This window comes from Streptomyces sp. NPDC046465 (genome assembly GCF_040646035.1).
Taxonomy (GTDB): Bacteria; Actinomycetota; Actinomycetes; order Streptomycetales; family Streptomycetaceae; genus Streptomyces.
Genome location: NZ_JBEYZK010000007.1, coordinates 223536 through 276816, shown reverse-complemented (window position 1 = coordinate 276816; position 53281 = coordinate 223536). Strand labels below are relative to the sequence as shown.

The following is a 53281-nucleotide window of genomic DNA, read 5'->3' as shown; positions in this document are numbered from 1 at the left end:
ATCTCCAGAAGCGTCACATCACCAGAAACGTCACATCTCCAGAAGCACCGTGAACGGGCCGTCGTTCGTCAGGCCGACCCGCATCTGCGCCCCGAAGCGGCCCGTCGCCACCGTCGCGCCCAGGGCGCGGAGCTGTGAGACGACCTCGTCGACCAGGGGTTCGGCCACAGCACCGGGGGCCGCCGCGTTCCACGTGGGGCGGCGGCCCTTACGGGCGTCTCCGTAGAGCGTGAACTGGCTGATGACCAGGAGCGGGGCGTCGATGTCGCTGCACGACCTCTCCTCGGCCAGCATCCGCAACGACCAGAGCTTGCGGGCCAGTTGGGCCGCCTTCTCCTTGGTGTCGTCGTGCGTGACGCCCACCAGGACGCACAGCCCCTCACCGCTGATCTCGCCGACCGTCTCGCCCTCGACGACCACGCTCGCGCCGTCCACCCTCTGCACCACTGCTCGCATACGGCCATCATGCCGTGCCGCGCGGGGCGTACGGGGCGCTCGGGACGGGGATCCGATCCCCCCATCCGGGGCCGATTCCGGGCACTCGCTCCCATAGCGGCCACTTGGGGTGGCACCATGCTCACACGCGGTGCACCCGCGTCGGCCGGTCGAGGGGACGGGTAGAGCCACATGAGCACACCAAGTACGGGGCAGTCGCCGGGCCGCGTCTCCCTGCGGCGTACGCAGGTGCCGCGGCCACCCGCGCAGCGCACGGGCGGGGCCCGGCTGCTGCCCGAGGTGCCCGAGCACGACCTGCCCGCGCTTCGCCTGCCGGCCCTCCGTGAACTGCGCAGGTCGGCGCAGCAGGACGAGGCGGACCTCAGCTATCTGCGGCGGCTCCTTCAGGGCCGCATCGACATCCTGCGGGCCGAGCTCGCGCACCGCCCGGCGGGGACGGGGACGGGGGTGGGCACGGTCGTGAGTCGGCTCCCGGAGATCCTCACGGACGCCCCGGCCCGCCACCGCTCATCGGCCCGGCACGTCACGCTCGGCACGCCGCTCGGCGAGGAGTACCGCCTGCTCGCCACGGAGATGCTCGCCGAGGTCGAGCTCTCCGACCTGGCGGCACGCACGGACGACGAGCTGCACGCGGCGATGGGCCGCCTCGTCCGCCACGAACAGCAGGTGTCGCGCAGGCGGCAACTGCTGCAGCGGACGGCGGACGACTGCAGCGCGGAGATCGCACGGCGGTACCGGGTCGGCGAGGCACAGGTGGACGACTTGCTGGCGTGAGCGGGACGCCAGCGGCGTGCGGGGCCTGCGGGGCCTGCGGGGCGAAATACCGGTGCGGCGCGGGCGGCGCGCTGCCTAGCGTGGGCGCATGAGCGATGTCGACGTAAGAGCGGTCTCCGACGCCGAGTTGCCCGGCTGGCTGCGGGCGCTGAACGCCGGGTTCCTGAAGCCCTTCGCCACCCTGTCGGAAGAGACCGTCGCCCATCTGCGGTCCCGCACCGCCCCGTCCCGCACTCTGGGGGCCTACGACGGCGACCGCTGCGTGGGCACCTACCGCTCCTTCCGGCAAGAGGTCACCGCGGTGGGCGGCGCCCCCGTGGTGGCCAACGCGGTCTCGGGGGTGACCGTGGCGCCCACCCACCGCCGCCGGGGCATCCTCAGCCGGATGATGGACCGGGACCTCGCCGGTGCGAAGGAGCGCGGCGACGTGCTCGCCACCCTCAACGCCGCCGAGTACCCGATCTACGGCCGGTTCGGCTTCGGCCCCGCGACCTGGGCCACCGAGTGGACGATCGACGTGCCGCGCGCCGGTCTCGACCCGCGCTGGTCGGCTCCCGAGGAGTCCGGCGCCCGTATCGACCTCGTCGACGGCGACGACGTGCGCAAGCACGGGCCGGAGTTGTACGAGCGGTTCCGGGCCGCCCGGCACGGCGCGATCGACCGCGCCGAGGAGTGGTGGCTGCGCAACACCGGACTGCAGGCCACCCGCGAACACCCGTGGGAGGAGCCGTTCTACGCCCTCTACCGCGCACCCTCGGGCCGCGTCGACGGTCTCGTCGCGTACCGGGCGACGAGCGGGGCGATGGGGGAGTCCCGGCTGCCGGGGAACAAGGTGACGGTGCTCGGGACGACCGCCGTCACCCCCGCCGCTGAGCGCGCCCTGTGGCACTTCCTGTGCGCGATCGACCAGGTCACCGAGGTCGAGACCGGCTGGCTGGCCCCCGACGATCTGCTTCCGCAGCTCCTGCCCGACCCTCGGGCAGCCAGGGTGACCCGGCACGCGGACTGGCTCTGGGTGCGGATCCTGGACGTCGTGCGGGCCCTTGAGTCGCGTACGTACGACGGGGTGGGGGCCCTCGTCGTGGAGGTCGTCGACGGGGCCGGGCTCTCCGGCGGGCGCTTCGCGCTGGAGGCGGCGCCGGGCGCGGCGGCAGTCTGCGCACCGACCACGATGGCACCGGAACTGACCATGGGCATAGCGGAGTTGAGCCAGCTCTGGCTCGGGGACGCGTCCGTCGCGCGGCTTGTGGCGCTGGGGCAGGTGGTGGAGGAGCGGGCGGGTGCCGCCGCGGTGGCCGACGGCCTCTTCCGTACGTCCCGGCGCCCGTGGTGCCCGGACATGTTCTGACGCGGAGCCGACAGCGGGGCGAGCCCCGGCTCCCCCGTAGCCGGGAGCCGGGGCTCTGTTCTGCTACGACTGGCCGGACTCCCGGCTCCCCTCCGGATGGGAGCCCGGCCAGCCGGACCCGTGGGTCCTGCCCCGTTCAGCCCGACTGGGCGAGGAGCAGGACGAGGAGGCCCGCGCCCAAGCCGCTGAGCTTGACGTTCTGGGCCTTGATGCCGATGGTCAGCAGGACGAAGGCGATGATGCCGAGCGGGCCGTACTTCCACTGGACGAGCTGCTCGAATCCGATGGCGAGGGCGGCGACGACGATGGCGATGAGCGGCATGACGTTCCCTCCTTCGGGATCGGGGCGGCGGACCCCGTTCAGTCGATGACCAACTGGCTGCCACCGTGCGGTGCTTCGGGGTGACGGCCGACGGCTGGTGGCCAACCCCGGGAGGGTCTGACCATGTCGCCGAAGTTGGCTACCAACTTCAACTGACTTATCTCCGCTAGGAGACGACTCATAACCACCTTTCCTGCAACTCCCCTAAGATGGCGCGAAGTTGTACTGTTTGGTTGTGAGCACCGAACACGCCGCCGTCAACGGGCGGAAGCGGACGCAGCGGTCCCACCGCGAGGTGGCGGACGCGCTGCGCGACCGGATCAGGTCCGGGTCGCTCCGGCCGGGGCAGCGCATGCCCACGCAGGCCGAGCTGGCCGATGAGTTCGGTGTGGAGCGCGGGGCGGTGCGCGAGGCGCTGCGCATCCTGCAGGGCGAGCATTTGCTGTCCAATGTGTCCAAGGGCAGCCCCGCCACGGTCGCGGACGCCGCGGAGCGCGGCCCCGTCCACCCCGGCGAGGTGCGCCCGCAGCCGACCATGGTCGGTCTCGCCCCACGCATCGCGGCCGCCTTCGAGACCCCGCACGTAGAGATAGACGCGCTGTGCCTGACGTCCATCTCCCTCACCATGGCCATCGGTGAACCGCTGCGGCAGATCCACGCCGGACAGCGGAAACCGGCCAAGGTCGACGTCCGCGTGCTGCTGCCGAGCCGCGACATCGACCTCGCCTTCCCGGCGCCGGTCGACAGCGGGGAGGACGGGTCGAGCCAGGTCCACCGGCGCTGGCTGGACCAGCGCAACGCACAGGGGCAGGTGTTGCGCCACAACCTGCTCGCGCTGCGGACCTCGCACGGCATCGACGTATCGGTGCAGTTCCGCGCGCTGCCGTTCACCCCGCCGGTGAAGCTGTACCTGATCAACAACACCGAGGCGCTCTTCGCCTACTACACGCTCACCAAGCGCGACGAGGAGATCGGCAAGGAATCCCTGGAGATGTACGACGCACAGGGCACGCAGTCGATGCTCTTCCCGTTCAAGGAGGGTGACGGGCTGCGGGACACGACCTTCGTGGAGCAGTCCCACTTGTGGTTCAACGCACTCTGGAACACGATCAGCCAGGACCTTCACCTGGCGGCGGGCTGAGACGCTCCGCCGCCGGGCCGGTCAGCCGGCCGGTCCCGTCACCATCAGGGCGAGGACGACGGCGCCGATGGAGCTGCAGGTGGGGTTCTTCGCCTTGACTCCCACGGTCAGCAGGAGGAGGCCCACGATGCCCATCGGGCCGTACTTCCACTGCACGACTTGCTCAAGGGTGACGGCGACCACGGCTGCGAGGAGGGCTATGGCGGGCATGGTGGTTCCTCCTTCTGCCATCTTGAGTAGGTTGGCAACCAACTCTGCTGTGGTTGTCCCCACTTGGCTGGAGTAGATAAACAACTTTCCAGCAACTGCCGGAAGCTGGCGGTCAGTTGTATCGTCCGATGGTGACTCAGGAGAACGTGGCAGTGAACGGCAGCAGGAAACTCTCACCCCAGGACATCGCCGACACCCTCCGCGACCGCATCAGGGCGGGCCGGCTCAGGGCGGGGGAGCGCCTGCCGACCCAGGCCGAACTGGCCGAGGAGTTCGGCGTCGAACGCGGAACGGTGCGGCAGGCGATGAAGCTGCTCCAGAGCGAAGGCCTCCTGTCCAACGTCAGCAAGGGAAGCCCGCCACGGGTCGCCGAGGCGGGCCTCCCGACCGCCGCGAGCGAGGGCCCGCAGCCGTCGATGGTCGCGCTCGCGCCCCGCCTCGCCGAGGCGTTCGCGCAGCCGCACGTGACGATCGACGTGGTCTCCTACACCGCGGAGACGTTGATGATCGCGCTCGGGGAACCGGTGCGGCTGATCCATGAGGGCCGGATCAGGCCGGAGTCGATCAGGGTACGGATCCTGCTGCCGAGCAGCGACATCAAGCTGGCGTTCCCGGTGCCGAGGCAGGACGACGGCGACGAATCGACCAGGGAGCGGCTCCACCAGCGGTGGCACACCCAGCGCAACGCCCAGGGCCAGGTGCTCCGCCACAACCTCCGGGCCCTGCGCTCCTCCCACGGCATCGACGTGGAGGTGACGTTCCGCGCGCTGCCGTTCACCACGCCGGTCAAGCTGTATCTGCTGAACGGCACCGAGACGCTCCTCGCCTACTACACGCTGACGGCGAACTCCGTGGAGATGGGGGAGAACGGCAGCAACCCCGAGGTCATGGACATCTGGGACGCCGGGGGCATCAAGGCACCGCTCTTCTCCTTCGAGAAGGGCGGGAGCGGAACCGCCGCACGCGACTCCATGTTCGTGGACGAGTCGCAGAACTGGTTCGACGCGCTCTGGGCAACCATCACGACTGACCTGACACTCTCTTAGATGACCCCTGACTCGACGCAATCCGACACAACGAGCGTTCAGCGAGCGCCGGATGAGATCGACTACGTGCGCGAAACGATCAAGCGGGCACGCTTCGTGCTCTTCGACTTCGACGGCCCCATCTGCAGGCTCTTCGCGGGACTCTCGGCCGCACAGATCGCGGACGAGCAGATCCGCTGGCTCGCGTCCCGGGGCCTGCACGGACTGCTGACGAAGGACGTGCGCGACGAGACGGACCCGTTCGCCGTGCTGCGCGCCGTCGAGCACCGACGCCCCAACAGTGACCTGGTCGCGGAGCTGGAGGAACGGCTCACGCAGCACGAGCTGAGCGCGGTGCCGAGCGCCTGGCCCACGGAGTACGCCGACGTGGTCATCCGCACCTGGACGGCGGTCGGCGCCAGACTCGCCATCACCACGAACAACTCCGCCAGAACCGTGGACCGCTACCTGGAATCACGCCGCCTGACGGGCTGCTTCGCGCCGCACGTCTACGGACGCACCCACGACCTCCACCTGCTGAAACCCCACCCGAGCGTGCTGCTCAGGGCGCTGACGGCGATGGGCGCGGACCCGTCCGAAACGGTCATGGTCGGCGACGCGCCCTCCGACTACCTCGCGGCACGGGCGGCGGGCGTGGCGTTCCTCGGGTTCGCGCGCAACGAGCGCAAGGCGGGGCTGTTGCGGGAGGTGGGGGCGCCGGACGAGTGCCTCGTGGCGTCGTGGGATTCGGTACTGGGGTTCCTGAGAGATAACGGGACACCCGTCCGAGCGTGACATCCATGTCGATGGGTGGCTTCTGGTGAGGACGGCCATCCGGGGCCAGTACCCTCTCGCCTCATGTCGTCACCTCTGCGGCGCCGAGCCCGTGCGGCGTTGGTCCGTCGGCTGGGGGCTTCCCTGCGAAGCAACCCCGGCGGCCACTTCATCACCGGCCACCACAACCGCAACCACATCGTGCCGATCAACTGGCCACTGGCCCTGCTCCTGGGCCGACCGCCCTTCGGCGCCCACGCCAAGTTCCGCACCCCGCTGCCCGCCCCGGAGGTCTGCCCGAGGGCCTGGCCCAGAGAGGCCGATGTCCTGGAGGTCGTCGCCCGTCACCTGCCCGAAGTCCCGCGCTGGCTCGCGGACTTCGGGTCGACGTCGATGCACGAGTACAGGTCGGGGGAGTGCCTCGCCGACCTGGCCCCGTACGGGCACCCGGTGCGGCACGAACTCATGGTGGAGCTCGCCGAGTTCTTCTCCCGCCTCGCGTCCGTGCCGGTGTCCGAGCTGCCGCCCGTGGCCGCCGACGGACCTGCGGCCGGTGACAGCACGGCCTTCCTCCACTGGCGCGCCGACTGGACCGAGCGGCGGGTCCGGCGCGCCAACGAGAACCGCTTCGGCGGGCTCTTCGACGCCTTCGGCATACCGCGGGACGCCCTGGAGGAGTTCAAGCGGCGGCACACCGGCCTGACGGCACGCCCGTTCTGCCTGCTGCACACCGACGTGCACCGGGCCAACATGGTCGTCGACGGCTCACGCATCACCGTCATCGACTGGGAGCTGGCCCTGTACGGCGACCCGGTGCACGACCTCGCCACCCACCTCGTACGCATGGAGTACGACGAGGAGGAGCGGGAGCGGATGGTGAAGCTGTGGTCGGAGGCGATGAACGGTGCGGGCCTCGGCGGCATGACGGCGGGCCTCGACGACGACCTGCCCGTCCACCTGGCCTTCGAGTACGCGCAGTCGGTCTACCCCGACCTCATGCGGGCGGCGCTCACCCTGCCCGCGACACCCGGGGGCGTCGACTTCGCGGCCGCGGCGTGGCGGATGTGCCGGTCCGTGCGGCGGGCCGCGGAGCCGCTGGGTCTGCGGTCGGTGCCGGACGAGGAAGAGGCGACGGAGGCCCTGATCCGCTGGCACGGGTCAGCGGGCCGGGCCGCCCGGTGAGGGTGGTGGCCGCCAGACGGGGTCGGGGATCACGGGCGCCGCGGGCTTGACCTCGTCCAGGACGTCCCAGAGGTTCTGGAACCAGGCCATGTGGTAATTGGCCAGCTGGCGCGTCGACTTGGTGCGCGAGCGCACGTCCCAGCCCACGAACCGGGCGTCACCGTGCTTGATGCCGAAGCCTTCCGCGTCGAGGATCTCGTGGGTTCTGCCGCCCCGCACGAACGAGCCCTTCCTGATCCCGTACGTCCCGTAGATGGCCCGCTCCTCGTTGAGGATGTACAGCTTGGACTGAGGGCCGTGCGGTGACTCGCGTACCTCGCACTCGATGGCGATACGGGGGTGACGGCGCCGTATCTCGTCCAGGAGCGCGCGCAGGCCGTCCCAGTACTTGAGGGTGAAGTCCTCGCGCATGCGCTCGCGGTTCACGGGTGAGTCGTCGAAGGTGCGTTTCCCGTCGGCCGTCGCCGGGGCCAGGGCGCCGGGCAGGTTCATCGGCGAGTTGAGGTGGACGACGATGATGTGCAGCGTGATCCGCTTCGGCCGCAGGGAGCCGTCGGCGACCTCGATGAGGCGGTCCCGGACGACGTCGTGCAGCGTCTGCATCGTGAAGCCGGAGAAATAGACCCGCACGTGCCTGGCGTCGAAGGCCTCCTTGGCGGGCTCGCTGAGGTCGCTCAGGGTGCCGAACACGTCGACGCCGGAGACCTCCCGGTCCGAGGAGTCGCCGATCGCGTCGAAGAGGATGAGGGCGACGACCGCGGCGAACGAGCCGCCCAGGAACTCCCGGTCCCGCAACGCGTCCCCCACAGGGCCGATGATTTCCGCGGCGACGCCGACGACGGCGATGGCGGCCAGGAGTCCCTTGATGAGTCCGGACTTCATGTCCGCGAGGCGATTCTTCAGTTCTTCCAGCGCCGACCGTCCGTGGCCTCTCCCCGCGCGGCGTGTGGGCAACCCCTGCCTCCCCCGAGTCCTGTGGTTTCTCCGGATGATGACGCCCCATCATTGCCGCGCCAACTCCGGTGCACCAGGGCTCAGTTACGACACAGGAGTCCGTCCGCGGCGCGCCTCAGGGGCGCCAGGGACGCGCCCGCCCACACGGCTCCCTCCCGCCACATCTGTGCTGCTTCGGCGGCGCTGCGCGCGTACCCGAGGAAGGGCATGCCGACGGCGTCCGCCGCGGCCAGGTCGGTGAGCTGGTCGCCGATCAGGAGGCACTCCCGAGGGGCGGCGCCGAGGTGGTCGAGGGCGCGGAGCACACAGTGGGGGTCGGGCTTCAGGTGGCGCAGTTCGAGAGGGTCGCGGCCGAAGACGCGCTCGAAGCGGGTGTCCAGGTGCTGGCGTTCGAGGTGGGCGCGGACCGGGCCCTCGGCGTTGTTGCTGACGACCACGAGCCGTTTCCCGAGCCGCCGCAGCGTGGTCAGGAGGCTCTCGATGTGCTCGTCGAGGGGCGCGTCGGCGACGGCACGGTACTCGTGGTCCGTCACGACGGCCTCGGCGAGTTCGAGCGTCTTCTGGTCCTCGTGGCCCGGCGTCCCGTCGCGGAACACGTCGCTCCTGAGGAGTTGCAGGATGCGGTGCGGGTCGTGGGTGTCCAGCACGGTGGCGGGCAGCGGCACGCCGCGTTCCCGTAGCAGGATCTTGATCTCGTCGGCGATCGGCTCCGTGGGATAGCCGTCGAAGAAGCGGGTGACCGGCCCGTCGAAGTCGAAGAGGATCGCGCGGGCGTCCGCGAGGGGACCGGCCGGGGCGTCCGGGCCGGGGGAGCGGGAGCTGCCAGCGGGCCTCCGGGAAGTCATCTCAGCAAGTGTGGACCACGGTCCGCCGTTCGGCCACTTCCCGAAGTCAGCGCCGTACGGGGGGTCTTCTCGTACTGGAGAGCGCGGGTTCGCCCCTGGGGGTGTCATTGGGCGGCACTCGAGCGACCGAGGGCGTGGGGCTCAAGTGCGCCCAAGTATCCTGCTCCACTCCTGACTCCTGACGCTGACTCCTGCTTCTCCTTCTCCGGCTTCTCCTTACTCATCCTCCTTACTCATCCTCCTGACTCATCGGATCAGTCCCAGGCTGAAAGACGGACCATGACATCCGAACCGACTTCCTTGGCCCGGGAGCGCGCCGCTCTGGTGAGTGGCGGCGAGCAAGCCCTCGTCGGCCCCCTCAAGGGGTACCACCACGAGACGTACGTCTTCCCGCTGCCTGCGGCGGACCCGACGGCCCCGGTCCTGTCCCGCTGGAAGTGCCGGGAGCCCCGCAGGAACCTGCTCTGGTTCGACCGGCGCTGCTTCGCGTCCGAGGAGGAACTGGTGCGTGCCCTGGCCGGGTACGTCACGCGGATCCCGGAGGTCATCGACGTCGGCGAGATCGGCCTGCAGAAGTTCATCGAAGGCCGCACGCTCGGCTCGCGCCACAAGGTCGGCGACGTCGTACCGGAACCGCTGATCGCGCAGATCGTCGAGCTGTTCGAGGAGCTGGCCGCGGTCGACCCCGAGAAGCTCTCCGTGGAACGCAGCTGCGTGCGGGAGGACCGTCCGGCGGACCGCGACACCAGAGGCTTCCTGGAGCGGCTGATCTGCTTCACCGAAGAGCAGGTCCACCGGCGGAACGAGGGGCGGTTCGGCGAGCTCTTCCGGGCGCTCGGGATCGACGAGGACTGCTTGGGCCGACTGAGGAGAAACGTCTCGGACATGACGCCGAGACCATTCGGTCTCCTGCACGGTGATCTGCACCGGGAGAACTTCATCGTCGACCCCGAAGGCCGTCTCTGGACGATCGACTGGGAGCTGGCGATGGTGGGGGACCCGCTGTACGACCTGGCGACCCACCTGTATTTGATGCGGTACCGCCCCGAACAGGAGCGGGACATGGCGCGGCGCTGGTGCGAGGCCGTGGAACAGGTCAGGCCGGGCAGCTCCGACGGATGGGAGGACGACCTCCCCGTCATCCTCGACTACAAGCGGGCGCAGTCGGTCTTCACGGACGTCATCCGCGCCGCCCTCACCCTCGACACGCGCCCGGGCCTCTCCTGGTGGCCCCTGATCCACGCGGGCCGCAAGGTCCACGGCGTCCTCACCCGCGCCCGTACCGCCCTGGACCTGCGCGACGTACCGAGTCAGTGGCAGGTCATGGAGGCGCTGCGGGGGTGGGCCCGCCGGGACGCGGAAGGGGGCACGGGCGCGAACTAACGGGCCCGCTTCGCGAACAGCACTCCCGAGAGCGCCGTCGACACCGCGAGGATCCCCGCGCACCACGCCAATGCCACCCACGGCGTGTTCCCCACCGGCTGGTTCAGGAGGAGGCCGCGCAGGGATTCGATCACGGGGGTCACCGGCTGGTGGTCGGCGAAGGCGTGGAGCCAGGACGGCATCGTGTCGGTGGGGACGAAGGCGCTGCTGGGGTAGGGCAGGAAGCTCACGAAGAAGGTGAAGCCGCCCGCCGCCTCGGGTGACGTGGTCAGGAGGCCCGCCGTCGCGGAGAGCCAGGACAGGGCGAGGACGAAGGCGAGGAGTACGGCGAGGGCGGCGAGCCAGCCCGCCGGGGTGGCCGTCGGGCGGAAGCCGATCGCGAGGGCGAGGCCCAGGACGAGTGCGGTGGCGACGAGGTTGCGGGCCGTGGAGGCGAGGACGTGGCCTGTCAGGATCGGGGTGCCGCCGATGTCCAGGGAGCGGAAACGGTCGATGATGCCGCCCTTGAGGTCCTCGGTGACAGCGATGGCCGTGTTCGAGGAGCCGAATCCGGCGCACAGCAGGAGGACGCCCGGGACCACGTAAGTGACGTACTCCGTACCGGTGTTGATCGCGCCGCCGAAGAAGTACACGAAGATCAGCAGCATCATCACCGGCAGCGCGAGCGCCGTGATCAGCGCGTCGGTGTTGCGGCGGCTCAGGCGCAGGCAGCGGCCCGCCATGGTCAGGGCGCGCGAGAGGGGGAAGGGCTGCGAGAGCTGCTGCGGCAGGGGCGGTGGCAGGGGCTGCGGCAGGGCGTGCGGTGCGGCGGTGTCAGGCATGGGCGCGGTCCTTGGGCGGCGAGGGAGGCGTCGGGCGCGTCAGGGTCAGGAACACGTCGTCGAGCGTCGTCGTGCGGAGGGCGAACGTCGCGATGTCCGTGCGGTGCGGGTCGAGTTCGTCGAGGAGTTCCCGTACGTGCGGGGCCGTGCCGTCCGTCGGGATGCCGAGGGTGAGGGAGTCGGGGGAGTGGTGGACCGCCCGGCCCGTCAGGCGGAGGTAGGCGTCCCGGGTGGTGAGCGTGAGGTCGAGGCGGTGGCCCGCCACGCGCGACTTGAGCTCGGCGGCCGTGCCCTCGGCAGCCACCCGACCCGTGTGCAACACCGCGATGTGGTCGGCCAGTTGGTCGGCTTCCTCCAGGTACTGGGTGGTGAGGAACACCGTCGTCCCGCGGCCCGTGAGGTCGCGCACCGCCTCCCACATCCGGCGCCTGCCGCGCGGGTCCAGGCCCGTCGTCGGCTCGTCCAGGAAGATCACCTCGGGGTCGCCGACGAGCCCCGCCGCCAGGTCGACGCGGCGGCGCATGCCTCCCGAGTACGTGGCGACAAGGCGGTCCGCGGCGTCGCCGAGGCCGAAGGCGGCGAGGAGTTCGGTGGCCCGTGCGCGGGCGGCGGGCCGGGACAGGCCCGCGAGGCGCGCCATCATGCGGAGGTTCTCCGCGCCGGTCTGCTTCTCGTCGACCGCCGCGAACTGGCCGGTGAGGCTGAGCGCGCGTCTCGCCTCGCGGCGCTGCGTGCGGATGTCGTGGCCCGCGATCCGTGCGGTGCCCGCGTCGGGCTCGGTGAGCGTCGCCAGGATGCGGACGGTGGTGGTCTTCCCGGCGCCGTTCGCGCCGAGCAGGGCGAAGACGCTGCCACGCGGGACGTTCAGGTCGATGCCGCGCAGGACGTGCACGGCGGGGGAGGCGGCGGTCGGGGAGCCGTACGACTTGGTGAGGGCGGTCGCCTCGATGGCTGGAGGGCCGGTGGGCGGGGTGATGGACGGCGTCACGGGCGGGGGCGCGGGCGGAGGTGCGGGCGGAGGTGCGGACGGGGGCATGGGCATGGCGTGGCTCCTTGGTCTGGCCTGGGGCGTGCGTGCCGGCTGCGCACAGTTCTGCCTGGCTGCTCACAGTTCTGCGTATGCCCTACGCATTACTGCGTAAGGGTTACGCAGAACTACCATGTACGTCAAGCGCGTGAGCGGCCCGGGTGCGTGGCGCGGGTGACGGCACGGGCGAGGAAGGTGGCTGCGCATGGCGGCGGACGACGGCGGGGGCACGGGGCTGCCCGCCAGCCTGGAAGCGGCCTGGGGGTTGCGTGAGCGGCCCTCGAAGGGCCCGAAACGCGGGCTCAGCGTGGACCGCATCGTCGCCACGGGCATCGCCGTCGCGGACAGCGAGGGCATCGGGGCGGTCTCCATGGGGCGCGTCGCCAAGGAGCTCGGCGTCTCGACGATGTCCCTCTACCGGTACGTCTCCGCCAAGGACGAGTTGTACGTCCTGATGCAGGACACGGCGACGGGGCCGCCGCCGGTGCGGCCCGCGTCCGCCGTCGGCTGGCGCGCGGGCCTCGCGTGGTGGGCGCGGGAGCAGCGCGCCCTCTTCCGGCGGAACCTGTGGCTGCTGCGCATCCCTGTCAGCTCGCCGCCCGCGACGCCGCACGGGCTCGCGTGGATGGAACGGGGGCTTGAAGTCCTCGACGGCAGCGGGCTCGACGGGGGGCGGCGGATCTCCGTGATGATGCTGGTCGGCGGCTATGTCCGCAACGAGGTCTCCCTCATGTCCGACCTGGACGCCGCGATGCGCGCGGAGGGGCTGACGCCGGACGAGGTCATGCGGCGGTACGCGCGTACGGTCGGCGCGCTGACCTCGGCCGACCCCGACCGCTACCCCGAGCTGCGGCGGCTGCTGGCCACGGGAGCGCTCGGGGAGGCGGACGCCGGGGACGCGGAATTCGAGTTCGGGCTGGAGCGGGTGCTCGACGGGGTGGCCGTGCTGGTGGGGCGGCAGTCGGAGAGCTGAGGTCCGGGCTCGCGCGCGGTGCGGCAGGACGGGTGGGCGGGGCCCGAGTTCACGCGTACTGAGGCGGGGTTCTCGCGTACTGAGGCGGGGTTCACGCGTACTAAGGCAGGGTTCACGCGTACCGAGGCGGGGCTCACGCGTACCGAGGCAGGCCTTGGCGCAGCTGCGTGAACGCCTCGTCCGCGGCCGTCGTCGCGTCCCGGGCCACGTCGTCCACGCTCTCGCCCCCCGCGACGCGGCGCCAGTTCTCCTCGGCGAGGATCCGCTGGACGGCGACGATCTGGGCGGCGGCCAGGCGGGCCTCGAGGGGGGTGCCACCGTGGGCCTTCGACAGGGCGGCGGCCAGGGCCTGTTCGGAACGGTCCTGGTAGCCGAAGAGGCGGGCGACCAGGGACGGCGTGCCGTAGAGGAGGCGGTGGAAGGCGAGGACGCCGGGGTGGTCGTTGAGGCCCGTCACCGGGTCGCGGTGGTCGAGGCCGGTCAGGAAGTTCTGGCGCAGGGCGTCGAGCGCGGTGGCCCCCGAGGGGCGGGCGGCGACCACGCGGGCCGCCTCGTCCTCGTGGTCGGCGAAGCGGTGGAGTACAAGGTCCTCCTTCGACGCGAAGTAGCGGAACAGGGTCGGCTTGGAGATCTCCGCGGCCTCCGCCACCTCCGCCACCGACACCTTCTCGAACCCCTTCTCCAGGAAGAGGGTGATCGCGGCCTCGGAGATCTCCTCGTATCTGCGCTGCTTCTTGCGTGCGCGCAGGCCCCCGGCTTCCGGCTGCGCGTGCGGGCGGCTGCTGTTCGTGCTGGCGCTGCTCATGAGGGGAAGTGTAGCGGACGAGCAATACTCGGTTACAAATTTAACTCGGTTACATTATTCTGGTCGGTATGACGACGACCTCGACCTCCGATGCACTCACCCAGGAACGCAGCTACCACGACGCCTGCCGCGCCGCCCTGACCGGCATGGTCGAAGGCGCCGAGGAACTGGTGACCGGCGGAGCGGACGTCTCCGCGTCGGGCGCCGACGCCGAAGTGCTCGGCTACCAGTTCCGCAGCCACGCCAAAGCCATGCGCGAGCTCCCCGAAGCCCCCCTCTTCTTCGGCCGCCTCGACTTCGCCGACGACGGGACCGAGGGCGAACGGGCCGGCGAACACCGCGGGCAGTGCTACCACGTCGGACGGCTGCGCATCACCGAACACCCCTCGGCCCCGCCCCTGGTCGTCGACTGGCGCGCCCCCGTCTCCCGCGCCTTCTACCAGGCGGGCGCCCGCGACCCACAGGGCGTCGCCGTCCGCCGCCGGTTCGGCTGGGCGCCCGGCAGCAAGGGCGACTCCACCGACCTCACCGGCCTGGAGGACGAGCCCCTGGGGGAGGGCCAACCCCTGGGGGAGGGCGAGCATGCGGGTGCGGGCAGGCCCGTGAGCGGGATCCTCGCCGGGGAGATCGAGCGGCCCCGCGTCGGCCCCATGCGCGACATCGCCGCCACCATCCAGCCCGAGCAGGACGACCTCGTACGCGGTGAACTCGCCGCCTCCCTCTGTGTGCAGGGCGCGCCCGGCACCGGCAAGACCGCCGTGGGCCTGCACCGCGCCGCGTACCTCCTCTACACCCACCCCCGCCGCGTGCAGCGCTCCGGCCTCCTCATCCTCGGGCCCAACCGCACCTTCCTGCGCTACATCGCCGAGGTCCTGCCCTCCCTCGGCGAGACCGGCGTACGGCAGTCCACCGTCCAGGACGAGATCGCCCGGCACCCGGTGCGCGCCGTCGACGACGAGGCCGCCGCCGCCGTCAAGCACGACGCCCGGATGGCCGAGGTGCTGCGCCGCGCCCTGTACGCGCGGGTCACAGCGCCCGCCGACTCCCTTGCCGTGCCCGACGGTTCGTACCGCTGGCGGGTGCCGCTCGGCGAGCTTGCGCAGATCATCGAGGACGTACGAGGGGAGGAACCCCCGTACGCCGTCGGACGTGAGCGGGTGCGCAGCCGGGCCGTCCGGGCGATCCAGGAGCAGGCCGAGCGGCGGGCAGGACCGCAGAACAACACCTGGCTGCAGAAGATCGCCCGCTCCCGGCCCGTCGGCGCCTTCGTCGAGGCCGCCTGGCCCAAGGTCCGGGCGGACGAGGTGCTGGCGGGGCTGCTCGGTGACGCGGACGCGCTCGCCGCCGCGGCCGACGGGATCCTCGACGGCGCCGAGCAGCGCGCCCTCCTGTGGGCCAGGCCGCCGCGCTCCCACAAGTCCGCGAAGTGGAGCCCCGCCGATCTCGTGCTCCTCGACGAGGTGGAGGGGCTTCTGGAGCGCCCCGCGGGCTACGGCCACATCGTCGTCGACGAGGCGCAGGACCTCTCGCCGATGGAGTGCCGTGCCATCGCCCGCCGCGCCGACTTCGGCTCGCTCACCGTGCTCGGCGACCTCGCGCAGGCCACCACCCCCTGGGCCGCTCGGAGTTGGCCCGACCTCCTCGTCCACCTGGGGAAACCCGATGCCACGGTCGCCCCGCTGACCACCGGTTTCCGAGTGCCGCGGGCCATCGTCGGGCTCGCCAACCAGCTGCTCGGACGGCTCGACGTGGACGTGCCGCCCGCCGAATCGCTGCGCGCCGACGGTGAGTTGAACGTAATCGAGACGGGACCGGGTGACATGGTCGCCGCCGCCGCCGTCGACGCGGTGCGGGACGGGCTCGGTCGGGAGGGTTCGATCGGGGTCATCGCGGCCGACCGGGACGTCGAGGGGCTGCGCGTCGCCCTCACGGCAGCCGGTATCGAGGCCGCGGGCCCCGACCAGCTCGGCGCTCGGGTGACCCTGCTGCCCGCCTCGGTCGCCAAGGGCCTGGAGTACGACCATGTCGTCGCCGTGGAACCGGCCGCGATCGCGGAGGCGGAGCGGCGCGGGCTGCACCGGCTGTATGTGGTGCTGACCAGGGCGGTGTCCCGCCTGGATGTGCTGCACGCCAGGCCGCTGCCTTGGTAGGGGCAGGCGGAGGCGCAGGCGTAGGGAGAAATGAGGGTAGGGCTCAGCGTTCCAGCACCGCCTCCATCACCGCCTTCGCGATCGGCGCACCCAGCTTGCCGCCCGCGATCTCCGAGCGGGCGATGTTCATGTTGGAGGGGTCGACGAAGACCGCGACGGCGACCGGCGATTCGCCGTCGCCCCCGTCGCCCCCATCGCCACCGTCGTCATTGCCGGGGGCCTTGGCGTAGGAGACGAACCACGCGTACGGACGCTCGTCGTTGACGTTCGCGCCGTGCTGGGCCGTGCCGGTCTTGCCGCCGACCGTCACACCGTCGATGCGCGCCTTGTTCGCGGTGCCGTTCTCGACGGTGTTCTCCATCATTTCCTGCACGGTCCTCGCGGTCTTCTCGGATACGGCCCGGTCGAGCTCGTGCGGCTCGCCCTTCTCGACCGCCGAGAGGTCCGGACCGCGCAACTCCTCGACCAGGTACGGCTTCATGACCTTGCCGCCGTTGGCGAGCCCCGCGGTGACCATCGCCATCTGCAACGGGGTGCTGGTCAGACTGCCCTGGCCCATGCCGGTCAGCGCGGTCTGCGGCTTGTCGAGCTTCTCCGGATAGCTGCTGGCGACGGCGCGTACGGGGAGGAAGTGCTCGTCGTTGAACCCGAACTTCTCCGCTGTCTCGCGCATCCTGTCCTTGCCCACCTTCAGCGCGAGGTCGAGGAAGACGTTGTTGCAGGACCACTGCATGCCGGTCTTCATCGAGACCTTGTCGCAGTTCGCGTCGGGCACGTCGTTGCCGATACGGGTGGAGCTGAGAGGGAGCTTGTACGGGGTCTCGGCGCCGGTCGGCTCGTCGATGTCCGTCACCACGCCGTGTTCCAGGGCGGCGGCCGCGGTGAGAATCTTGAAGGTGGAGCCCGGCGGGTAGCTCTCGCGCAGCGCGCGGTTGTTCAGCGGCTTGTCCTTGCGGTCGGCGAGCCGCTCGAAAGCCCGCCCCTCCTCCTGCGAGATGCCCGCGAAGACCGACGGATCGTACGAGGGGGTGCTGGCCAGCGCGAGCACCTTCCCGGAGCGGGGGTCGAGGGCGACCACCGCCCCCTTGGCGTCGAGGTTCACGAGGCCCCGGTAAGCGGCCTTCTGCGCCTCGGGGTCGATGGTCGTGACGACGTCGCCGCCCTGCTGCTTCTTGCCGGTCAGCATGTCCAGGGTGCGCCTGATGAAGAGCCGGTCGTCGCTGCCGCTGAGGATGCCGTTGTGGACGCCCTCCAGGAAGGTGGCGCCCTGGGCCTGCGAGAAGTATCCCGTCACGGGCGCGTACATCGGGCCGTCCTTGAAGACCCGCTTGTACTTGAAGTCGGTGCCGGAGGTGTCCTTCGAGCCGGTGATCGGCTTGCCGCCGACGATGATGTCGCCGCGGGGGTGGGAGAAGGCCTCGATCTGCACGCGCCGGTTCTGCTTCTGGTTCGACAGCTCGTCGTTCCGCGCGAACTGCACCCAGGTCGCCCGCAGGAGCAGGGCGAGCGTGAGGATGCCGCAGAAGACGGCTATGTGACGCAGCGGACGGTTCATGGGTGGCGCCCCCCCGGTGCCGACGAACGAACGGTGCGGACGACGAACGGTGCGGACAGCGAGAACGGTGCGGACAACCATTCTGTTCACTTTCGCCCGGGTGCGGGGGAGAACCGGGGATCCGGGGGCTGGGGGACGAGGGCGGGCGTCAGCGGACCGCCACCGCCACCGCAGCCCCGGCCACGACAGCCGTCACCACTGTCACCACCGTCACCGCCGCCGCATCCGTCTCTCCCCTCCTCCAGCCCACCCGCCTCGGTGACCTCACACCGACTACCCCACCCTGCGCCGTCCCCAGCCCCGCCCCCAGCTCCTGATCAGCGGCGGCTGAGCAGCTCGGTCATCCGGGTCGAGCCGTCGGCGCCGTGGCCCTCGTCGATGACCCGGCGGGCGAGACCCTCGGCGGCACGCATGACGCTCGCGTCGATTCCGTGGAACTCGGAGGCGTGGATGACGTGGGTCATGGTCGAGGCCGCCGACGTGATCGGGTTGATCTCACCCGAGTACGTGCCGTCGTCCACGTCCCCCGCGAACTCCTCGAAGAGCTCCGGCAGGATCGCGCCGATACCCGTCGCGAAGGGGGCCAGCTCGCGCGCGGTGATGCCCTCGGCCTTCGCCAGGGCCATCGCGTGCAGGTAGCCGGTCATCGCGGTCCAGAAGATGTCGAGCAGCGCGACGTCGTACGCCGCCGCCCGCCCGATCTCCTCGCCGAGGTGCGTGTGGGTGCCGCCCAGCGCTTCGAGGACGGCGCGGTGCTCCTCGTAGAGCGAGGCATCCCCGCTGTGGATGAACACTCCCTGCGGGGTACCGATGGTCGGGGTCGGCGTCATGATCGCGCCGTCCAGATAGCGGATGCCGTGCTCGGCCGCCCAGCTCCCGGCGGCTCTGGCGCGGTCGGGGGTGTCGGCGCTGAGGTTCACGACTGTGCGGCCCTTGAGCGCCCGGGTGACCTCGGGGCGGTGCAGTACGGCGTCGGACGCGTCGTAATTGACGACGCAGACCACGGTCAACGGGCTCGCTGCGACGGCTTCTTCGGCCGTGGCGGCGCTGATCGCCCCTTGCGCGACCAGCTCACCGTCCCGCCCGGCGGTCCGGTTCCACACGGTGGTCCGAACTCCGGCGGCGAGGAAGGCACCGGCGAGGGCCCGGCCCATCGGCCCGAGCCCAAGGACGGTGACGGAATCGGTGGCGGAATCGGTGACGGCAGACTGGTCGTTGTACGAGGACATGATGCAACTCCTGTGGATACGAGGGGACGAGGAAGATGACGCGCAGCCGTGCCCAGGACCCGAACGTGTGCGGGGTGACCGCCGCGATCTCCGTGATCGACGGCAAGTGGAAGACCGCGCTGCTCTGGACCCTCGAAAGCGGTCCGCGCCGCCCGGGTGAGATGCGCCGGATGCTGCCGGGGCTGACGGAGAAGGTGCTGACTCAGGCGCTGCGCGAGATGGAGGAGGACGGCCTCGTGCACCGGGAGGTGCACGAGGTGCGGCCGTTGAAGACCGTCTACTCCCTCACGGAGTTCGGCCGCGACCTCGCCGAGGCGCTGGCCCCGCTGTCGGACTGGGGCCACCGGCGTCTGGACAGGATGACGGCTGCGGAAGAGGCGGAGTCCCGTACACAGCAAGCATCTTGATGGTCCGTCACTCGTTCAGTCGCTCTTCCTGTCACTCGGCACCCCCTCCGTAGTCGCACGCCCTGCCCGGGCGCTTCCCCCTCAGCTTCGCCGCTCGTCCACGGCCCGCCAAGTACCCACTTAAAGGTGGCTATCCGCTAAAGGTGGCTATCCGCGCGGTCCGGAGGCCGGGGCCTCCACCACGTCGGCGACGACACAGCTCACGTTGTCGGGACCGCCCAGCGCATTGGCCAGCTCGACGAGTTCCCGTACGGCCTGCTCGGGGTCGGCGACCGTGCCGAGAACCCGCTGCACCTCCTCGTCGGGGACGACGGTGGACAGGCCGTCGGAGCAGAGCAGATAGCGGTCCCCGGGCCGGGCGTCGTGCAGCCGTACGTCGGGGGTGGCGTCGCCGCCGTGGGTGAGGGCGCGCATCAGCAGCGAGCGCTGCGGGTGTGAGGACGCCTCCTCCGCCGTGATGCGGCCCTCGTCGAGCAGGGACTGCACCAGCGTGTGGTCGTGGGTGATCCGGAAGAACTCCCCGTCGCGCAGGAGGCAGGCGCGGGAGTCGCCGATGTGGACGAGGGCGAGCTGAGAGCCGGTCCAGAGCATGGCGGTGAGCGTCGTGCCCGCCTCGTCCGCCGGTCCGGTCCCGGTCGTCGTGGCGCCGTGTACGGCCTGTACGGCCCGTCCGGCCTGCTCGACCGTTTCTTCGAGGAGGTTGAGGAGGCTGCCCGCAGGAACGCCCCCGGACTCCAGGAGCTCCAGGCGCTCCAGGCGCTTGAACGTGTCGACGGCAGCGGCGCTCGCGGGTGCGCCCGCGCGGCCGAAACCGTCGGCGACGGCGAGCAGCCGGGCACCGGCGTACGCGGTGTCCTGGTTGCTCTCCCGGACGCGTCCGGTGTCGGAGAGAGCGGCGTATCGGATGCTCAGGTGCTGGGTGGTGGGGGACATGCTGGGGTCCTTCCCTGACAGGTGGTCTATGAGGAAGGCGGCCAGGTCCCGTCGTGCGGCGGTGTCGGCCTCGACCTGTGCCCAGTAGGCCCGTACTTCCTGGGCCGCCGCACCCGCACCCGTACCCGCACCCGTACCCGCGCCCGTCTCCGCGTCGAGCGCGCAGACGTGCCGGATGCGGGCGAGCGGCATGCCGAGACGGCGCAGCCAGGCGACGAGCCGGGCCTGTTCCAGCTGGTCCGGGGCGTAGAAGCGGTAGCCGGTCACCGGGTCGACGCGGGCCGGGGGCAGCAAGCCGAGTTCGTCGTAGAGGCGCAGCGCCTTCGGCGAAAGCCGGGACGCCTTCGCGAACGCCCCGATGGTCAGCAGCCCCATGCCCGTCATGCCCGTCATGCCCGTCATGCCCGTCCCCGTCCCTCCCTCGTGCCGGGCAGGTCGCCCGGCACGACCGATGCTGCGGCTTCCCCTGAGGTGAAGGTCAACCACCCACTTCGGAACTGCTACTGCGCGCGCGGCTGGACGAAGCGCAGCATGTTCCCCGCCGGGTCGCGGAACGCGCAGTCGCGCACGCCGTACGGCTGGTCCACCGGCTCCTGAAGGACCTCGCCGCCCGCGGCACGGATCCGCTCGAACGCGGCGTCGCAGTCGCCGGTGCGGAAGTTGACGCCCCGGAGCATGCCCTTGGCCATCAGTTCGGCGGCCGCCTGCCGGTCGGCGGCCGGGGCGTTCGGGTCCGCGAGCGGGGGCTCCAGGACGATCTCCACGCCCGGCTGCCCGGGGATCCCCACGGTCACCCAGCGCATGCCCTCGAAACCGACGTCGTTGCGCACCTCGAAGCCCAGCACGTCACGGTAGAAGGCGAGGGCCTTGTCGTGGTCGTCGACGGCGATGAAGCACTGTGCGAGTTCGATGTCCATGCACACCAAGCTATGCACTGGGACCGGCCTTCGCTTCCCCGTTCCGCACGGGGTTCCGCTCGGGGTTCCGCTCGGGGTTCCGCACGGGCCGGGTGCGGAGCTTGGCGACGCAGGCGGGGACGGCGGCGCCGTCGGCGTGGTCGCGGGCCCGGTAGGCGCTCGGGCTCTCGCCGACCAGCTCGGTGAAGCGCGAGCTGAACGAGCCGAGCGACGTACAGCCCACCTCGAAACAGACGTCGGTGACGCTGAGGTCGCCGCGGCGCAGCAGCGCTTTGGCACGCTCGATACGGCGGGTCATGAGGTAGCTGTACGGGGTCTCTCCATAGGCGGCGCGGAAGCTGCGCGAGAAGTGGCCCGCCGACATGAGGGCGCCGCGCGCCAGCGCGGGAACGTCCAGGGGCTGCGCGTAGTCGCGGTCCATCCGGTCGCGGGCCTGGCGCAGCCGGACGAGGTCGGGGAGGGAGACACGGGACGCGGGCGGCACGAGGTCCACGTTACCGAGGGGGGCGGCACGGCGCCGCCCCCCGTGATCACACACCGACGTACTTCGCGAGGTGCTCGGCGGTGAGGGTGGAGCGGGCGGCGACGAGGTCGGCGGGCGTTCCCTCGAAGACGATCTTTCCGCCGTCGTGGCCCGCGCCGGGGCCGAGGTCGATGATCCAGTCGGCGTGGGCCATGACTGCCTGGTGGTGCTCGACGACGATGACCGACTTGCCCGTATCGACGAGCCGGTCGAGAAGGCCGAGCAGCTGCTCGACGTCCGCGAGGTGGAGGCCGGTGGTCGGCTCGTCGAGGACGTAGACGCCGCCCTTGTCGGCCATGTGGGTGGCCAGCTTGAGCCGCTGCCGCTCGCCGCCGGACAGCGTGGTGAGCGGCTGGCCGAGGCTGAGGTAGCCGAGCCCGACGTCCGCGAGGCGCCGCAGGATCCGGTGGGCCGCGGGTGTCTGCGCCTCGCCGCCGCCGAAGAACTCCTCGGCCTCGTCCACCGACATCGCGAGGACCTCGCTGATGTCGCGGCCGCCGAGCCGGTACTCCAGGACCGACGCCTGGTACCGCCTGCCCTCGCACTCCTCGCACGGGGTGGCCACGCCCGCCATCATCGCCAGGTCGGAGTAGATGACTCCGGCGCCGTTGCAGGTCGGGCAGGCGCCCTCGGAGTTGGCGCTGAACAGCGCGGGCTTCACGCCGTTGGCTTTCGCGAACGCCTTGCGGACCGGGTCGAGCAGTCCGGTGTACGTCGCCGGATTGCTGCGCCGGGACCCGCGGATCGGGGCCTGGTCGACGGTCACGACGTCCGCGTCGGCGGGCATCGACTTATGCACGAGCGAACTCTTGCCGGAGCCTGCGACGCCGGTCACGACGGTGAGCACGCCGAGCGGGATGTCGACGTCGACGCCGCGCAGGTTGTGCGCGCTCGCGCCGCGGATCTCCAGCGCCCCGGTGGGCTCGCGCACCGACTCCTTCAGCGCGGCCCGGTCGTCGAAGTGGCGTCCGGTGACGGTGCCGGAGGCCCGCAGGCCCTCGACGGTGCCCTCGAAGCAGACCGTGCCGCCCGCCGTACCGGCACCGGGGCCGAGGTCGACGACGTGGTCGCCGATCACGATCGTCTCGGGCTTGTGCTCCACGACGAGCACGGTGTTGCCCTTGTCCCGCAGCCGCAGCAGCAGGTCGTTCATCCGCTGGATGTCGTGGGGGTGCAGGCCGACGGTGGGCTCGTCGAAGACGTACGTGACGTCGGTGAGGGAGGAGCCGAGGTGGCGGATCATCTTGACGCGCTGCGCCTCGCCGCCCGACAGGGTGCCCGCGGGGCGGTCGAGCGCGAGGTAGCCGAGCCCGATCTCCACGAACGAGTCGAGGGTCTGCCGCAACGCGCTGAGCAGCGGCGCCACCGAAGGGTCCGTACGGCCGCGTACCCACTCGGCCAGGTCCCGGATCTCCATCGCGCAGAGGTCGGCGATGCTCTTCCCCTCGATCTTCGAGGAGCGGGCCCCCTCGCTGAGCCGGGTGCCGTCGCACTCGGGGCAGGTGGTGAAGGTGACGGCGCGCTCGACGAAGGCCCGGATGTGCGGCTGCAGCGACTCCTTGTCCTTGGCCAGGAACGACTTCTGGATCTTGGGGATGAGCCCTTCGTAGGTGAGGTTCACGCCGTTGACCTTCACCTTGACCGGCTCGCCGTAGAGGAAGTCGCGCAGCTCCTTCTTGGTGTAGCGGCGGATCGGCTTGTCCGGGTCGACGAAGCCGGACTGGGCGTAGACCTGCACGGTCCACTGGCTGTCGGACTTCCAGCCGGGGATGGTGAACGCGCCCTCGGAGAGCGACTTGGAGTCGTCGTAGAGCTGGGTGAGGTCGATGTCGGAGACCGCGCCGCGGCCCTCGCAGCGCGTGCACATGCCGCCGGTGCGCTGGTAGGTCGCCTTCTCCGCCTTGGTCCTGCCGCCCCGCTCGACGGTGATCGCGCCGCTGGCCCGGACCGATGCGGTGTTGAAGGAGTACGCGCTGGGCGGGCCGATGTGCGGGTCGCCGAGGCGGCTGAAGAGGATGCGCAGCATGGCGTTGGCGTCGGTGGCGGTGCCGACCGTGGAGCGCGGGTCGCCGCCCATCCGCTGCTGGCCGACGGTGATCGCGGTGGTAAGACCGTCGAGCACGTCGACCTCGGGGCGCGCCTGCGTCGGCATGAAGCCCTGCACGAACGCGCTGTACGTCTCGTTGATCAGCCGCTGCGACTCGGCGGCGATCGTGTCGAAGACCAGCGAGCTCTTGCCCGATCCCGATACGCCGGTGAACACGGTCAGGCGCCGCTTCGGGATCTCGATGCTGACGTCCTTGAGGTTGTTCTCGCGGGCGCCGTGCACACGGATCAGGTCGTGCCGGTCGGCGGCGTGGGCCGCGGCTGCCGCCTGCGGCTCCGTATTTCTGGGCTTTGGCTTGCTCACGGTGGTCTCCGTCCGTCGGGCCTCGGACCGGCCCGCGGTCCATCTCGGCCACGCTAGCCGGGGCGCGGGGCCGTCGCTTCTCGATTCCTGATCAATTTCCGGAACCCAAGTCTCCGACGGAGCAGGCGCCTTGACCCGGTGACCTGGTGACCTGGTGACCCGATGACCCGGTGACCCGATGCGCCGCGGTCGAGCGCTAGGGTCCGCCGAAAGGTGGTGTCGGTGTCGGTGTCGATGTCCGACAGATCTGACGGGGGGAACTGATGACGGCGGCGGATGCGGTGCCCATGGTCTTCGTCCACGGGACGCGCTTCAGCGCGGGACAGTGGAGCAGCCAGCTCGCCGCGCTAGGGGACGAATTCCCGGTGACCGCCGTCGACCTGCCAGGACATGGCGAGCGCTCGGCCCAGCCCTGGAGCCTCGCAGCCGCGACGGAGATCATCGCTTCGGCGGTGGACTCGCTCGGCCGCGGCCCTGCGCTGGTCGTCGGGCACTCGCTCGGCGGATACGCCTCGCTGGAGTTCGCGCGCCGCTGCCCGGAACGGTTGCGCGGCCTGATCCTCGCGGGCGCCAGCGCCTCCACCCGCGGCCTCTGGACGGCGCCGTACCAGTGGGTCGCCGGGCTTGTCCCCCGCGTCCCGGCGGACCGCCTCGCCCGGTGGAACGACCGGCTGCTGCGACGCCTCTACCCGCCGGACGTGGTGGAGGCGACCATCCGCTCCGGCTACTCCTTCCACACGCTGCCCGCGGCCTGGAGCGAGGTACGGGGACGCTTCGACGCGGGCGCGATGCGTCAGGTCAAGGCTCCGGTGCTGATCCTGAACGGCGAGAAGGACACGGTCTTCCGCTCCGGCGAGACGGCCTTCGCCCGCGCGCACCCGCACGCCCGCGTCGAACTGATCCCCCGGGCAAGGCATCTCGCGAACTTCGACGACCCGGCCGCTTTCACCGACGCGGTACGCCGCTTCGCGCTCCAGCTGGACGGCGTCGGCAAGAGCTGAGCGTCACGCCGACGGCCGGGCGAGTTTGTCGGCCACGGCGTCGAGGACCCAGTCCAGGCCGGTCGCGAAGGATGTCTCGGCGTCCACGTCCGTGCCGTCGTACACGGCCCTGGCCAGCGCCGGAAAGCGGCCCGTGGCCAGCAGCTTCGTCATGTGCGGGCCGTGGGCGCGCTGCCAGTCGTGCTTGGACAGGCCCGTGGCGCGCTCGGCCCGCAGGTTCGCGGTCTCGCGCCTGATCGCGCCGATGAAGTAGGCGCTGACCGTCTCCACGGCACGCATGACGGTGTCGACATCGGCGAGGCCGTCGAAGGCGGACAGCGTGGCCTCGGTCACGGCGAGGCCGTTCGGACCCAGGGTCGGACGACCGCCGAGCAGGTCGGCCAGCCATGCGTGGCGGACGGCGGCCTGCCTGGTGCGCTGGGCGAGGCCGCGCAGGGCCTCCCGCCAGTCACCGGGCTGCTCCGTGGGGAGGATTTCGGCCTGGACCTCGTCCACCATGAGGTCGAAGAGTTCCTCCTTGGTGGAGATGTACCTGTACAGCCGCATCGGACCGGCGTCCAGGCGAGCCGCGACCTTGCGCACCGACACCGCCTCAAGGCCGCCCTCGTCGGCCAGCGCGATGGCGGCGGCGACGATCCGTTCCCGGTCGAGCGGCACGGGGTCAGTCGGCGGCTCGGGCCGGTCCCAGACAGTCATGCTCACACCGTACCGTTGCGATACACCGTATCCGAGCAATACGGTGTATCGCCATGAGACATCGTATTGCAGTGGTCGGGGGCGGTCCCGCCGGCCTCACCTTCGCCCGCGTCCTGCACCGTCACGGCCACCCCGTCACCGTCCTCGAACGCGATCCCGCCCCCGACGCCCGCCCCCCGGGCGGCACGCTGGACCTCCACGAAGGGCTGGGTCAGCTCGCGCTGCACAAGGCGGGGCTGCTGGCGGACTTCCGGGCGCTGTCCCGCTCCGAGGGGCAGGCCATGCGCATCCTGGACGCGGACGGGACCGTCCTGCGCGACTGGCGTCCCCGTCCGGATGACCGGGCCAATCCCGAGATCGACCGCGGACAACTCCGTGACCTGCTGCTCGGCCCTCTCGGCGTGCAATGGGGCCGGGGCGTGACGCGGGTGGTGCCGGGGGCCCGGGACGGCGTAGTGGTCCACTTCGCGGACGGGCGGCAGGAGGCATTCGACCTCGTGGTCGGCGCGGACGGCGCCTGGTCCCGAGTCCGCCCGGCCATCTCGCCCGTGACGCCGCACTACACCGGCGTCACCTCGGTCGAGGCCTCCCTCACCGACATCGACATCCGCCACCCCGGCCTCGCCCGGTTGATCGGCGACGGTTCCGTGGCTGTGTACGGCGTGAACCGCTCCCTCGTCGCCCAGCGCACCAGCGGCGGCCACGCGAAGGTGTATGCCACGTTCCGCGCGGCGCTGGACTGGCAGACGAACCCGGACCGAGAGACGAACCCGGACCGACAGATGAACCCGGACCGAGAGACGAACCCGGACCGACAGATGAACCTGGACCTGGCCGACGGCGAGGCCTTGCGATCGCACCTGCTGGCCCTGTTCGACGGCTGGGCCGCCCCTGTCCTCGACCTCCTCCGCCACGGCACCGCTTTCGTCCGTCGCCCCCTCTACGTCCTGCCCGTGTCCCACACCTGGACCCACGTCTCCGGAGTGACGCTCCTGGGCGACGCCGCCCATCTGATGCCCCCGCTGGGGGCGGGTGCGAACCTCGCGATGCTGGAAGGCGCCGAACTCGCCGAGTCCATCGCCACCGCCACCGCCACAGTCACCGCCCCCGGAGACCTGGACGAAGTCGTCCGCACCTTCGAGGAACAGATGTGGGCACGGGCAGGCAGGTGGGCGAAGATCACGACGGCCGGTCTGGACCGCCTCGTGAGCCCGGACCCCACCGAAGCCCTCGCTCTCTTCGACGAAGTCCAGCCATCCTGACTCCACCCTGACTGCCAAGTACGAGAGTTGAGCGCGCCGCGGCCGGGGCCACGTGGCGTGGCGCACTTTTGCAAGCAGGTGCTTGCAAAAGTTAGCAACGATGCTGCACCATCGACGCATGGCATCGCTCAACGTCGGCAATCTCGGTGAGTACCTGCGCGACCAGCGGCGCAACGCGCAGCTGTCGTTGCGGCAACTCGCCGACGCCGCCGGGGTGTCCAATCCGTATCTGAGCCAGATCGAGCGCGGCCTGCGCAAGCCGAGCGCCGAGGTTCTGCAGCAGGTCGCCAAGGCCCTGCGGATCTCCGCGGAGACGCTGTACGTGCGGGCCGGGATCCTCGACGAGAAGGAGCGGGACGAGCTGGAGACGCGCGCCGTCATCCTCGCCGACCCCTCCCTCAACGAGCGCCAGAAGCAGGTGCTGCTGCAGATCTACGAGTCGTTCCGCAAGGAGAACGGCTTCGAGACCTCGTCGTACGCGGATCAGGACACGGATCAGGACGAGGACCAGGACGCCACCGGGGACGCCGGTGACACCGGTAAAGAGCCCCGCGCCGCCGACGGCACGTGATGCCCACCAGAAGCACACCCTCACACCCTCAAGTGACAAGCTGATGCGACTCCGGGAGGACCATCGTCATGGCCATCACCGATGACCTGCGCAAGACCCTCAGCAACCCCACGCCCGCGTACTTCGTCGCCGGGTCCGCGGACCTCGCGTTCCAGCAGGCGAAGAAGGTGCCGGGGCTCGTCGAGCAGCTGATCGCCGAGGCGCCGGGCCGTATCGACGCGGTGCGCAACACCGACCCCAAGGCCGTGCAGGACAAGGCCGCCGCCCGCGCCAAAGAGGCGCAGGAAGTCCTCCGGACCAAGGTCACCGAGGCCTTCGGCGCGTTCGACGCCGATCTGAAGAAGCTCGGCGAGACCGCGCAGGACATCGCGCTGCGCAGCGTCGGCGTGGCCGCCGAGTTCGCGGTCAAGGCGCGCGAGCGGTACGACGAGGTCGCCGAGCACGGTGAGCAGGCCGTGAAGTCGTGGCGCGGCGAGGCCGCCGAGGAGATCCTCGACCTGGCCGAGACGGTCGAGCCCGACGCGGAGCCGGAGGCCGGTGCGGCCACCGCTCCCAAGATCGGTCAGCAGTCGACCGCGCCCGCCGAGCCGAAGACCATGGCCGCCGCCCCGGCGAAGAAGCCCGTCGCGAAGAAGACCACGACGCGCAAGACGGCGGCCAAGAAGCCCACGCCGCCCGCGAAGTAGTCGCCTGCCGAGATTCCGCCGTGTGTACGGGGCGGGTACGAGGCGGGTACGGGGCGGGCACTCCCGAGGTGCCCGCCCCGTTGACGGGGTAGCGGGTACCGTGTCCGCGTAATCGATGAGCCGAGACTGGTGGTGGACGTTGTGCTGATGCAAGGGTTCGCGAACTTCATGTGGCTGCTGTCGCTGGCCCTGATCGTCTTCAGCGGATTCGCGCTCATCGACGCCGCCGTCCGGCGCGAGGACGCCTATCGCGCGGCGGACAAGAAGACCAAGCCGTTCTGGCTGATCATCCTCGGCATCGCCTTCGTGGTGAACCTGCTCTTCCCGATCCTGTCGTTCCTGCCGATCATCGGGCTCGTCGCCACCATCGTGTACATGGTCGACGTGCGCCCCGCGATCCAGCAGATCACCGGCGGTGGACGGGGCGGCCGACGCGGCGGCTCCAGCAGCGACGGCCCGTACGGTCCCTACAACGGCGGCCGGTAGCCGTAGCCGATACCGCGGGGCCGTGACCGATACCGCGGCGAGGCAAGGCGAGGAACGTTCCTTCACCGTCCGCCGGGTGACCGGTACCGGTCCAGAAGCAGTACCGCCACGTCGTCCGTCAGATCTCCGCCGTTGAGCTCGCGCACCTCGTTCACGGCCGCTTCGAGCAGCTCGTCGCCCCAGAGGCCCTCGGCGATCTGGCGGCGGACCATCTCCACCATGCCGTCCTGCCCCAGACGCTGGTTCCCCCGGCCGATGCGGCCCTCGATCAGGCCGTCCGTGTAGAGCATCAGGCTCCACGCGCCGCCGAGCTCCACCTGGCGGCGCGGCCAGCGGGCCCGCGGCAGGAGGCCGAGCGCCGGGCCGCCGTCCTCGTACGGAAGCAGCTCGGCGAGGCGGCCCTCGCGTGCGATCAGCGGCGCCGGGTGCCCGGCGAGGCACAGTCCGGCCCGGCGGCCGTCGGGGGCGATGTCGACCGTGCAGAGCGTCGCGAAGATCTCGTCGTCCGCGCGCTCGTGCTCCAGGACCTTCTGGAGCGTCGACAGCAGCTCGTCGCCGCACAGCCCCGCGAAGGTCAGCGCGCGCCAGGCGATCCGCAGCTCCACGCCGAGCGCGGCCTCGTCGGGGCCGTGACCGCAGACGTCGCCGATCATCGCGTGCACGGAGCCGTCCGGGGTGCGCACGGTGTCGTAGAAGTCGCCGCCGAGCAGCGCGCGGGAGCGGCCGGGGCGGTAACGGGCGGCGAAGCGGAGCGGGGAGCCGTCCAGGAGGGGCGTGGGCAGCAGGCCGCGCTCCAGACGGGCGTTCTCCTGTGCGTGCAGCCGTGACTCGGTCAGCTGGCGCTGGGCGACGTCGGCGCGCTTGCGCTCCACCGCGTACCGGATCGTGCGGCTCAGCAGCCGCCCGTCCAGCTCGTCCCGGAACAGGTAGTCCTGGGCGCCGACCCGTACGGCCTCGGCGCCGCGCTCGGACTCGTCGTCCGCGGTGAGCGCGAGGACGGCGTGCCGGGGCGCGAGGCGCAGCACGTGCTGGAGGGCGACGAGCTCGTCCTCGTCCGTCTCCGTGGCGCCCGGCGCGGGCAGGGCCAGGTCGAGCAGGATGCAGTGCACGTCGTCCGTGAGCAGCCGCTCGGCCTCGGTGAGGTTGCGGGCGGTGCGGATGCGGATGGGCTTGCCGGCGGAGTCGAGGAGTTCGGGAACGCTCAGGGAGCCGGTCGGGTCGTCCTCGATCACCAGGAGGGTGAGGCCGGAGCCGTTGCCGGTGTCCTTGTCGGTCGTGGGGCGCTCGTGGGCGGGTGTGGGTGCGTGTTCGGGTGCGGGGGGCGCCGGGGCGTACGGAGGCGCCGGATGAGCCTGACCGCCTTCCGCGGCCGGGATCGCTCTCTGCCGCGGTATGGGTACGGGCATCGCTTGGTTTCCTTCCCTCCCCCCGAGGGCGTGGTGCCGCGCAGGTCGACGCAGCACCGACGGGGACCATAGCGGTAGCCGAGCCTCCATTGGAATGCCGCGCGGCAGACGGCCACCGTCATATGCCGCATCCAGGAACGCAATTGGGCACGGCAGGCCCCCGCCAGGGATGACGAACATCACGCCGCGGAGGTTGAGAGGGGCGGGGCGGGGTGGAGTGGGTCACACGGGGGGTCACACGGGGGTCACACGTGGGTCACCCGCGCGCGGCTGCTTCGGGCCCGCGCGTCGGAGGGGGAGGCGCGGATAGGGGGCGGGGGCAGCTGTCGAGGCTATTTGTCCGGGCGTACGACCCCGAGGATCTGCATCGAGCCCGCTCCCGTGATCGTCACGTCCCGGCCCGGCCGCGGGGCGTGCACGATCGCGCCGTCGCCCAGATACATCCCGACGTGGCTCGCGTCCGAGTGGTAGATGATCAGGTCGCCGGGGCGCATGTTCTTGACGTCCACGTGCGGCAGCTGCTTCCACTGCTCCTGCGACGTCCGCGGAATGCCGCGGCCCGCGGCCGACCAGGCCTTGGAGGTGAGCCCTGAGCAGTCGTACGATCCCGGGCCCTCGGCTCCCCACACGTACGGCTTGCCGATCTGCGCGGTGGCGAACTCGATGGCCTTCTTGCCCTGCGGCGACGCCTTGCCGTTGATGTCCTTGAGGACACCCGAACTCACCCACGCGGACTGCTTCTTGAGGGCGGCGTTCTCCTCCAGCGTGCGCAGCCGGTCCCGCTCCTTCTTCTCCAGCGTCGACTCGATCTTCTCGGCGGCCGCGATCTTCTTCTTGATCTGCTTCTTCGACGCGGCCTTCGCCTTGCGGTTGGCTTCCAGCTTCTTCCAGCGGGCGGTGGCGTCCTTGGCGTAGATCCGCAGGTCGTCCTGGGTGCGCTCCAGCTCGGTCAGCATGCCCTTGGTGGCCTTCTGGCCCTGCCGCATGCGTCCGGCGCCGTCCAGGAACTCGCCCGGGTCCTCGCTGAGCACCAGCTTGGCCTCGTCCGGCATGCCGCCGCCGCGGTACTGCGCGCGGGCCGCGGCGCCCGCGTGGGCCTGCAGTCTCTTGAGCTTCGCCTGGCCGTCGGCGATGTCCTTGGCCAGCTTCACGATTTGCTCGGACTGCTTGTCGGCCTTCTCCTCGGCGGCGTTGTACGCATCCGTGGCCACGCCCGCGTCGTGGTAGAGGTCGTCGATCTCCTTGCGGACCTGTTCAAGTGACGTGTCGGTGCGGGGAGTCGGGCCGGGCGGTGGCTTCGCCGGACTCGCGAAGGCTGTCCCCGGTGCGGCCAGCACCGTCGCCGCGCAGATCAGCGCCACGGCCGTCGCCGTCGAGTATCGCTTGCCAGTCACGCCCCGCCACCCCCGAAAACTGATTTACCGTCAGTAACTTATGGTTCGCCATCGGGATGGTGCCATGCCGGAGCCCGATAGGACAGAGCCCGGCGGACACTTGAATCCCTCCGCCCGCCCCATGTGACGAACAGCACGCGGAGATCGTTCCCCGCTGGTCACGTGGGGGCGTGAGGGTGCGGGGGGGGGCGAAATGGAGTGCGGTGCGCGCCGGGTGGCGTGGCGTCAGGGGCGCGGTGGGGGTCGGCTCTGGGGCGCCGTGGGGGTCGGCTCTGGGGTGCCGTGCGGGTCGGGATCAGGGGCGCCGTGGGGGGCGACCCGGAGTTGCCGTGCGGGTCGGCTCAGGGACGCCGCGGTGCCAACGCCTCCCACCGCACCGTCACTTCCCCCTGCCGCCACCGCGTCACCCCGTCGGCCACCGGCCAGTCGGCGGTCAGATCCCGGACCGCCCTGATCCACCGCTGCCGTGCCCCGTACGAGGCGTACGGCGCCGCGGCCGCCCAGGCCCGGTCGAAGTCCCGTAGGAACGCGTGCACCGGCTCACCCGGCACGTTCCGGTGGATCAGCGCCTTCGGCAGCCGTTCGGCGAGGTCGGAGGGGTGTTCCAGGGAGCCGAGCCGCGTCGCGAAGGTCACCGTGCGCGGCCCCTCGGGCCCGAGCGCGACCCACACGTGCCGGCGCCCGATCTCGTCGCAGGTCCCCTCGACGAGGAGCCCGCCGGGCGAGAGGCGGGCGCGGAGCCGCTCCCAGACGTCGGCGACCTGCTCCTCGTCGTACTGCCGCAGGACGTTCGCGGCCCGGATCAGGACGGGGGAGGCGCCCGGCAGCGGCACCTCGAAGCCGCCGTGCCGGAAGGAGAGGCCCTCGCGCGCGTACGGCGCGGCCGCCGCGACCCGCGCCGGGTCGATCTCGATGCCGACCACGCGCGCGTGGGGCGCGACGGTGCGCAACCTGAGGAGCAGTTCGACCGCCGTCCAAGGGGAGGCGCCGTAGCCGAGGTCGACGGCGACGGGGTCCGGGGAGCGGCGCAGCGCGGCGCCGTGCGTGGCGGCGATCCAGCGGTCCATGCGGCGCAGCCGGTTCGGGTTCGTGGTCCCGCGCGTCACCGTTCCCACGGGGCGGGGAGGGGTGCGTGGGGCCATGGGAGAAGGGTATGCGGGGGCAACGGTTGAGAACTCCACGTAATGCTTTGGCAAAAAGAGCCGGGGCGGAAATGGAGCAGCGACCTCCGGTGTTCTCCCTGCGGAGGACCGTACGCCCTCCGTGTTGTCATGCCCGTACACGAGGAGGAACGCCACGTGAGCCAGTACGTGTCCAGGCTCGGGCGTCGCTCCCCGGCGGCACCCTCCCGGCTCCGCATCCCCGGCGCCCACCGGCGTCCGCGCCGCGTGGCCATGCTCAGCGTGCACACCTCACCCCTGCACCAGCCCGGCACGGGCGACGCGGGCGGCATGAACGTCTACATCGTCGAGCTCGCCAAGCGCCTCGCCGCGATCAACATCGAGGTCGAGATCTTCACGCGCGCCACCACCGGAGGGCTCCCGCCCGCCGTGGAGATGGCGCCCGGCGTCCTCGTGCGGCACGTCGACGCGGGCCCCTACGAAGGGCTCGCCAAGGAAGAGCTGCCCGCCCAGCTCTGCGCCTTCACCCACGGCGTGATGCAGGCCTGGGCGGGCCACCGCCCCGGCTACTACGACCTGGTCCACTCCCACTACTGGCTCTCGGGCCACGTCGGCTGGCTCGCGGCCGAACGGTGGGGCGTCCCCCTCGTCCACGCCATGCACACCATGGCGAAGGTCAAGAACGCGGCGCTCGCCACGGGCGACACCCCCGAGCCCGCCGCCCGCGTCATAGGCGAGACACAGATCGTCCGCGCCGCCGACCGCCTCATCGCCAACACCGCCGAAGAGGCCGACGAGCTCGTACGCCACTACGAGGCCGAGCCCGGCAAGGTCGCCGTCGTCCACCCCGGCGTGAACCTCGACCGGTTCCGCCCCGCCGACGGCCGCGCCGCCGCCCGGCACCGCCTCGGCCTGCCGCAGAACGCCCTCGTACCGCTCTTCGCGGGCCGCATCCAGCCCCTGAAGGCTCCGGACCTGCTGCTCCGCGCGGTCGCCGTGCTCCTGGACGAGCGGCCCGCACTGCGTTCGAACATCGTCGTCCCGATCGTCGGCGGCCCGAGCGGCAGCGGCCTCGCGAAGCCGGAAGGGCTGCAGAAGCTGGCCGCGAAGCTGGGCATCGCGGACGTCGTCCGCTTCCAGCCGCCGGTCGGCCAGGAGCAGTTGGCGGACTGGTTCAGGGCGGCCTCGGTCCTGGTCATGCCCTCCTACAGCGAGTCCTTCGGTCTCGTCGCCATAGAGGCGCAGGCCGCGGGCACGCCGGTCCTCGCGGCCTCGGTGGGCGGCCTGCCCGTCGCCGTGCGCGACGGGGAGACCGGCTTCCTGATCTCCGGCCACGAACCGGCCCACTACGCGCGCGTGCTGCGCGATTTCGCCGACCGGCCCCACCTCGTGGACCGGATGGGGGCGGCCGCGGCCCGGCACGCGCAGTCCTTCGGCTGGGACACGGCGGCGAACGCGACGGCGGACGTCTACACCGCCGCCATGCACGATTTCCGGCGTCACGTACGCTCGCACCATGGCTGAGCAGGCAGACACCGCGACGATCATCGAGCGGACCCTGGACGACGCCGAGCTCGAGTGGGAGGCGCCCGAGCCCGGCTCGTACGTGGTGAAGCTGCCGGGTACGCGGAAACTCTCGACGACGCTCTCGTTGCGGGTCGGCAATCACTCCCTCTCCCTGAACGCCTTCGTGATCCGGCACCCCGACGAGAACCACGAAGCGGTCCACCGCTGGCTCCTGGAGCGCAACCTCCGCCTCTACGGCGTCAGTTACGCGATCGACTCCCTCGGCGACATCTACCTCGCCAGCAAGCTGCCGCTCTCAGCGGTCACTCCCGCCGAGCTCGACCGCCTCCTCGGGGCGGTCCTCTCCGCCTCGGACGACTCCTTCAACACGCTTCTCGAACTCGGGTTCGCTTCGGCGATCCGTAAGGAGTACGAGTGGCGGGTCTCCCGGGGGGAGTCGACGCGGAACCTTGACGCGTTCACGCATCTGACGCAGCGAGGTTAGAACCCGCCGCCGGGTCCGCCGCCACCGGCACCACCGGCACCACAACCTCCGCGACGGCCTCCTCCGCCGGAAGCCCCCGCATCAATCCCCAGTACCCCAGCGCCGCCCCCGTCCCGAGCACCGCGCACGCCCCCCACAGCCACTCCGCCCCGAACCGGTCGATCATCGTGCCCGACATCAGCGGAGCGACGAGCGCGGCGACGGACCACGACATCGTGTACATGCCCTGGTAGCGCCCGCGTCCGTGGGTGGGCGAGAGCCGTACGACCAGGCCGGTCTGGGTCGGCGCGTTGACGATCTCGGCGAGCGTCCACACGCACACCGTGAGCGCGAAGACGCCGACAGAACCGGCGAACACGGTGAGCCCGAAGCCGTACCCGGCGAGCACCGAGGAGATCACCAACAGCCGTCGCGGATCGCGGTGTTCGATGAACCGCGTGACGGGGATCTGCAGGGCGACGATCAGGACGCCGTTGACGGCGATGGCGATGCCGTAGTCGGCGGGCGTGAATCCGGCCGCGCCCATGGCGACCGGCAGGCCCACCGACCCCTGCTGGAAGATCAGCGCGACGACGAAGGAAAGGCCGACGACGCTCATGAACCGCCCGTCCCGCAGGACGGCCCCGAGGCCGGTCTCCGGCTCGGACGCCTTCTCCAGGGCGGTGCGCACGGGCCGCGACTCCGGCAGCTTCATGAAGACGACGATCGCGCAGGCCATCGTCATGGCGGCCTCGATGAGGAAGCCGACCCGGTAGCTGTACGAGGCGATGAACCCGGCGCCGGCCGAGGAGACGGCGAATCCGAGGTTGATGGCCCAGTAGTTGAGCGAGAACGCCCGTACCCGGTCCTCGGGGCGCACGATGTCGGCCATCATCGCCTGCACGGCGGGGCGGGAGGCGTTGCTCGCCATGCCCACAAGGAAGGCGACGCCCGCGATGGCGACGGGGTGCTGCACGAAGCCGAGCACCGCCACCGACACGGCGGTCGAGGCCTGGGCGATCAGCAGGGTGGGACGCCGTCCGAGCCGGTCGGCCATGACCCCCGCGCCCAGCGAGGAGACGACGCCGCCGAGTCCGTGGAGGGCGGCGACGAGACCGGCGTACGAGGCCGAATAGCCCCGCTCCAGGGTGAGGTACAGGGCCATGAAGGTGGCGACGAAGGCGCCGAGCCGGTTGACCAGGGTGCTCGTCCACAGCCACCAGAAGGCGCGGGGCAGACCCGAGACGCTCTCGCTGACGGCGCGTCTCACGGCGGTGAACGGCATAGGTATCCCCCGGAACATGTAAGTGACGTAAGTGACTCATGCATGTAAGTGGCTCATGCGGCACTCGCACATTACGAGCGCGTGCCCCGGACAGCCACTCAATTGACGGGAGCCGTCAACTGTCACCCCTGCCGTATGCACCCACGCCCGCGCGCGCGAGGGCCCCCGCGGTTGGATTACGCTCAGAGGCATGGCCGACGCACCGTACAAGCTGATCCTCCTCCGCCACGGCGAGAGCGAATGGAACGCGAAGAACCTGTTCACCGGCTGGGTGGACGTCAACCTCAACGAGAAGGGCGAGAAGGAGGCGGTCCGCGGCGGTGAGCTGCTGAAGGACGCCGGCCTGCTCCCCGACGTGGTCCACACGTCGCTCCAGAAGCGCGCGATCCGCACGGCCCAGCTGGCGCTGGAGTCCGCCGACCGCCACTGGATCCCGGTCCACCGCAGCTGGCGCCTGAACGAGCGGCACTACGGTGCGCTGCAGGGCAAGGACAAGGCCCAGACGCTCGCCGAGTTCGGCGAGGAGCAGTTCATGCTGTGGCGCCGCTCGTACGACACCCCGCCCCCGGCGCTGGACCGCGAGGCCGAGTACTCCCAGTTCTCCGACCCCCGCTACGCGACGCTCCCGCCCGAGCTGCGCCCCCAGACGGAGTGCCTCAAGGACGTCGTCGTCCGCATGCTCCCCTACTGGTTCGACGGCATCGTCCCCGACCTCCTCACCGGCAGGACGGTCCTGGTCGCGGCCCACGGAAACTCCCTCCGCGCCCTCGTCAAGCACCTCGACGGCATCTCGGACGAGGACATCGCGGGCCTGAACATCCCCACGGGCATTCCGCTCTCCTACGAACTGGACGCCGAGTTCAAGCCCTTGAACCCGGGCGGCACCTACCTCGACCCGGACGCCGCGAAGGCAGCGATCGAGGCAGTCAAGAACCAGGGCAAGAAGAAGTAGCTCCGACGCTTCAAGCCGGACGCTTGCGGCCCCTGCCTGCGGATCTCCGCAGGCAGGGGCTTCTCGTTACGGCCTCTTGTGAACATGACGGAGCCGCAGATTTCAACGACCCGCCCCTCGGTGTCGTACGCGCTCCGACTTCGAAGACCTCGACGACATGCCGGCCCGCCGAGGCACCCACCGGTGAGCTTCTCAAACCTGCGCGCTGCGCTGCCCTGACCTGGGCCTGCACGCGGGCGCGGCCGCCCCATGGGCCGTAGTTGCCGGACCAGCGCGCGCTCAGGACGGCCAAGCGTCGGCCATCCTGAAGGAGACCACGGTTCCGCCGAAGCGGCTGGCTCCGGCGTGCCAAGAGTCGGCGACAGAGTCGACGAGGAGCAGCCCGCGGCCGTGCGCGTCGCTGGCATCGGGGCGCCTGAGCCGTACGTTCTCCGGGAGTCCCGGGTTGTGCACCTTGACCTGGAGGGAACCACCCTTGCGGAACCACTCCACCCGAACGACCCAGGGCTCGTCCGACCTGCCATGGACGACGGCGTTGGTCACGAGCTCCGAGATCAGCAGGACGCAGTCGTCGACGGAGCAGGCGGGGTCGTACGGAGTGATGAACTTCCGGAACCAGCGCCGAGCCCGAGGCACGGACTCTGCGACGGGGCGCAGAGTCATCGCACCGAGACGCGGCGACTCTTCGCAGGGATTGTGGTCGATCGTGTAGGTCATCAGCGTCCTGCACCTCTCGCTCCAGAGGCCCCGAGGGTGACCTCTCTATACATCTCACTCTCTCCAGCATCTCTAGAGACGTCAATCGAAAATGCGGAAAGGGTAGACGCCTGCACAGGTGACTACTCGCAGCGAACGAACGCCCAACCTGTGGCCTAAGGTGTCTAGAGATGAGCGGGAGGAGGCCTACGGGATGGCCCACACCGAAGACGGCCCTCGGCCCAAGTACCAGCGGATCGCCGACGCTTTGCGCGAGGCGATCCAGGCGGGCCAGTACGGTCCCGGTGATCGACTGCCGGGTGAGAACGACCTCATGACCACGCACGGCGTTGCCCGCATGACGGCACGCCAGGCCCTGGGTGTCCTTCGGGATGAAGGCCTCGCTGAAGCCCGTAAGGGTGCAGGTGTGTTCGTCCGCACCTTTCGCCCGCTGCGGCGTCGAGGCATCCAGCGGCTGGCCGAGCAGCAGTGGGGTAACGGCCGCTCCATCTGGTCGGCGGACATCGAGGACCGCTCTCTTGAAGTGGACCAGGTCACCGTGTCCGGGGAGGCCGCACCCGAACGCATTGGTGCGGTCTTGGAGTTGGCCGCCGAGGAACCGGTGTGCGTGAGGCGCCGGCGTTTCGTCTTGGACGGCAAGCCTGTCCTGCTCGCGACGAGCTACCTGCCCATGCTCCTGGTCGCCGGATCCGCGATCACCCGAGAGGACACCGGGGAGGGCGGAACGTACGCCAGGCTCGCCGACCTCGGCCACAAACCGGTGCACTTCCGCGAAGAGATTCGCTCACGCATGCCGTCCAAGGACGAAGGGGCGCGCTTGAGCATGTCGGAGGGCACCCCTGTCATGGTCATCTGCCGTACGGCCTTCACGACCGAAGGACGCCCCGTCGAGGTCAACGAAATGACGCTGGACGCCGCCTCGTACGTCCTGGAGTATGACTTCGACGCCTAGCCGCTTTCCTCGCGGTGGGCGCCGCACCTCACGGTGACCCCGAATCCGTTATGCCCTCCGCGAGTTGGCCCACCGCGTTCAGGATGCTATGGCCGAAGTCCGTCGGGGCGACCACCACTCCGAACGCCACTGCGAGCGCCATCGTCACCATCTGGTCGCCCCGGCTCCTGGCCTGCACTTTGCGGCGCAGCAGGAAGAAGAGGATGACTGCCAGGAGCACCGCTACGTTGATCGTCAGCACCATTGGCCAGGCCCCCTGCACGTGAGTAACGTCCCGGCCTTCCTGTGTAACCCCTAACTCCACCCCGTGTCCGTCCGATTACCTGTAGTTGGCAGCAATGCGCTCTCTCGGGGCCGAATCGATGCGCGGCTCAAGCGATGCACAACGCGGACTGGTGCGAAGTTCGAGCAGGATTTAGGTCAGGGGACCGGCCATGTTCCCGTCCGCGGGTGGTCCGGCGGTATCGGGCCGGTCTCGCCCTTGCGCTTCGCCAGGCGCCTCCCTGCGATGTGGTACGCCCACGCGTGCGTGGAGACCTTCTTCGCCACGCCGAAGTGCCTGCCCGTCGCCGCGTCGAGGACCTGGTGGTACTCCTGCAGCAGGTCCCAGGACATCTCCGCGAACTCGGCGTCGGCCCACCCGTAGAGGTGCTGGAGCTCGAACCGTACGGCGGCCAGGAAGTGAAGCTCGCCGCGCTCCTTCGGCTCGGTTCTGCCGCCGTGTGTGCACGCCGTGCCGGGAGACGCACGTCGTACCGGAAGCCCTCCGCATCCTCGGCTCGTGGTCGTTCCTGAGGGTGTGGAAGGGCGTCGTCAGGTACGGGAACAGGGAACAGGTACTCCATGGTGAAGTTCCGGATGATTTCCATGGCGTCGCGGTCGAAGCCGCCCGCGTCGTTCCGGTGACCCTGCGCCCTCAGGATCAGGTGGCGGGGCTTGGCATGGCTGATCTTCGCGCAACAGACCACGCGCGCGTGCGCCGTTGATGCGCCCCGCCCGCGTGGGCATGCAATGGGCAACAGGCAGTACGTCGTACGCCTTCGAGGAGGAGACCATGGCCGAGTGCCCTATGCGCGAACCCGTCCCCGAGCAGCCGGTCGACACGCCTGGGCTGCCCGCCCTCGTACTTCTGGGTGCCTGCGGCTGCGGCTCCGGCTGCGGCTGTGGCTGCCAGTCCGGTGGTCCCTGCCAGTGCGGGGGCGGCTGCGGCTGACCGAAGGACCGGCAGGAGCGCACACGGCTGTGCCCCGCGCGGCGTCCTGACGACGTCGGGCGGGGCACAGGCGCGCGGGCCACAGGCGCGCGGGGCACAGGCGCGCGTGGAGCACAGGCGCATGGAGCACATGCCGTGCGGCAGCAGCCCTACGCCCCGCCCTCCACCGGCGCCGGTCCCGTCGACTGGATCTCGTCCGCGTGCTCGCCCGTGACCAGGTACACGACGCGCTTCGCCACCGACACCGCGTGGTCCGCGAAGCGCTCGTAGTAGCGGCCGAGCAGCGTCACGTCGACGGCCGTCTCGATGCCGTGCTTCCAGCGGTCGTCCATCAGGTGCTGGAAGAGCGTGCGGTGCAGCTGGTCCATCTCGTCGTCGTCCTGCTCCAGTTGGAGCGCGAGGTCGACGTCCTTGGTGATGATGACCTCCGCCGCCTTCGCCATCAGGCGCTGCGCGAGCTGGCCCATCTCCAGGATCGTGGCGTGCAGGTCCCGCGGCACCGCCGAGTCCGGGAAGCGGAGCCTCGCCAGCTTCGCGACGTGCTGGGCGAGGTCGCCCGAGCGCTCCAGGTCGGCGCTCATGCGCAGCGAGGTGACGACGATGCGCAGATCGGTGGCGACGGGCTGCTGGCGCGCGAGCAGGGCTATCGCGCGGGCCTCCAGGTCGTGCTGCAGATCGTCGACCTTCTGGTCGGCGGCGATCACGCTCTCGGCCATCTTCAGGTCGGCGTCGAGCATGGCCGTCGTGGCGCGCCCGATCGCGGACCCGACGAGGCGGGCCATCTCGACCAGGCTGTCGCCGATCGAGTCAAGTTCCTCGTGGTACGCGTCCCGCATGTGGCTGTCCCTCTCTCGTACGTCTCAGGGGGCTGGCCCCTACGCTCCCACGGTGCGGGCCGGACGCGTCCGTTTCCGGCACCCCAAATGAATCACCCCCGTCATCAAGGTGAACTGTGGGCGACGTAGGGCGGCGACCCGGCCCGTACCCGCCGCGCCCCGGTCGGGGGAAGTGAACCAGCACCGTCCCCACGGTGAACTCTGGGCGACGAGTGTTCGAGGCGGCACCCGTTTGGCTGTGGGCGACACCGAACCGGCGCATAACCTGGAGACATGGACGTGAACGCGGCGGTCGCCGCAGCGGCAGCGATCGCCGGAGTGTGCACCGGTGTCATCGCCATGCTGGCGTTCCGATGGAGCGAGCGCGACCAGAAACGCCCCACCCGGACCTCCCTGCACACCGACCCCGTACTCCCACCGGGCGTGGACACGGTGCTCTCCGTACTGCGCTCCTCCGCTGTCGTCCTCGACGAGGCCGACAGCGTGGTCAAGGCCAGCTCGGCCGCGTACGCCCTGGGGCTCGTACGCGGCGGGAAGCTCGCCGTCGAGCCGATGCTGCAGATGGCCCGCGACACCCGCCGCGACGGGGAGATACGCCAGGTCGAGCTGGACCTGCCCCGGCGCGGCACCGGCCGCGGTGAGGCCCTCGCGGTCTCCGCGCGGGTGGCGCCGCTCGGCTCGCGCCTTGTGCTCCTCCTGGTCGAGGACCTCACGGAGGCCCGCCGCATCGAGGCCGTCCGCCGTGACTTCGTCGCGAACGTGAGCCACGAGCTGAAGACCCCCGTGGGCGCCCTCAGCCTCCTCTCCGAGGCCGTCATGGACGCCTCCGAGGACCCCGAGGCCGTCGAGCGCTTCGCGGGCCGCATGCAGATAGAGGCGACCCGCCTGACCAGCCTCGTCCAGGAGCTCATCGACCTCTCCCGGGTGCAGAACGACGACCCCTTGGAGGACGCCGAACCCGTCCGCGTCGACGAACTGGTGGCGGAGGCGATCGACCGCAGCCGTCACCAGGCCTCCCACAAGCAGATCACCATGGCCGCGGGCGGCGCCGCCGAGCTGCAGATCTGGGGCAACCGCGGCCAGCTCGCGGCGGCCCTCGGCAACCTCGTCGAGAACGCCGTGAACTACAGTCCGGCCCGCACCCGCGTGGGCATAGCCGCCCGCCGGGTCACCGCACCCGGCGGGGACCTCATCGAGGTCGCGGTCACCGACCAGGGCATCGGCATCTCCGACAAGGACAAGGAGCGCATCTTCGAGCGCTTCTACCGCGTAGACCCGGCCCGCTCCCGGGCCACCGGCGGCACCGGCCTCGGCCTCGCCATCGTCAAGCACGTGGCCGCCTCGCACGGCGGGGAGGTCACCGTGTGGAGCTCCGAGGGACAGGGCTCCACCTTCACCCTGCGGCTGCCCGAGGCGGCCGCACACCGCGACCGCGGAAACGGCCACGGCGGCGGCGGACTCGACGAAGAGACCACCTCACCGGGCGAGTCCGCCGCGACCACCACGTACGAACCCATTCCTGCCCCGGAGGTCCTTCCGTGACCCGAGTGCTCGTCGTCGAGGACGAGGAATCCTTCAGCGACGCTCTGTCCTACATGCTCCGCAAGGAGGGCTTCGAAGTCGCCATCGCGGCGACAGGCCCGGACGGACTCGACGAATTCGAGCGCAACGGCGCCGACCTCGTCCTGCTCGACCTGATGCTGCCGGGCCTGCCCGGCACCGAGGTCTGCCGTCAGCTGCGCAGTCGCTCCAACGTCCCGGTGATCATGGTCACCGCCAAGGACAGCGAGATCGACAAGGTGGTCGGCCTGGAGATAGGAGCCGATGACTACGTCACCAAGCCCTTCTCCTCGCGCGAACTGGTCGCCCGCATCCGCGCGGTGCTGCGCCGCCGGGGCGAGCCGGAGGAGGTCGCCCCGCAGGCCCTGGAGGCCGGCCCGGTCCGCATGGACGTGGACCGCCACGTGGTGACGGTCTCCGGCTCCAAGGTCGACCTGCCCCTCAAGGAGTTCGACCTCCTGGAGATGCTCCTGCGCAACGCGGGCCGCGTCCTCACCCGTATGCAGCTCATCGACCGCGTCTGGGGTGCGGACTACGTGGGGGACACCAAGACCCTCGACGTCCACGTCAAGCGCCTGCGCGCCAAGATCGAGCCGGACCCGGGGGCGCCGCGCTATCTGGTGACCGTCCGCGGCCTGGGCTACAAGTTCGAGCCGTAGGCCGCCACACACGGCCTCGCAACGGCATGAAGGGCGGGACCCCCGGTCGGGGTCCCGCCCTTCATGTCATGTCTGCCGTGTCTGCCGTGCTGGGTGACGTACGCCGATCAGTGCTCGGCACCGGCACCGGCGTCAGCACCGTCACCGGCGTCCGTGCCGGAACCCGTGCCCGTGCCGGAACCCGTGCCCGTGCCCGCATTGTGCGACGCGGAGCCCGACGGCTTCGAACCCGGGCCGTCGGACGCCTTGTGGGACGGGTCGCCGGAGCCGTTCGGCGTCGGCTCGCCGGACTTGATGGGCTTCTCCGGCTTCTCGTCCGGCGACTGCGGAACCTCGCTCGGCCCCCACTTGCTGAAGTAGCTCTCCGCGGGGACGACGAACGCTTCCATCTTCACGTCGCCGGTCTTGCGGAACGAGAAGGTGACCGGCTGCGCGTTGCCGTCCTTGACGGACTCGCGGCTCACGGGCAGGACAGCGGAGGCGTTGTTCTTGCCGCCGATGACGACGGAGCCGCCGGCCGGGATGGTCAGCGGACCGTTCGGCTTGGAGGCCTTGTCGTCCTTGCCCGGCGTGAGCTTGGCCTTCTTGGACGAGCCGTCGACCGCGATGGCGTTCAGGGTCTCGGGCTTGTCGCCGGTGTTGAAGATCGTCGCGGAGACCGCGGCCGGGCCCTTGGACTCGGGGTCCGGCTGCGTGATGACCATGGCGTTCTGGATCTTGATGTCGCCGACGGAGGTCGCCGCGTTGTCCGGCTTGACCTCCATCGTCTGAGCGTTGTTGCCTGCGGCGCACGCGGAGAGCGACGCAAGCGAGAACGCGATGGCGGTGGCGGCGAGGGCGCCGCGTCGAAGGCTGCGGCTCACGGCGGCGGCAACTCCTTGAACGTGGGCGGTACAGGACGGTCGGGCGACCGTAAAGCCGCCCTAAGGGTGTGTCAGCGCGCTTAGGTTACCGAGCCGTTCCCGCACCACCGCACCCGACCCGCCCCTTAAGACCAGTCCGACGCGTCCGGCGCGCCGCCGGGGAGCGCGGGCCCCATCGGATGCCCCGCGTCTCACGCGCCTCAAAGTCCCCGCCGCCCGGCATTCGTATAAGCGCCGCCAAGAGCTCCCGTGCCCCGTCTTCTGCTCCGTCCTGCGGATTTCCGGTAAGGAATGCGGGGGTAGTCCGGAAATTGATCATCCGGCGGCTTGATCAATTCGGGAATCGCGTCGGGCGGCGCTCGGCACACCTCTGCGACCTCCGAACGGAGTATCGAAAGTTCACCGCTTGGAACCGCGCAAACCGGGACGTTCGGCCGTCCCTGACGCTCTTCGGGGGCGCGTATCGGGCGCGTTTCCGGCTCCCCGGAGAGCCGCTCCGACCTGCGAATACCCCGTTCCGAGGGCCCTCCGCAGCACGTTCCTGTTGCTGTTGTCAAGCCCCGAGATATGCCCTGACCTGCGAAAACGCCATTCAGAAGAGGCGATTCTCGTGTTAGGATGGATAGCCACGGAAGGGGTACCTGTCACATGACGTTCAAGGTTGGCGACACCGTGGTCTATCCCCATCACGGGGCCGCGCTGATCGAGGCTATCGAAACTCGCCAGATCAAAGGCGTGGACAAGACCTACTTGGTGCTGAAGGTCGCCCAGGGCGACCTGACGGTACGTGTGCCAGCGGACAATGCGGAGTTCGTCGGTGTGCGTGATGTGGTCGGGCAGGACGGCCTCGACCGGGTCTTCGAAGTACTGCGCGCGCCGTATGCCGAAGAGCCCACGAACTGGTCGCGTCGCTACAAGGCAAATCTCGAGAAGCTCGCCTCCGGCGATGTCATCAAGGTCGCGGAAGTCGTACGTGACCTGTGGCGTCGTGAGCGGGAGCGTGGACTGTCGGCCGGCGAGAAGCGCATGCTCGCCAAGGCCCGCCAGATCCTGGTGAGCGAGCTCGCCCTCGCGGAGAATACGAACGAGGACAAGGCCGAGGCCCTGCTGGACGAGGTCCTCGCGTCCTGACGCGGATGGCCCGAGGCACCTCTGCCTCGGCGGTTCCGCGCTGAATCGGCGCAGCAATGCCGCGGTGCCCGCTGACCCTTCTGGGAGTCGCCGGGCGCTGCGGCATGTTCGTACCCGGATCCTCTTTCGTACGCAGGTCGTCTTTCGCACCCAAGGACCATGCTTCGTGCCGGCGGGACCATGCTTCGTGCTGACGTGCCGGGCTCGGGCGGCCTGACTCGACCGAATGTCACGGAAGGGTCCGGTCAAGGCGTCCGTCCCGCCCGGCACGGTGTGGCCATACCCATGTCGGTCGAGCACACAAACCTGAACGGAACCGATGTCTAGCGAATCCCGTACCGCGGTGGTCATTCCCGCGGCGGGGCGGGGCGTGCGCCTCGGCCCCGGCGCCCCCAAAGCGCTTCGCGCGCTGAACGGCACCCCGATGCTCATCCACGCCGTGCGCGCCATGGCGGAGTCCCGCGCCGTCTCCCTCGTCGTCGTGGTGGCACCGCCGGACGGCGCCCCCGAGGTCAAGACCCTCCTCGACGACCACGCGCTGCCCGAGCGGACCGACTTCGTCGTCGTGCCCGGCGGGGAGAGCCGCCAGGACTCCGTGCGGGCCGGTCTCGACGCGCTGCCGCCCGGCTTCGACATCGTGCTCGTGCACGACGCGGCCCGCCCGCTCGTGCCCGTCGACACAGTCGACGGCGTCATCGGGGCGGTACGCGACGGAGCGCCCGCCGTGGTCCCCGCGCTGCCGCTGACCGACACCGTCAAGCAGGTCGAGCCCGCCTCCGAGCCGGGTGGGCCCGAGCCCGTCGTGGCGACGCCCGAGCGTGCGCGGTTGCGCGCGGTGCAGACCCCGCAGGGCTTCGACCGGGCCACGCTCGTACGCGCCCACGAATGCGTCACCGAGAACGTCACGGACGACGCGAGCATGGTCGAGCAGCTGGGGCTGCCCGTCGTCGTCGTGCCCGGCCACGAGGAGGCCTTCAAGGTGACGCGCCCCTTGGACCTCGTGCTCGCCGAGGCCGTTCTCGCCCGCAGGAGGGCCAACGATGGCTTCTGAGATCCCCGCTTCTGAGACCCCCGCTTCTGAGATCCCCGCCCCCGTACTGCTCCCGCAGGTCGGCATCGGCACCGACATCCACGCCTTCGAAGAGGGCCGCGAGCTGTGGTGCGCGGGCCTGAAGTGGGAGGACGAGGGCCCCGGGCTCGCCGGGCACTCCGACGCCGACGTCGTCGCGCACGCCGCCTGCAACGCGCTGTTCTCCGCGGCGGGCCTCGGCGACCTCGGCGCGCACTTCGGCACCGGACGCCCGGAGTGGTCCGGCGCGTCCGGCCTGACACTGCTCACCGAGGCCGCCCGCATCGTCCGGGACGCAGGCTTCACCGTCGGCAACGTCGCCGTGCAGGTCATCGGCGACCGCCCGAAGATCGGCAAGCGCAGGGACGAGGCGCAGAAGGTCCTCTCCGAGGCGGCCGGCGCGCCCGTGTCCGTCTCCGGGGCCACCACCGACGGCCTGGGGTTCCCGGGCCGCGGCGACGGGCTCGCGGCGGTCGCCACCGCGTTGGTCGTACGTACGTCGTCCTGAGAGGGGCAGCGGGGTAGTCATAAGCCGCGTACGGGGCAATAGGGCGATAAGCCCCACCTGTAAGCCCCGTACGTAAGCCCTGTACAAGGCTTACGACCACCCCCCTCTCGAAGGAGTGAGCCCCATGGCCGCCGCACTGTCCGACCAGCTCAAGGAGCTGCTCGACACCCCCGTCTTCATCACCGTGGCGACGATTCAGCCCGATGGCAGTCCGCAGCTGTCGCCGGTCTGGGTGAAGCGGGACGGGGACGAGGTGTTGTTCTCGACCACCGTCGGCCGTCGCAAGGAGAAGAACCTGCGGCGTGATCCGCGGGTGACGGTGCTGGTGCAGCCGTTCGACGCCCCGTATACGTACGCGGAGATCCGTGGCACGGCGACGATGACGACGGAGGGCGGGCAGGAGCTCATCGACGAGCTGTCGGTGAAGTACACGGGCAAGCCGTACGCGGAGTTCAACCCGTCGTCCAAGGACGACAGCGAACGGGTGGTCGTGCGGGTGGCCGCGCGCAAGGTGGTCGGCAGCATCTGAGGGCCGCGTTCGCTCCGCGGGAGGGCCGGACGGCTGTCCCCCTGCCCGCGGGCGGAGCCCGCTGATGGATGCAGCATCACCGTGGCGACGATTCAGCCCGACGGCAGTCCGCAGCTGTCGCCGGTCTGGGTGAAGCGGGACGGGGACGAGGTGTTGTTCTCGACCACCGTCGGCCGTCGCAAGGAGAAGAACCTGCGGCGTGATCCGCGGGTGACGGTGCTGGTGCAGCCGTTCGACGCCCCGTATACGTACGCGGAGATCCGTGGCACGGCGACGATGACGACGGAGGGCGGGCAGGAGCTCATCGACGAGCTGTCGATGAAGTACACGGGGAAGCCGTACGCGGAGTTCAACCCGTCGTCCAAGGACGACAGCGAACGGGTGGTCGTGCGGGTGGCCGCGCGCAAGGTGGTCGGCAGCATCTGAAGGTCGCCGCGTGGCGGGTGACGTCACAGTTCGGTGCCCTGTCGCCCAAGGGGGCACAGGGCACTGCCCCGCGACCACTACCCTGGAGTGGTGACGATTCGCCTGTACGACACCAGCGCCCGGCAGATCCGTGACTTCAGCCCCCTCAACGACGGCTGCGTCTCGATCTACCTCTGTGGTGCCACGGTGCAGGCGGCCCCGCACATCGGGCACATCCGCTCGGGCCTGAACTTCGACATCATGCGCCGCTGGTTCGCCTACCGCGGCTACGACGTGACGTTCGTGCGGAACGTGACCGACATCGACGACAAGATCATCAAGAAGTCGGCCGAGCAGGACCGCCCCTGGTGGTCGATCGGGTACGCGAACGAGCGCGCCTTCAACAGCGGATACGACGCGCTCGGCTGCCTCCCGCCCACGTACGAGCCGCGGGCGACCGGCCACATCACCGAGATGGTCGAGATGATGCGCGGCCTCATCGAGCGCGGCCACGCGTACGAGGCCGAGGGCAACATCTACTTCGACGTGCGCTCCTTCCCCGGCTACCTGGAACTCTCCAACCAGGACCTCGACGAGCTGCGCCAGCCCTCCGGCGAGGGCGAGACCGGCAAGCGCGACCCGCGCGACTTCGCCATGTGGAAGGCCGCCAAGGAGGGGGAGCCCAGCTGGGAGACCCCCTGGGGCCGCGGCCGCCCCGGCTGGCACCTGGAGTGCTCGGCGATGGCCCACAAGTACCTGGGCCGCGAGTTCGACATCCACGGCGGCGGGATCGACCTGATCTTCCCGCACCACGAGAACGAGATCGCCCAGGCCAAGGCCTTCGGCGACGCGTTCGCGCGCTACTGGGTGCACAACGGCTGGGTCACCATGAGCGGCGAGAAGATGTCGAAGTCCCTCGGGAACTCGGTCCTCGTCAGCGAGATGGTCAAGCAGTGGCGGCCCATCGTCCTGCGCTACTACCTGGGCACCCCGCACTACCGCTCGATGATCGAGTACAGCCCGGAGGCCCTGCGCGAGGCCGAGTCCGCGTTCGCCCGCATCGAGGGCTTCGTACAGCGCGTGGTGGAGAAGGCCGGCGGGATCGTGGAACCCGCCGCCCAGGTGCCGCCCGCGTTCGCCGACGCCATGGACGACGACATGGGCGTCCCGCAGGCGCTCGCCATCGTGCACACCACGGTCCGCCAGGGCAACAGCGCGCTGGCCGCCGACGACAAGGAAGCCGCCGTGGCGCGCCTCGCCGAGGTGCGGGCCATGCTCGGTGTCCTCGGCCTCGACCCGCTCGACCCGCACTGGGACGGCGGAGCGAGCGACCGGGGCGAGGACCTGCACGGCGTGGTCGACACCCTGGTGCGCCTGGTCCTCGACCAGCGCGAGGCCGCCCGCGGCCGCAAGGACTACGCCAGCGCCGACGCCATCCGCGACCAGCTGAACCAGTCGGGCCTCGTCATCGAGGACAGCCCGACAGGCCCCCGCTGGACGCTCGGTCCGCGCTGAGCGACACCGCTGATGTGCCGCCCGGCCTTCCGGGCGGCACACTTCATAGACGTACACCCGTGCGCGTACGCACGTACGCGCCCACGCATCACAACAGACAGGTAGGTCATGGCCGCTAACAACCGCCGCATGTCCGGCAAGAAGGGCGCGCAGGTCGGCAGCGGCGGCAATCGGCGCCGCGGCCTCGAGGGCAAGGGTCCGACGCCGCCCGCCGAGGCGCGCAAGGGGCATGTGAAGAACCGCGTCGCCACCGCCAAGGCCAAGAAGGCGGCAGGACGCCGTCCCGTGGCCAAGAACCGCGGTGGCAAGGGCACGTCCGAGATGGTCGTCGGCCGCAACCCGGTCTTCGAGGCGCTGCGCGACGGCGTCCCCGCCACCACGCTCTACGTCCAGCAGTTCATCGACAACGACGAGCGGGTCCGCGAGGCGCTGCAGCTCGCGGCCGAGCGCGGCGGCATCCACCTCATGGAGGCGCCGCGGCCCGAGCTTGACCGCATGACGAACGGCCTGAACCACCAGGGCCTCGTCCTCCAGGTCCCGCCGTACGAGTACGCGCACCCCGAGGACCTCGCCGCCGCCGCGTACGACGAGGGCCAGGACCCGCTGATCGTCGCGCTCGACGGCGTGACGGACCCGCGCAACCTCGGTGCCGTCGTCCGCTCCGTCTCCGCCTTCGGCGGCCACGGCGTCCTCGTCCCCGAGCGGCGCGCCGCCGGAATGACGGCGGGCGCGTGGAAGTCGTCCGCGGGCACCGCCGCCCGGACGCCCGTCGCCCGGTGCACCAACCTGACGCGCGCCCTGGAGGCGTACAAGAAGGCGGGCATCGCCGTCGTCGGCCTCGCCGCCGACGGGGAGAAGGAGGTCGGTGACCTTCCGGCGCTCAACGGCCCGGTCGTCGTGGTCGTCGGCAGCGAGGGCAAGGGCCTGTCCCGCCTCGTCGGGGAGACCTGCGACTACCGGGTGCGGATTCCGATGCCGGGTGGCGCGGAGTCCCTGAACGCCGGTGTGGCGGCGGGGATCGTGCTGTACGAGGCCTCGCGCCGGCGGGTCTGATCCGACGGATCCGACGGATCTGATCCGACGGATCCGACGGATCTGATCGTTCCGGATGTCCGGTCTGATCGTTCCAGGTGTCCGGGCCGCGGTGATCTCTTGACGCGGCCCGGACATTTCCCCAAGGTCAAGGCAGTGTCCTAAACACACATCACTCGGTTAGATGAGTGTGGACACCAGAACACCCCGCACTCCCACGGGGGGAAGCTCGTCAGGTTTCGACGATGCTCCCGCGCTGAGCATGGTGAAGGTGCCGAGCGACCCGGCGCAGGTCATCGTCAATCACGCGAGTTTCCGCGTGCAGCTTCCCGCCGTTGGGCGCACTCAATCCCCGCGTATCTCAAGGCACTTGGGCACTCCCGACGACACGGTGCGCATTTCCGCCGTCGGGTCGGCCGCCAAGCGTCGCGCGCCCGTCGTCTGGAGCGGGAAGTCCGATCCGGACGACACCGGCGCGATCAGACTGCTGCAGGCCGTGCGCGGCAACAGCGTGCGCCGTTCGGCCGAAGAGGCGGGTCCCCGCGACGACGCGGGCGCCACGCAGGTCATCCCGCGCATCGAGGCCGACGAGGGCCCGGAGACCGCCGAGACGCCCGCTCTCATCGGGCCGCGCACCCCCGAACCAGGGACCCGGCTGCTGCCCCATATGCGGCTGCCCGGCAGCGACTACGACGAGCGCCTCGCCCAGCAGGACGCCGACAACGCGTACGAGGACGACGACGCGTACGACGCGTACGACGCGTACGAGGACGACGACGCGGGCGGCGAGCGGACCCGCAGGCACGGCTCGGACCCGGTCCGGCACGCCTACTACCCCGGCCGCCGCATGAACCTCGGCGTCGTGCTGCTGCCGCTGCGCGTCTTCCTCGGGTTCATCTCCGTCTACGCCGGCATGGGCAAGCTCTGCGACCCCGTCTACTTCGACGGCGGCGAACGCGGCTCCATGGTCAAGTGGCTGAACTCGCTGCACCCTTGGGCGCTCGCCGAGCCGCTGCGCGACTTCGCCCTCCAGCACCCGGTGGGCGCCGGGCTGTTCATCGCCTTCCTCCAGGTCGTCGTCGGCGTCCTGACGGTGCTCGGTCTCTGGCAGCGGGTCGCCGCCTCGATCGGCGTGCTGCTGTCGGCGGCGCTCATCGTCACCGTGAGCTGGAAGACCGTCCCCGCCTACGACGCGCCGGACATCATCTACCTCGCCGCCTGGTCGCCGCTGATCATCGCGGGCGCGCCCGTCTACTCCATCGACGGACGCCTCGCGGGCGAGGCCTGGCGCACGCTCGGGCCGCGGGTCGACATCTGGGACCTGCGGCGGCGCGTGCTGCGGCGCGGCGCTCTGATCGGCTCTGTCGTGGTCGGTCTGACGCTGCTCATCGGCTCGATGCTGGGCGGCGCGGTGCGGGACGCGGACCGTGTCACCGCGCCCGGTCCCGGCGAGGCGCCGCGCAACGAACTGCCGGGCTCCCCGCTCCCCGGGGACCCCGCGAAGAAGCGGCAGCACCGGCAGTCGCAGAGCCCCACGGCGTCGGCGGGCGCCTCCCCGACGCAGGGCAGCTCCGCGAGCCCCACGCAGGGCGCCACGGCGCCGGGCGCGGCCCGTACCCGCGAGTCGGCCACGGCAGGCTCGTCCCAGCCCAGCCGGCCGCGGGGCAGCGGCACGGCGGGCCAGGCACCGCCGCAGCAGTCGGCGCCGCAGCAGCCGTCGGCCACGACCGCGGGCCCGTCGTCCAGCGGCGGTTCCGGCGGGGCGGGCGGCGCGGCCGGTACGGGCTCCGCTTCGGGCGGCGCCGGGGGCGAGAAGCCGGGCGGCCTGCTGGGCGGCGTACTCGGCCACTGAGCGTCTTGACCCCGCTGTTCCCCCTACGCCGACGGGGCCCCGCGCGAGATGTGCGCGGGGCCCCGTCGGCGTGCGTACGGCAGGGGCCCTCAACGGGCCTGCGCGGCAAGCTCCTTGGCGGCCTCGGTGAGGTCCTTTGCGGTGTCGATCGCCCGCCAGTAGGCGCCCTGCGGCAGCGGGAAGCCCGCGAGGCGCTTCTCCCGGGCCAGCCGCGGGAACGTGGTGCGCTCGTGGTCGCCGAGGTCGGGCAGGAGCGCGGTGAAGGCGTCCGAGAAGACGTACACGCCCGCGTTGATGAGGTACGGGGACGGCGGGGCCTCGATGAAGTCCGTGATGTGGCCGAACGCGTCCGTCTCGACGACGCCCCACGGGATGCGGGGGCGGGCCAGGGCGAGGGTCGCGGTGGCGTCGCGCTCGGCGTGGAAGGCCGCCATGTCGCGCAGCGAGAAGCGGGTCCAGATGTCGCCGTTCGTCGCGTACCAGGGCTGGTCCGCGTGCGGCAGGTGGCGGGCGGCGTACTTGAGGCCGCCGCCGCGGCCGAGCGGTTCCTTCTCGACGACCGTGGTGACGTTCAGCGGCAGGTCGGCGGAGTCCAGCCACTCCTGGAGGACCTCGGCGAGGTGGCCGCAGGAGACGACGGCGTCCGTCACGCCCTCCGCGGCCAGCCAGGCAAGCTGATGGCCGATGATCGGGGTCCCCGTGCCGGGGATCTCGACCATCGGCTTGGGCCGGTCGTCGGTGTACGGGCGGAGCCGGGAGCCTTGGCCTCCGGCGAGGATCACGGCTTGCCTGGGAGGCGGGTCAGCAGTCATGCACTGCACGATAAACGGACGTCGCGGGGCCGGGCCCCGGACCCCGGTCATCGGGCGCCGGACGACTCACCGGACGACTCAATGGGCGTACCGGGCCACGCCCGTGGCGTAGGACGTGTCGCAGACGGGCCTGGCGTACGACTGGGCGCGGCTGGGGCCGTACACCCGCACGGCGGCGCGGCCGAGTGCGCGGGCGAGCGCGGCACAGTGCCGGGCGAGCGAGGGATGGCGGTTCACCTCCTGTTGAAGGTGGGTGAGCGCGACGCCCGGGTTCTCCTCCTGGAGTTCGAGGAGGAGCCGGTCGCGCAGCACGTCGTGCGGGGCGCGGGCCTTGGCGGGCTTGGAGAGGTTGTCGGCGGATGCGGTGAGCATCGAGTCCGAGGAGTTCCCCGACCAATTGACGCTGGTGACCGCGAGGGTCCCGGAGAGCACCAGCATCACGGGCAGGACGAGGGCGAGCGTGCGGCCGACTCGGCGGGCGGGTCCCCGATGGGATCGGCGCGGCTTCTGGGTGTAGTTGGCGGAGTGCGTCACGCGAGTGAGCGTAGCGCTAGGTGATGATTTGGCGACATTTAGTCACTCGGTTGAGGGACGGAGAATGAGGTTTTTCTGGA

At 70.7% G+C, this 53281-nt stretch carries 55 protein-coding genes; 29 read left to right on the top strand and 26 right to left on the bottom strand.

Annotation, left to right across the window (positions count from 1 at the left end; all coding sequences use genetic code 11):
• Positions 1–30 precede the first annotated feature (30 nt).
• The gene (dtd, locus tag ABZ953_RS13695; protein ID WP_361721710.1) at positions 31–456 is read right to left on the bottom strand and encodes a D-aminoacyl-tRNA deacylase; all 426 of its coding nucleotides are present in this window, start codon (positions 454–456) and stop codon (positions 31–33) included.
• Positions 457–627: 171 nt separating this feature from the next.
• Between dtd and ABZ953_RS13690 the strand changes: the two genes are divergently transcribed.
• Positions 628–1230: an ABC transporter substrate-binding protein gene (locus ABZ953_RS13690; RefSeq protein ID WP_361721707.1), complete on the top strand. Its 603-nt coding sequence runs from the start codon at positions 628–630 to the stop codon at positions 1228–1230.
• Positions 1231–1318: 88 nt separating this feature from the next.
• On the top strand, positions 1319–2578 hold the full coding sequence (locus ABZ953_RS13685) for a GNAT family N-acetyltransferase (protein ID WP_361721704.1): 1260 nt from the start codon (positions 1319–1321) through the stop codon (positions 2576–2578).
• A gap of 136 nt (positions 2579–2714) precedes the next feature.
• Here ABZ953_RS13685 and ABZ953_RS13680 read toward each other — a convergent pair whose 3' ends face one another.
• Positions 2715–2900, bottom strand: coding sequence for a hypothetical protein (locus ABZ953_RS13680; protein ID WP_361721701.1), 186 nt, complete (start codon positions 2898–2900; stop codon positions 2715–2717).
• Positions 2901–3129: 229 nt separating this feature from the next.
• Here ABZ953_RS13680 and ABZ953_RS13675 point away from each other — a divergent pair, with 229 nt between their 5' ends.
• The gene (locus ABZ953_RS13675; protein WP_361721698.1) at positions 3130–4041 is read left to right on the top strand and encodes a GntR family transcriptional regulator; all 912 of its coding nucleotides are present in this window, start codon (positions 3130–3132) and stop codon (positions 4039–4041) included.
• 21 nt (positions 4042–4062) lie between these two features.
• On the opposite strand, the gene ABZ953_RS13670 is transcribed toward ABZ953_RS13675, so the two are convergent.
• Positions 4063–4251, bottom strand: coding sequence for a hypothetical protein (locus ABZ953_RS13670; protein WP_361721695.1), 189 nt, complete (start codon positions 4249–4251; stop codon positions 4063–4065).
• A 128-nt stretch (positions 4252–4379) separates the two neighbouring features.
• On the opposite strand from ABZ953_RS13670, the gene ABZ953_RS13665 reads away from it, so the two are divergent.
• From ABZ953_RS13665 to ABZ953_RS13655, 3 genes are all read left to right on the top strand, one after another.
• Positions 4380–5297 carry a winged helix-turn-helix domain-containing protein gene (locus ABZ953_RS13665; protein ID WP_361721692.1) on the top strand — a complete coding sequence of 306 codons (918 nt, stop codon included), beginning with the start codon at positions 4380–4382 and terminating at the stop codon, positions 5295–5297.
• On the top strand, positions 5298–6071 hold the full coding sequence (locus ABZ953_RS13660; protein ID WP_361721689.1) for an HAD-IA family hydrolase: 774 nt from the start codon (positions 5298–5300) through the stop codon (positions 6069–6071).
• Positions 6072–6134: 63 nt separating this feature from the next.
• On the top strand, positions 6135–7232 hold the full coding sequence (locus tag ABZ953_RS13655; protein ID WP_361721685.1) for an aminoglycoside phosphotransferase family protein: 1098 nt from the start codon (positions 6135–6137) through the stop codon (positions 7230–7232).
• On the opposite strand, the gene ABZ953_RS13650 is transcribed toward ABZ953_RS13655, so the two are convergent.
• Both ABZ953_RS13650 and ABZ953_RS13645 read right to left on the bottom strand, forming a co-directional pair.
• Entirely contained in the window at positions 7209–8114 is a 906-nt protein-coding gene (locus ABZ953_RS13650; RefSeq protein ID WP_361721681.1) for a hypothetical protein, read from the bottom strand. The genes ABZ953_RS13655 and ABZ953_RS13650 overlap by 24 nt on opposite strands.
• 152 nt (positions 8115–8266) lie before the next feature.
• Positions 8267–9031: an HAD family phosphatase gene (locus ABZ953_RS13645; protein ID WP_361721678.1), complete on the bottom strand. Its 765-nt coding sequence runs from the start codon at positions 9029–9031 to the stop codon at positions 8267–8269.
• A gap of 279 nt (positions 9032–9310) precedes the next feature.
• On the opposite strand from ABZ953_RS13645, the gene ABZ953_RS13640 reads away from it, so the two are divergent.
• Positions 9311–10414: a phosphotransferase gene (locus ABZ953_RS13640; protein ID WP_361721675.1), complete on the top strand. Its 1104-nt coding sequence runs from the start codon at positions 9311–9313 to the stop codon at positions 10412–10414.
• Here the strand turns inward: ABZ953_RS13640 and ABZ953_RS13635 are convergent.
• Together ABZ953_RS13635 and ABZ953_RS13630 are read right to left on the bottom strand one after the other, a co-directional pair.
• A complete protein-coding gene (locus tag ABZ953_RS13635; protein WP_361721942.1) occupies positions 10411–11136 on the bottom strand; it encodes an ABC transporter permease in 726 nt (241 codons plus the stop codon). The genes ABZ953_RS13640 and ABZ953_RS13635 overlap by 4 nt on opposite strands.
• A gap of 91 nt (positions 11137–11227) precedes the next feature.
• Positions 11228–12277 (bottom strand): ATP-binding cassette domain-containing protein, encoded by a 1050-nt coding sequence (locus ABZ953_RS13630; RefSeq protein WP_361721672.1) that lies wholly within the window; start codon positions 12275–12277, stop codon positions 11228–11230.
• 190 nt (positions 12278–12467) lie between these two features.
• Here ABZ953_RS13630 and ABZ953_RS13625 point away from each other — a divergent pair, with 190 nt between their 5' ends.
• Positions 12468–13235, top strand: a complete 768-nt coding sequence (locus ABZ953_RS13625; protein ID WP_361721669.1) for a TetR/AcrR family transcriptional regulator — start codon at positions 12468–12470, stop codon at positions 13233–13235.
• A 133-nt stretch (positions 13236–13368) separates the two neighbouring features.
• Here ABZ953_RS13625 and ABZ953_RS13620 read toward each other — a convergent pair whose 3' ends face one another.
• On the bottom strand, positions 13369–14040 hold the full coding sequence (locus tag ABZ953_RS13620; RefSeq protein WP_361721666.1) for a TetR/AcrR family transcriptional regulator: 672 nt from the start codon (positions 14038–14040) through the stop codon (positions 13369–13371).
• Between the two features lie 68 nt (positions 14041–14108).
• Between ABZ953_RS13620 and ABZ953_RS13615 the strand changes: the two genes are divergently transcribed.
• The gene (locus tag ABZ953_RS13615) at positions 14109–16190 is read left to right on the top strand and encodes an AAA family ATPase (protein WP_361721663.1); all 2082 of its coding nucleotides are present in this window, start codon (positions 14109–14111) and stop codon (positions 16188–16190) included.
• Between the two features lie 43 nt (positions 16191–16233).
• Here the strand turns inward: ABZ953_RS13615 and ABZ953_RS13610 are convergent, their stop codons facing one another.
• Together ABZ953_RS13610 and ABZ953_RS13605 are read right to left on the bottom strand one after the other, a co-directional pair.
• Positions 16234–17745 carry a penicillin-binding protein 2 gene (locus tag ABZ953_RS13610; protein ID WP_361721660.1) on the bottom strand — a complete coding sequence of 504 codons (1512 nt, stop codon included), beginning with the start codon at positions 17743–17745 and terminating at the stop codon, positions 16234–16236.
• A gap of 317 nt (positions 17746–18062) precedes the next feature.
• Entirely contained in the window at positions 18063–18974 is a 912-nt protein-coding gene (locus ABZ953_RS13605; RefSeq protein WP_361721657.1) for an NAD(P)-binding domain-containing protein, read from the bottom strand.
• Positions 18975–19009: 35 nt separating this feature from the next.
• Here ABZ953_RS13605 and ABZ953_RS13600 point away from each other — a divergent pair, with 35 nt between their 5' ends.
• On the top strand, positions 19010–19381 hold the full coding sequence (locus ABZ953_RS13600; protein WP_361721654.1) for a helix-turn-helix domain-containing protein: 372 nt from the start codon (positions 19010–19012) through the stop codon (positions 19379–19381).
• Positions 19382–19528: 147 nt separating this feature from the next.
• On the opposite strand, the gene ABZ953_RS13595 is transcribed toward ABZ953_RS13600, so the two are convergent.
• From ABZ953_RS13595 to ABZ953_RS13580, 4 genes are all read right to left on the bottom strand, one after another.
• On the bottom strand, positions 19529–20689 hold the full coding sequence (locus tag ABZ953_RS13595) for a MerR family transcriptional regulator (RefSeq protein ID WP_361721939.1): 1161 nt from the start codon (positions 20687–20689) through the stop codon (positions 19529–19531).
• A gap of 125 nt (positions 20690–20814) precedes the next feature.
• Positions 20815–21231: a VOC family protein gene (locus ABZ953_RS13590; protein WP_361721651.1), complete on the bottom strand. Its 417-nt coding sequence runs from the start codon at positions 21229–21231 to the stop codon at positions 20815–20817.
• Between the two features lie 10 nt (positions 21232–21241).
• On the bottom strand, positions 21242–21652 hold the full coding sequence (locus ABZ953_RS13585; RefSeq protein ID WP_361721936.1) for a helix-turn-helix transcriptional regulator: 411 nt from the start codon (positions 21650–21652) through the stop codon (positions 21242–21244).
• A gap of 109 nt (positions 21653–21761) precedes the next feature.
• Positions 21762–24164, bottom strand: coding sequence for an excinuclease ABC subunit UvrA (locus ABZ953_RS13580; RefSeq protein ID WP_361721648.1), 2403 nt, complete (start codon positions 24162–24164; stop codon positions 21762–21764).
• Between the two features lie 263 nt (positions 24165–24427).
• Here ABZ953_RS13580 and ABZ953_RS13575 point away from each other — a divergent pair, with 263 nt between their 5' ends.
• The gene (locus ABZ953_RS13575) at positions 24428–25165 is read left to right on the top strand and encodes an alpha/beta hydrolase (protein WP_361721645.1); all 738 of its coding nucleotides are present in this window, start codon (positions 24428–24430) and stop codon (positions 25163–25165) included.
• Between the two features lie 3 nt (positions 25166–25168).
• On the opposite strand, the gene ABZ953_RS13570 is transcribed toward ABZ953_RS13575, so the two are convergent.
• A complete protein-coding gene (locus tag ABZ953_RS13570) occupies positions 25169–25861 on the bottom strand; it encodes a TetR/AcrR family transcriptional regulator C-terminal domain-containing protein (RefSeq protein WP_361721642.1) in 693 nt (230 codons plus the stop codon).
• Between the two features lie 53 nt (positions 25862–25914).
• On the opposite strand from ABZ953_RS13570, the gene ABZ953_RS13565 reads away from it, so the two are divergent.
• The 4 genes from ABZ953_RS13565 (at position 25915) to ABZ953_RS13550 (ending at position 28866) form a co-directional block, all read left to right on the top strand.
• Positions 25915–27123 (top strand): NAD(P)/FAD-dependent oxidoreductase, encoded by a 1209-nt coding sequence (locus tag ABZ953_RS13565; protein WP_361721640.1) that lies wholly within the window; start codon positions 25915–25917, stop codon positions 27121–27123.
• A 118-nt stretch (positions 27124–27241) separates the two neighbouring features.
• Positions 27242–27694 (top strand): helix-turn-helix transcriptional regulator, encoded by a 453-nt coding sequence (locus ABZ953_RS13560; RefSeq protein WP_361721637.1) that lies wholly within the window; start codon positions 27242–27244, stop codon positions 27692–27694.
• Between the two features lie 68 nt (positions 27695–27762).
• Positions 27763–28380: a hypothetical protein gene (locus ABZ953_RS13555; protein ID WP_361721634.1), complete on the top strand. Its 618-nt coding sequence runs from the start codon at positions 27763–27765 to the stop codon at positions 28378–28380.
• A gap of 147 nt (positions 28381–28527) precedes the next feature.
• Positions 28528–28866 carry a DUF2516 family protein gene (locus tag ABZ953_RS13550; protein WP_361721631.1) on the top strand — a complete coding sequence of 113 codons (339 nt, stop codon included), beginning with the start codon at positions 28528–28530 and terminating at the stop codon, positions 28864–28866.
• Positions 28867–28928: 62 nt separating this feature from the next.
• On the opposite strand, the gene ABZ953_RS13545 is transcribed toward ABZ953_RS13550, so the two are convergent.
• The 3 genes from ABZ953_RS13545 to ABZ953_RS13535 all read right to left on the bottom strand — a co-directional run bounded on the left by ABZ953_RS13545 (position 28929) and on the right by ABZ953_RS13535 (position 32808).
• On the bottom strand, positions 28929–30272 hold the full coding sequence (locus ABZ953_RS13545) for a fused response regulator/phosphatase (protein WP_361721628.1): 1344 nt from the start codon (positions 30270–30272) through the stop codon (positions 28929–28931).
• Positions 30273–30604: 332 nt separating this feature from the next.
• Entirely contained in the window at positions 30605–31666 is a 1062-nt protein-coding gene (locus tag ABZ953_RS13540; protein ID WP_361721625.1) for a C40 family peptidase, read from the bottom strand.
• A gap of 341 nt (positions 31667–32007) precedes the next feature.
• A complete protein-coding gene (locus ABZ953_RS13535) occupies positions 32008–32808 on the bottom strand; it encodes a class I SAM-dependent methyltransferase (RefSeq protein ID WP_361721622.1) in 801 nt (266 codons plus the stop codon).
• 156 nt (positions 32809–32964) lie between these two features.
• Here ABZ953_RS13535 and mshA point away from each other — a divergent pair, with 156 nt between their 5' ends.
• Both mshA and ABZ953_RS13525 read left to right on the top strand, forming a co-directional pair.
• Positions 32965–34311: a D-inositol-3-phosphate glycosyltransferase gene (gene mshA, locus ABZ953_RS13530; protein ID WP_361721619.1), complete on the top strand. Its 1347-nt coding sequence runs from the start codon at positions 32965–32967 to the stop codon at positions 34309–34311.
• Entirely contained in the window at positions 34304–34798 is a 495-nt protein-coding gene (locus ABZ953_RS13525) for a YbjN domain-containing protein (protein ID WP_361721616.1), read from the top strand. Before mshA ends, ABZ953_RS13525 begins: the two co-directional genes overlap by 8 nt.
• Here the strand turns inward: ABZ953_RS13525 and ABZ953_RS13520 are convergent.
• Positions 34773–36062 (bottom strand): MFS transporter, encoded by a 1290-nt coding sequence (locus ABZ953_RS13520; protein WP_361721613.1) that lies wholly within the window; start codon positions 36060–36062, stop codon positions 34773–34775. The genes ABZ953_RS13525 and ABZ953_RS13520 overlap by 26 nt on opposite strands.
• A gap of 190 nt (positions 36063–36252) precedes the next feature.
• Between ABZ953_RS13520 and ABZ953_RS13515 the strand changes: the two genes are divergently transcribed.
• Positions 36253–37014, top strand: a complete 762-nt coding sequence (locus ABZ953_RS13515; protein WP_361721610.1) for a phosphoglyceromutase — start codon at positions 36253–36255, stop codon at positions 37012–37014.
• Positions 37015–37293: 279 nt separating this feature from the next.
• Here the strand turns inward: ABZ953_RS13515 and ABZ953_RS13510 are convergent, their stop codons facing one another.
• Complete coding sequence (locus tag ABZ953_RS13510; RefSeq protein WP_361721607.1) at positions 37294–37731, bottom strand: ATP-binding protein; 438 nt, start codon at positions 37729–37731, stop codon at positions 37294–37296.
• 193 nt (positions 37732–37924) lie between these two features.
• Here ABZ953_RS13510 and ABZ953_RS13505 point away from each other — a divergent pair, with 193 nt between their 5' ends.
• Positions 37925–38683: a GntR family transcriptional regulator gene (locus ABZ953_RS13505; protein ID WP_361721933.1), complete on the top strand. Its 759-nt coding sequence runs from the start codon at positions 37925–37927 to the stop codon at positions 38681–38683.
• Between the two features lie 28 nt (positions 38684–38711).
• Here ABZ953_RS13505 and ABZ953_RS13500 read toward each other — a convergent pair whose 3' ends face one another.
• From ABZ953_RS13500 to phoU, 3 genes are all read right to left on the bottom strand, one after another.
• Positions 38712–38927 (bottom strand): hypothetical protein, encoded by a 216-nt coding sequence (locus tag ABZ953_RS13500; RefSeq protein ID WP_361721604.1) that lies wholly within the window; start codon positions 38925–38927, stop codon positions 38712–38714.
• A 176-nt stretch (positions 38928–39103) separates the two neighbouring features.
• Entirely contained in the window at positions 39104–39298 is a 195-nt protein-coding gene (locus ABZ953_RS13495; protein ID WP_361721601.1) for a hypothetical protein, read from the bottom strand.
• Between the two features lie 747 nt (positions 39299–40045).
• The gene (phoU, locus tag ABZ953_RS13490) at positions 40046–40732 is read right to left on the bottom strand and encodes a phosphate signaling complex protein PhoU (RefSeq protein ID WP_361721598.1); all 687 of its coding nucleotides are present in this window, start codon (positions 40730–40732) and stop codon (positions 40046–40048) included.
• A gap of 273 nt (positions 40733–41005) precedes the next feature.
• Here phoU and ABZ953_RS13485 point away from each other — a divergent pair, with 273 nt between their 5' ends.
• Together ABZ953_RS13485 and ABZ953_RS13480 are read left to right on the top strand one after the other, a co-directional pair.
• Positions 41006–42274, top strand: coding sequence for an ATP-binding protein (locus ABZ953_RS13485; protein ID WP_361721595.1), 1269 nt, complete (start codon positions 41006–41008; stop codon positions 42272–42274).
• On the top strand, positions 42271–42951 hold the full coding sequence (locus tag ABZ953_RS13480) for a response regulator transcription factor (RefSeq protein WP_030362171.1): 681 nt from the start codon (positions 42271–42273) through the stop codon (positions 42949–42951). The genes ABZ953_RS13485 and ABZ953_RS13480 overlap by 4 nt, the downstream gene beginning before the upstream one ends.
• A gap of 107 nt (positions 42952–43058) precedes the next feature.
• Here the strand turns inward: ABZ953_RS13480 and ABZ953_RS13475 are convergent, their stop codons facing one another.
• Positions 43059–43814 carry a copper chaperone PCu(A)C gene (locus ABZ953_RS13475; protein ID WP_361721592.1) on the bottom strand — a complete coding sequence of 252 codons (756 nt, stop codon included), beginning with the start codon at positions 43812–43814 and terminating at the stop codon, positions 43059–43061.
• A gap of 648 nt (positions 43815–44462) precedes the next feature.
• Here ABZ953_RS13475 and ABZ953_RS13470 point away from each other — a divergent pair.
• The 8 genes from ABZ953_RS13470 (at position 44463) to ABZ953_RS13435 (ending at position 51855) form a co-directional block, all read left to right on the top strand.
• Positions 44463–44945: a CarD family transcriptional regulator gene (locus ABZ953_RS13470; protein WP_003953493.1), complete on the top strand. Its 483-nt coding sequence runs from the start codon at positions 44463–44465 to the stop codon at positions 44943–44945.
• 319 nt (positions 44946–45264) lie between these two features.
• The gene (gene ispD / locus ABZ953_RS13465; protein WP_361721589.1) at positions 45265–45996 is read left to right on the top strand and encodes a 2-C-methyl-D-erythritol 4-phosphate cytidylyltransferase; all 732 of its coding nucleotides are present in this window, start codon (positions 45265–45267) and stop codon (positions 45994–45996) included.
• Positions 45986–46522, top strand: coding sequence for a 2-C-methyl-D-erythritol 2,4-cyclodiphosphate synthase (ispF, locus tag ABZ953_RS13460; RefSeq protein WP_361721586.1), 537 nt, complete (start codon positions 45986–45988; stop codon positions 46520–46522). Before ispD ends, ispF begins: the two co-directional genes overlap by 11 nt.
• A gap of 124 nt (positions 46523–46646) precedes the next feature.
• Positions 46647–47051, top strand: coding sequence for a PPOX class F420-dependent oxidoreductase (locus tag ABZ953_RS13455; RefSeq protein ID WP_361721583.1), 405 nt, complete (start codon positions 46647–46649; stop codon positions 47049–47051).
• A gap of 75 nt (positions 47052–47126) precedes the next feature.
• Positions 47127–47477: a PPOX class F420-dependent oxidoreductase gene (locus ABZ953_RS13450; RefSeq protein WP_361721930.1), complete on the top strand. Its 351-nt coding sequence runs from the start codon at positions 47127–47129 to the stop codon at positions 47475–47477.
• A 90-nt stretch (positions 47478–47567) separates the two neighbouring features.
• Positions 47568–48971 (top strand): cysteine--tRNA ligase, encoded by a 1404-nt coding sequence (cysS, locus tag ABZ953_RS13445; protein WP_361721580.1) that lies wholly within the window; start codon positions 47568–47570, stop codon positions 48969–48971.
• 108 nt (positions 48972–49079) lie between these two features.
• Positions 49080–50024 carry a 23S rRNA (guanosine(2251)-2'-O)-methyltransferase RlmB gene (gene rlmB / locus ABZ953_RS13440; protein ID WP_361721577.1) on the top strand — a complete coding sequence of 315 codons (945 nt, stop codon included), beginning with the start codon at positions 49080–49082 and terminating at the stop codon, positions 50022–50024.
• 163 nt (positions 50025–50187) lie between these two features.
• Complete coding sequence (locus ABZ953_RS13435; protein WP_361721574.1) at positions 50188–51855, top strand: DoxX family membrane protein; 1668 nt, start codon at positions 50188–50190, stop codon at positions 51853–51855.
• Between the two features lie 89 nt (positions 51856–51944).
• Here ABZ953_RS13435 and ABZ953_RS13430 read toward each other — a convergent pair whose 3' ends face one another.
• Positions 51945–52667 (bottom strand): nucleotidyltransferase family protein, encoded by a 723-nt coding sequence (locus ABZ953_RS13430; RefSeq protein ID WP_361721571.1) that lies wholly within the window; start codon positions 52665–52667, stop codon positions 51945–51947.
• A gap of 78 nt (positions 52668–52745) precedes the next feature.
• On the bottom strand, positions 52746–53201 hold the full coding sequence (locus ABZ953_RS13425; protein ID WP_361721568.1) for a hypothetical protein: 456 nt from the start codon (positions 53199–53201) through the stop codon (positions 52746–52748).
• Between the last annotated feature and the right edge of the window lie 80 nt (positions 53202–53281).

Excerpts from the sequence above, each read along its gene's own strand:
- ABZ953_RS13575 (WP_361721645.1), top strand. The coding sequence starts at position 24,428 with ATGACGGCGGCGGATGCGGTGCCCATGGTCTTCGTCCACGGGACGCGC.
- ABZ953_RS13590 (WP_361721651.1), bottom strand. The coding sequence starts at position 21,231 with ATGGACATCGAACTCGCACAGTGCTTCATCGCCGTCGACGACCACGAC.
- ABZ953_RS13485 (WP_361721595.1), top strand. The coding sequence starts at position 41,006 with ATGGACGTGAACGCGGCGGTCGCCGCAGCGGCAGCGATCGCCGGAGTG.
- ABZ953_RS13570 (WP_361721642.1), bottom strand. The coding sequence starts at position 25,861 with ATGACTGTCTGGGACCGGCCCGAGCCGCCGACTGACCCCGTGCCGCTC.
- rlmB (WP_361721577.1), top strand. The coding sequence starts at position 49,080 with ATGGCCGCTAACAACCGCCGCATGTCCGGCAAGAAGGGCGCGCAGGTC.
- ABZ953_RS13505 (WP_361721933.1), top strand. The coding sequence starts at position 37,925 with ATGGCCCACACCGAAGACGGCCCTCGGCCCAAGTACCAGCGGATCGCC.
- ABZ953_RS13535 (WP_361721622.1), bottom strand. The coding sequence starts at position 32,808 with ATGGCCCCACGCACCCCTCCCCGCCCCGTGGGAACGGTGACGCGCGGG.
- ABZ953_RS13660 (WP_361721689.1), top strand. The coding sequence starts at position 5,298 with ATGACCCCTGACTCGACGCAATCCGACACAACGAGCGTTCAGCGAGCG.
- ABZ953_RS13685 (WP_361721704.1), top strand. The coding sequence starts at position 1,319 with ATGAGCGATGTCGACGTAAGAGCGGTCTCCGACGCCGAGTTGCCCGGC.
- ABZ953_RS13620 (WP_361721666.1), bottom strand. The coding sequence starts at position 14,040 with ATGAGCAGCGCCAGCACGAACAGCAGCCGCCCGCACGCGCAGCCGGAA.
- ABZ953_RS13635 (WP_361721942.1), bottom strand. The coding sequence starts at position 11,136 with ATGGCGGGCCGCTGCCTGCGCCTGAGCCGCCGCAACACCGACGCGCTG.
- ABZ953_RS13550 (WP_361721631.1), top strand. The coding sequence starts at position 28,528 with ATGCAAGGGTTCGCGAACTTCATGTGGCTGCTGTCGCTGGCCCTGATC.
- ABZ953_RS13610 (WP_361721660.1), bottom strand. The coding sequence starts at position 17,745 with ATGAACCGTCCGCTGCGTCACATAGCCGTCTTCTGCGGCATCCTCACG.
- ispF (WP_361721586.1), top strand. The coding sequence starts at position 45,986 with ATGGCTTCTGAGATCCCCGCTTCTGAGACCCCCGCTTCTGAGATCCCC.
- ABZ953_RS13640 (WP_361721675.1), top strand. The coding sequence starts at position 9,311 with ATGACATCCGAACCGACTTCCTTGGCCCGGGAGCGCGCCGCTCTGGTG.
- ABZ953_RS13615 (WP_361721663.1), top strand. The coding sequence starts at position 14,109 with ATGACGACGACCTCGACCTCCGATGCACTCACCCAGGAACGCAGCTAC.
- dtd (WP_361721710.1), bottom strand. The coding sequence starts at position 456 with ATGCGAGCAGTGGTGCAGAGGGTGGACGGCGCGAGCGTGGTCGTCGAG.
- ispD (WP_361721589.1), top strand. The coding sequence starts at position 45,265 with ATGTCTAGCGAATCCCGTACCGCGGTGGTCATTCCCGCGGCGGGGCGG.
- ABZ953_RS13645 (WP_361721678.1), bottom strand. The coding sequence starts at position 9,031 with ATGACTTCCCGGAGGCCCGCTGGCAGCTCCCGCTCCCCCGGCCCGGAC.
- ABZ953_RS13585 (WP_361721936.1), bottom strand. The coding sequence starts at position 21,652 with ATGGACCGCGACTACGCGCAGCCCCTGGACGTTCCCGCGCTGGCGCGC.
- ABZ953_RS13495 (WP_361721601.1), bottom strand. The coding sequence starts at position 39,298 with ATGTCCTGGGACCTGCTGCAGGAGTACCACCAGGTCCTCGACGCGGCG.
- ABZ953_RS13605 (WP_361721657.1), bottom strand. The coding sequence starts at position 18,974 with ATGTCCTCGTACAACGACCAGTCTGCCGTCACCGATTCCGCCACCGAT.
- ABZ953_RS13510 (WP_361721607.1), bottom strand. The coding sequence starts at position 37,731 with ATGACCTACACGATCGACCACAATCCCTGCGAAGAGTCGCCGCGTCTC.
- phoU (WP_361721598.1), bottom strand. The coding sequence starts at position 40,732 with ATGCGGGACGCGTACCACGAGGAACTTGACTCGATCGGCGACAGCCTG.
- ABZ953_RS13520 (WP_361721613.1), bottom strand. The coding sequence starts at position 36,062 with ATGCCGTTCACCGCCGTGAGACGCGCCGTCAGCGAGAGCGTCTCGGGT.
- ABZ953_RS13545 (WP_361721628.1), bottom strand. The coding sequence starts at position 30,272 with ATGCCCGTACCCATACCGCGGCAGAGAGCGATCCCGGCCGCGGAAGGC.
- ABZ953_RS13655 (WP_361721685.1), top strand. The coding sequence starts at position 6,135 with ATGTCGTCACCTCTGCGGCGCCGAGCCCGTGCGGCGTTGGTCCGTCGG.
- ABZ953_RS13500 (WP_361721604.1), bottom strand. The coding sequence starts at position 38,927 with ATGGTGCTGACGATCAACGTAGCGGTGCTCCTGGCAGTCATCCTCTTC.
- ABZ953_RS13665 (WP_361721692.1), top strand. The coding sequence starts at position 4,380 with ATGGTGACTCAGGAGAACGTGGCAGTGAACGGCAGCAGGAAACTCTCA.
- ABZ953_RS13650 (WP_361721681.1), bottom strand. The coding sequence starts at position 8,114 with ATGAAGTCCGGACTCATCAAGGGACTCCTGGCCGCCATCGCCGTCGTC.
- ABZ953_RS13470 (WP_003953493.1), top strand. The coding sequence starts at position 44,463 with ATGACGTTCAAGGTTGGCGACACCGTGGTCTATCCCCATCACGGGGCC.
- ABZ953_RS13690 (WP_361721707.1), top strand. The coding sequence starts at position 628 with ATGAGCACACCAAGTACGGGGCAGTCGCCGGGCCGCGTCTCCCTGCGG.
- ABZ953_RS13595 (WP_361721939.1), bottom strand. The coding sequence starts at position 20,689 with ATGGGGCTGCTGACCATCGGGGCGTTCGCGAAGGCGTCCCGGCTTTCG.
- ABZ953_RS13600 (WP_361721654.1), top strand. The coding sequence starts at position 19,010 with ATGACGCGCAGCCGTGCCCAGGACCCGAACGTGTGCGGGGTGACCGCC.
- ABZ953_RS13430 (WP_361721571.1), bottom strand. The coding sequence starts at position 52,667 with ATGACTGCTGACCCGCCTCCCAGGCAAGCCGTGATCCTCGCCGGAGGC.
- ABZ953_RS13625 (WP_361721669.1), top strand. The coding sequence starts at position 12,468 with ATGGCGGCGGACGACGGCGGGGGCACGGGGCTGCCCGCCAGCCTGGAA.
- ABZ953_RS13680 (WP_361721701.1), bottom strand. The coding sequence starts at position 2,900 with ATGCCGCTCATCGCCATCGTCGTCGCCGCCCTCGCCATCGGATTCGAG.
- ABZ953_RS13565 (WP_361721640.1), top strand. The coding sequence starts at position 25,915 with ATGAGACATCGTATTGCAGTGGTCGGGGGCGGTCCCGCCGGCCTCACC.
- ABZ953_RS13525 (WP_361721616.1), top strand. The coding sequence starts at position 34,304 with ATGGCTGAGCAGGCAGACACCGCGACGATCATCGAGCGGACCCTGGAC.
- ABZ953_RS13560 (WP_361721637.1), top strand. The coding sequence starts at position 27,242 with ATGGCATCGCTCAACGTCGGCAATCTCGGTGAGTACCTGCGCGACCAG.
- ABZ953_RS13435 (WP_361721574.1), top strand. The coding sequence starts at position 50,188 with ATGAGTGTGGACACCAGAACACCCCGCACTCCCACGGGGGGAAGCTCG.
- ABZ953_RS13670 (WP_361721695.1), bottom strand. The coding sequence starts at position 4,251 with ATGCCCGCCATAGCCCTCCTCGCAGCCGTGGTCGCCGTCACCCTTGAG.
- ABZ953_RS13455 (WP_361721583.1), top strand. The coding sequence starts at position 46,647 with ATGGCCGCCGCACTGTCCGACCAGCTCAAGGAGCTGCTCGACACCCCC.
- ABZ953_RS13515 (WP_361721610.1), top strand. The coding sequence starts at position 36,253 with ATGGCCGACGCACCGTACAAGCTGATCCTCCTCCGCCACGGCGAGAGC.
- ABZ953_RS13555 (WP_361721634.1), top strand. The coding sequence starts at position 27,763 with ATGGCCATCACCGATGACCTGCGCAAGACCCTCAGCAACCCCACGCCC.
- ABZ953_RS13630 (WP_361721672.1), bottom strand. The coding sequence starts at position 12,277 with ATGCCCATGCCCCCGTCCGCACCTCCGCCCGCACCTCCGCCCGCGCCC.